Below are 57,671 nucleotides of genomic sequence, written 5' to 3' on the forward strand. Positions count from 1 at the left end.
AATCCCTGACCCCCGCCCCGGTCCTGACCCTCGCCACCCACCCCGCCCCCGAAACGGGCGAGCCCGAAGCCCGCTCCCTCCCCGAAACCCCGCCCGAAACCCGAACAACCCCCCAAAACGCCGCCTACGTCATCTACACCTCAGGCTCCACAGGGAAACCAAAAGGCGTCTGCGTCGAGCACAGGGCGGCGGTGCGGCTGTTTTCCACCACCGGGCCGCTGTTCGGTTTCGATGAAACCGATGTCTGGACGCTGTTCCATTCCTTCGCCTTCGACTTCTCGGTCTGGGAGGTGTTCGGGGCGCTGCTTCATGGCGGGCGGCTTGTCATCGTGCCGCGTGTGGTGACGCGCGATCCGGGTGCCTTTGCGGATCTGATGCTGCGCGAAGGCGTGACGGTGCTGAACCAGACGCCCTCGGCCTTCCAGCAACTGACCGCGCATTGCGCGCGCCAGCCGGTGCCGCCGGCCTTTGCGCTGCGGCATGTGATCTTTGGCGGCGAGGCGCTGAACTGGGCCGCGCTTGCGCCGTGGTTCGCGGCTTACGGGGACCGGCAGCCAAAGCTCGTGAACATGTATGGTATCACCGAGACGACGGTGCATGTGACGCATCTGGAACTGAGCGCCGATCCGGGACGGCCCGCCGACATCGGGGTGGCGCTGCCCGATCTGCAAATCCGGCTGCTGGATACCGGTTTGCAGCCGGTGCCGCCCGGTATTCCGGGCGAGATCTGCGTGGCGGGGCCGGGGGTGACGCGCGGCTATCTGAACCGCGCCGATCTGACGGCCGATCGCTTCGTGCCCGATCCCTGGGGCGCGCCGGGCAGCCGGATGTATCGTTCGGGCGATGTGGCGCGGCAGCGGGCGGATGGCGGCTTCGACTATGTCGGGCGGGCCGACGCGCAGGTAAAGCTGCGCGGGTTCCGTATCGAGACGGGCGAGATCGAGGCGGCGCTGGCGGCTTTGCCAGGCATCGCGGCGGCCTGTGTGCGGCTGCGGGGAGACCGGCTGGTGGCCTGGCTGGCGAGTGGCACGCCGCAAGAGCCGTTGGCCCTGCGCATGGCGTTGGCGCGCGATCTGCCCGATTACATGCTGCCCGCCGCCTTCGTGGTGCTGCCGGACCTGCCGCTGACCACCAATGGCAAGGTGAATGTGGCGGCGCTGCCGGACCCCGAGCCTGCGGCGGCAGAGCCGGGTTTCGTGCCGCCCGAGGGTGCGGCGGAACAGGCTTTGGCCGCGATCTGGGCCGAGGTTCTGGGGCGCGAGTCTGTGGGTGCGCTGGACAATTTCTTTGCCAGCGGCGGCGATTCCATGCGGGCGGTGACTCTGGCCGCCCGCGCGGCAGAGGCGGGGCTGCCCGTCACGGTCGAAGCGATCTTCCGTCACCAGACCCTGCGTGGACTGGCGGGTGCCGTGGGCCGCGCGGCGCCGGTGGCGGCGTATCTGCCGCCCGCCGATCTGCCCGCGCATCTGGAAACCGCATGGCCGATGACGCGGCTGCAACTGGGGATGCTGTTCCATGGTGAGGTGGCGGCCGAGGCGGCGGTGTATCATGACGTCTTCAGCTTCCGCCTGAATCTGGGTTGGGACGAGCCCGCTTTCCGCGCCGCGCTGGGGGCGCTTGCCGTGCGGCATCCGGTATTGCGCAGCAGCTTTGACCTGCATGGGGCGGACGGGCCGATGCAGCAGGTGCACCGGGAGGTCGCGCTGCCGCTGGTGGTCAGCGATCTGTCGGGCATGGCGGAGCCTGACGCCGAAGCCGCGATTGCGGCGGATATTGCCGCCGAAAAGGCGCGGCCATTCGCGATCAGCGCCCCACCCCTGCTGCGCCTGATGATGCATCTGCGCGGGGCTGCGGATGTGCAGATCACGCTCGGGTTCCACCATGCCATTCTGGACGGGTGGAGCGTGGCCGCCATGCAGGTGGAGCTGATGCAGCTTTGGCAGCAGGCGCGCGCCGGTCAGATCGCAGGGCTGCCGCCTTTGGCGGCGACCCCGGCGCTGGCGGCGGTGGCGGAACAGGCGGCGTTGCGCGCGCCCGGGGCGCGGGCCTTCTGGGCGGCGCTGCTGGAGGATGCCGAGGTGCTGCGCCTGCCGCCGCCCGCCCCGGATGCGCCGCCGGGCCGGGTGGGGCTGCGCTTCGGGCCGGAGGTTCTGGCTGATCTGCGCGCGCTGGCCGACCGGCTGGGCCTGCCGCTGCGCAGCCTGTTGCTGACCGCGCATCTGAAGATGCTGGCGCTTTGGGGCGGGACCGCGGATGTGGTGTCCGGCCTCGTGACCCATACACGGCCCGAGGCGCGCGATGCCGAAAAGATGCTGGGCCTGTTCCTCAATACCCTGCCGGTCCGGCTGCGGCTCGGGCAGGAAAGCTGGCAGGATCTGGCCCGCGCGACCTTCGCGGCCGAAGTGGATCTGGCGGCGCATCGCCATTACCCGCTGGCCGCCATCGTAGAGGCGAATGGCCATGTGCCGCCCTTCGATGTGATGTTCAATTTCATTCATTTCCATGTGCAGGACGCGCTGGCCGGCATGGCCGGGGTCGATGGCACGCCCGCGCTGCGCGGCATGACGGCTTTCGAGGCGACGAATTTCGCGCTCGGGGTGCATGCGGTGCTGGGAGGCGACGGGCTGGTGGTGGATTTCGCCCATGATCCGGCGCGGCTTGACGCCGGTCTGGCGGGTCGGATGGCCGAAAGCTATGGCGCGATCCTGCGGGCCATGCTGGCCGATCCGGCCGCGCCGCATCGCGTGGCGGCGCTGATCCCGGCAGAGGACCGGGCGTTGCTGGCCCGGTGGAACCGGACCGAAACGCGCTATCCGCAGGCCGGGCAAACGCTGGTCGGGATCATCGAGGACCGGATTGCCGCGGAAGGCGACCGGACTGCGCTGCGGTTCGGGGGCGAAAGCCTCGGCTTTGCTGCGCTGAATGCGCGGGCCAACCGGCTGGCCCATGCCTTGCGGGCGCGGGGTGTCGGGCCGGACAGCCGCGTCGGGCTGGCGGTGGACCGTTCCTTCGAGATGATGGTGGCGGTGCTGGCGATCCTGAAGGCGGGCGGGGCCTGGGTGCCGCTGCCGCCGGATTATCCGCCCGCGCGGCTGGCGATGATCCTTGAGGATGCGGCGCCGGTTCTGGTGCTGGCACAGCCGCATCTCGCCGATCTGCCGGGGGTGGAGGTCATGCTGATCGGGCCGGAGCACGCGCCGCAAGACATGCCCGACCACAACCCCGAGCCGCTGGCCGGGCCCGAGGATACCGCCTATGTCATCTTCACCTCCGGTTCCACCGGGCGGCCCAAGGGGGTGGCGGTGCCGCATCGGGCCATCGTCAACCGGCTGCTGTGGATGGCGGCGGCCTATGACCTTGGCCCCGGGGACCGGGTGTTGCAGAAAACCCCGCTGGGCTTTGATGTCTCGGTATGGGAGCTGATCCTGCCGCTGATGACCGGGGCGGTCATGGTCATCGCGGAACCGGAAGGCCACCGCGACCCGGCCTATCTGGAGCGTGTGATCCGCGACGAGGCGGTGACCGCGCTGCATTTCGTGCCACCGATGCTGGAGGCGTTCCTCGACCGTGCGGCGCCGCGCGCGCTGCCCTCGCTGCGCTGCGTGGTCTGTTCGGGGCAGGCGCTGCCACGCGCGACGCAGGCCACCTTCCACCGGGCGCATCCGGGGGTGGGGCTGCATAACCTTTATGGTCCGACCGAGGCGGCGGTGGATGTGACGGCCTGGACCTGTGCGCCCGGGGATGCGGGCGATAAGGTGCCGATCGGCCACGCCATCGCCAATGTGCGGATGTATGTGCTGGATGCCGCGCTGGACCCGGTGCCGCCGGGGGTGGCGGGGCATCTCTATATCGGCGGGGTCGCGCTGGCGCGCGGCTATGTCGGGCGCCCCGATCTGACGGCAGCGGTCTTCCTGCCCGACCCGTTCGGCCCGCCCGGCGCGCGCATGTATCGCACCGGCGATCTGGCGCGCTTCCGCCCCGACGGGGCGCTGGATTACCTTGGCCGGGCCGACGATCAGGTGAAGATCCGTGGCTTCCGGGTGGAGCCGGGCGAGGTAGAGGCCGCCCTGCGCGCGGCGGGGGCCGATCAGGCGGTGGTTCTGGCCGCGCCGGGGCTGGATGGCACGATGCGCCTGCTGGCATGGGTGGCGGGCGATGCACCACCTGACACCCTGCGTGCGGCGCTGGCGCGACATCTGCCCGCGCATATGCTGCCCGAGGCGATCACGCCGCTGGCTGCGCTGCCGGTGACGGCCAATGGCAAGGCGGACCGCAAGGCCCTGCCCATGCCCGAGACGGCCCCCGCCGCCCCGCGCATCGCACCCCGCAGCCCCTCCGAAGCAACCATCGCCGCAATCTGGGCGCGGCTTCTGGGCCAGCCGCAGGTGGGTGTGACCGACAGCTTCTTTGCCATCGGCGGGCATTCCATCCTTGCCCTGCGCCTGCTGGCGGAGCTTCAGCGCGAAACCGGCGTTGTGCTGTCGCTGCGGCTGTTTCTGGCCGATCCCACGGTGGCGGGGCTGGCTGTTGCCATGGATGCGCTGACGGGGCTGACCGCCCCACCCGAAGACGACACTGCCGAGACGGAGACGATCCTGCTATGACCATCGCCGATATTCTGCGCGAGGCCCAGGGGGCCGGGGTCCGCCTCTGGCTGAAGGATGGCGCGCTGGCCGTGACGGCGCGCGGCGGTGTGCCGCCCGCGCTGCTGGAACGGATTCGCGCCCAGAAAGGCCAGATAACCGACTGGCTGGCCCGGCTGGCCGAGGATGCCGCGACGCAGGAAGATGCCATCCTGCCCGGCCCCCCCGTGGCGGCGGAGCCGCTGGCCTTCTCGCAATCGCGGCTCTGGGTGATCGAGCAGATGGAGGCGGCGGCGGGGCTTTACGCCGTGCCCATGGTGCTGGCGGTGACCGGCGCGCTGGACCATGCGGCCTTGGCCCGCGCGGTTTCGGCACTGGTGGAGCGTCACCACGCGCTGCGCACGGTGTTCCGCGAAAGCGACGCCGGCACGCTTCAGCATCTGTTGCCGCCCGCGCCGGTGGACCTGCACTTTACCGATCTGTCACAGGCGGCGGATGCGGCGGCGCAAGTTGCCGCGCTGGGGCAGGCCGAGGCGCGGCACCGCTTCGACCTTGCGGCCGAGCCGAAGCTGCGCGCCCGGCTGGTGCGGCTGGCGGCCGAGGAGCATGTGCTGTTCCTGACGCTGCATCACATCGCCACCGACGGCTGGTCGAACGCGATCCTGCTGGAGGAACTGGCGCAGCTTTACGCGGGTCATGTGCTGCCCGCCCCTGCGGTGCAGTTTGCCGATTACGCGCGCTGGCAGCGCCGCCTGCTGGCACGGCGCGGCGCGGCACTGGCGGATTGGTGGGCCGAAACGCTCGCCGGGGTGCCGGATGTCCACGACCTGCCGACCGACAAGCCGCGCCCGCCGGTTTTGGGCAGCGCGGGCGCGCGGCTGGTGGCGCGGCTCGACCCCGATCTGGCGCAGCGCCTGCGGGCCTTCGCGCGGGCCGAAGGCGTCAGCCTGTTCACCCTGCTGCATGCGGCCCATGTCGCGCTTCTGCACCGCTGGTCGGGGGCCGACGATCTGGTGATCGGCACGCCGGTCGCCGGGCGGGAGCGGGCGGAACTGAAAAGCCTCGTGGGGTTTCTGGTCAATACCGTGCCCCTGCGCGCGCGCCCCGCGCCGGACCTGCCGTTCCGCGCCTTCCTGAAGGATTGCGCCCGCCGCGTGGCCGAGGCGTTTTCGCATCAGGATTTGCCCTTTGAACTGATCGTCGAGCGGCTGAACCCGCCACGCAGCCTGTCCTGCGCGCCGCTGGTGCAATTGGCCTTCTCGCTCAGCCAGCCGGAGCCGGAGGTGCCCGCGCTGCCGCAGGGTCTGCATTTCCGCCCGCTGGACCCCGATCTGACCCCGGCGAAATACGAGGTGTCGCTCGCGGTGCTGGACGGGGCCGATACGATCCATCTGGACTGGACCTATGCCACCGACCTGTTCACCGCCGAAGGGATTTCCCGGCTGAACCGGGGCTTCCTGTCGCTGCTGGAAGGTGTGGCTTCCGCCCCGGAAACGCTCTTGGGCGATCTGCCGGTGGTTTCCCCGGCCGAGGCGGAACGGCTGCTGGATCTGGGCCGGGGCGAGGTGATCGCGCTGGACAATCCCCCCACGCCCTTCCGCCAGTTCGAACACTGGGCGGCTGCCACCCCCGAGGCGCTGGCGCTGATCGACGGCGATTGCCGCCTGACCTATGCCGAGGTGAATGCCGCCGCCAACCGGCTGGCGCGGCATCTGCACCGGCTGGGCCTTGGCCCGGACGATCCGGTCGGCGTGGCCACCGGGCGCTGTGCGGAAATGGTCATTGCGTTGCTGGCGGCGAACAAGGCCGGGGCTGCGCCCGCGCAACTGCCGGTCGATGCCCCGCCGGAACGTCTGCGCCGCATGGTCGAGGATTGCGGGGCAAAGCTGGTGCTGACCACCCGCGCGCGCGCCGAAGGGTTGGGCCTGCCCGATATGCTGGCCATCGACGAGGATGCCGCATGGCGGGCGAACAGCCCCGAAAACCCCGATCTGTCGCAGGGTGAGATTGCCTATATCGTCTTTACCTCGGGCACCACGGGCCAGCCCAAGGGGGCGCTGAACACCCATCTGGGTCTGCATAACCTTTGTCTGTTCCAGACCCGGCTGAGCAAGATCACCCGCCAGTCGCTGCATACCGTTTCCGCCAATCCGGCCTTTGATGCGATCATCTGGGAAATCTGGCCCACGCTGACCGTGGGCGGCACGCTGGGCTTTCAGCCCGATGCGGTGCTGCGCGACCGCGATCTGTTGCAGGCGGCGACCGACCGGCTTCAGCCGACGCATTTCTGGCTGCCCACCGGGCTGATGGAGGCGATGTGCGCCGCCGGGCTGGACCTGCCTGCCTCGGTCGAATGGGTCTCGACCGGCGGCGACCGGCTGCAAGGCTATTGCCTGCCGCGCGACCGGGGGTTGCCGTTGCTGAACATCTATGGCCCCTCCGAAGCCTCGGTCTTTACCGTGCATCACGTCCTTGGCCCGGACGAGATCGGGCCTCCGCCCATCGGGCGGCCGAACAGCAATACCAACTGCTATATCCTCGATGCGCGCGGCCATCTGGTGCCCGAGGGCATCGTGGGAGAATTGTGCCTGTCCGGCCCCTATGTCGGGCCGGGTTATGTGAACCGGCCCGAACTGACGGCGGAACGCTATGTGCCCAATCCTTTCGCCACGCCGGGGCACGAGATCCTCTATCGCACCGGCGATCTGGCGCGCTGGCGGCCCGACGGGCTGATCGACTGTCTGGGGCGCAACGACTTTCAGGTGAAGATCCGGGGTTACCGGATCGAACCGCAGGAGGTGGCGGCCGAATTGCTGCGCCAGCCGGGTATCCGCGCGGCCTTTGTCGATCTGGCTGTGCGCAGCGACAAACGGCTGGTGGCCTTTTGCGTGGCCGCGCCGGGGCAGGACCGTCACAGCCTTCAGGAACGCGCGCAAGCCGCGCTGGCGCAGGTCTTGCCGAGCTACATGCTGCCCGACCGTTTCGTCTGGCTGGATGACCTGCCGCTGACCGAACGCGGCAAGGTGGATCGCCGCGCGCTGGCGGCGGTGGATGGCGGCGGGCCGCGTCAGGTGAATACCGCCAGCCCGCGCGATGTGACCGAGCACCGGCTTTACGACATCTGGTCGGGGGTTCTGCTGCATCCCGACATCGGCCTGCGCGACAATTTCTTCGACATTGGCGGCAATTCCCTGTCGGCCATCAAGACCGTGCACCAGATCAACGCGGCCTTCGGCACGACGCTGGCCACGACCGAGATCATCGCCCACCCCACCATCGAGGCGCTGGCCGCGCTGATCCGGGGCGGCAAGGGGCGGTCACATTCGGTCAATCCGGTCTGCTTCCGGCCCGGCGACGGGCAGGCGAATGTGATCTGCATTCACCCGGCGGGCGGCACGGCCTACGGCTATCTGTCGCTGGCACGGGTCTTGCCCGCGGATCTGGGCGTCTGGGGGGTGCAGTCGGTCGGCGTGGACCCGGACGAGTCCTTCCTGCCCGACATCGGCGCCATGGCCGATCATTATATCGGGCTGGTCGAACATCTGCTGGACAGGCCCTGTGTGCTGACCGGCGCCTCTTTCGGCGGTTTCGTCGCCTATGAGATGGTGCGGCGGCTGGAACAGCGCGGCATCACCCATGTCACCGCCGTTCTGCTGGATGCGATGGGCACCGACGATCCTTCCGTGCGGGAGGATACCCGCACCTCGGACGCGGCAGAATTCCGCCAGAAGCTGATCACCTATAACGGCATGTATCCGGGCATCGAGGACGCACAGGTCACGCAGTATCACGCGCTTTACAACCACAACACGCTGTGTTCGCGTCAGTGGGAGTTCAAGCCCACGCGCGGGCGTGTCGTGCTGGTGCAGGCCATCGACGGGCGCAACCGGATGCAACTGCGGCTGCTGCGGTTCTTCTGGCAGTTGCGGGCGCAGGGGCCGTTCCTGTTCAAGGTCACCGGCGGCGATCATTCCACCCTGCTGGAAGGTGCCGATGTGGAACGGATCGGGCGGATCATCGTGCAGGTTCTGGACGGGCGGCTGCTGCCGCCGGAGGGGATGAAATGAGCGCGCTGGTTCTTGCCTTCCGCGAAAACGTGGCCCGCGCGCCGGGGCATCCGGCCATTCTGGGCGGCCCGGATTATGCGGCGCTGGATGCGGCATCCGACAATTTCGCCCGCCATCTCTGCGCGGAAGGGCTGCGGCCGGGGCAGGTGGTGGCGCTGCGCATGGCGCGGTCCACCCGGCTGGTCATCGCCATTCTGGGTGTGTTGAAGGCGGGCGGCGTGGTCTTTCCGGTCGGCACCGCGCAGCCGCCCGCGCGTCTGGCGATGCTGCTGGAGGAAGCGGCCGCCACGCTGGTGCTGACCGATGCCGGGCTGGCACCGCTGCCGCAAGGCGCCTGGCGGGGGATGGAAGCTGCGGACTTTGACGCGCCTGCCGGGGATCTGCCCCTGCCGGCGCTGACCCGCGATCCGGGGCAGGCGGCCTTCCTGTTTCACAGCTCCGGCACCACCGGGCGGCCCAAGGTCATGGCCATTGCCGAACCCGGCCTGCTGCGCATGGCACGGCAGCCGGACTATTGCGAGATCGGCCCGCAGTCGCGGGTGGCGCATCTGGCAAATCCCGCCTTCGACGCGCTGAGCTTCGAGATCTGGGGCGCGCTGCTGAACGGGGCGACTCTGGTGCCTTTCAATGCGGCCGAAGTGCTGGACCTCGACCGTTTCGCGGCGCGGCTGGTGGCGGACGGGGTGACGACGGCGTTCCTCACCACCTCGTATTTCAACCTTCTGGCCAGCGAAAAGCCCGAGGCTCTGCTGGGGCTGCGCGATGTGCTGTTCGGGGGCGAGCAGGCGAATGCCGGGCTGCTGCACCGGCTGCTGGCGGCGCATCCGGCGACCCAATGCCGGTTGACCAATTGCTATGGCCCGACGGAATGCACCACTTTCGCGCTGTGGCACCGCATTGACCCGGCGCTTTGGGCACGGGCGGATCATCCGGCCAGTGTGCCGGTGGGGCGCCCGCTGCGCGAAACCACGGTTGCGATCCTGAGCGATACGCGCCACCCCGTGCCAGAAGGGGACTGGGGCGAAATCTGGCTGGGCGGTTCGGGCCTGTCTCTGGGCTATGCTGGCCGGGCCGAGGAAACGGCGGCGCGGTTCCGGCCGGGGCCAGACGGCTCGCGGCTGTTCCGCACCGGCGATCAGGGCCGGATCGTGGCGGGGCTTGTGGAATGCGGCGGGCGGCTGGACGATCAGGTGAAGCTGCGGGGCCAGCGGATCGAACTGCCGGAAATCGAGGCGCAGCTTCTGGCCGTGCCGGGCGTGGAACAGGCCGCCGTGCTGCTGGAGGAGGCGCAGCTTGTGGCCCATGTCGCGGCCCCCGGCCAGACTGCGGCCTGGTTGCGGCTGGCGCTGGCCGAACGGCTGCCCGGTTATATGCTGCCCGCCCGGATTGCGCTGCATGACCGGCTGCCGCTGACCGAGAACGGCAAGACCGACCGCGCCGCCCTGCGCGCCCTGCCGCTGCCCGAGGGGCTCAGCTTCGTGGCGCAGGGCGGCGACAGCCTGTCGGCGGCGCGGCTGATGCTGCGCCTGCGGGCCGAGGGGCGCGCGGTTGACCTGTCCGACCTGTTGTCCGACCGCCCGCTGGAGGCGGTTCTGGCAGAGGCCCGCCCGGTCGAGGCGGAGCCGCTGCCCGCGCCGCAAGAGGATTACCCCGCCGCTGCGGAACAGCGCAGGCTCTGGCTGATGCAGCAGGTTTTGCCCGGCTCCACCGCCTATTCCATCCCGCTGCGGTTCGATTTCGCCGGGGCCATCGACGAACCGGCAATGCAGGCGGCGCTGAATGCGCTGCTGGCGCGCCATGCCGCGCTGCGTTCAGTCTTTGTTGAAACCGGGGCCGGGCTGCGGGTCCGCATCGCGCCGCCGCGCGCCGTTGCGCTGGAACAGGTGGCTGAGGCCGAGGCGTTCTTCGCCCGGCCCTTCGATCTGGCCGAAGGCTGTCTGCTGCGTGCGGGGGTGTCGGGGCGAAGCCTGCTGCTGTGCCTGCATCATATCGTCGTCGATGGCGCGGGGCTGAACCTGTTGCTGGCCGATCTGGCGGCGCTCTATCGCGGCGAGGTGCCTAAGGCGGCGCCGGGCGATTATTCCGCCTATCCGGCGCTTCAGGCCGCACGGCAGGCCAGCACGGATTACGCCGCGATGCGCAAGGCGCGCGTGACCGGACTTTTGGCCGCGCCAGAGCCCGAGGCGGACGCCTTCTATGCGCCCGAGGGTGCGACGGGCCGGATGCTGGGCTTCGATCTGTCGCCCGAACTGACCCACCGCCTGAAGGCGCTGGCCGCGCGGCGGGGGCAGACGCTGTTTTCCCTGCTGCTGGCGGGCTTTGCCCTGTGCCAATGGCGCATGGGGCTGGGGCGGCATCTGTCCATCGGCCTGCCGGTCGGCCTGCGCCCGCCGGGGTTCGACACGACGGTGGGGATGTTCGTCAACACCCAGCTTTGCCGCTTTTGCATCGACCCCGGGGCCGCGACCGGCGACTGGCTGACCTCGGCGGAGGCGGAGGTCGCGGCAATGCGCGCGGCGCATGACCTCGCCTATGACCATCTGGTCGAGGATCTGCGGGCAGCCGGGCAGCGTGGCGGGCTGTTCGACACGATGTTCGCGCTGGAAAACACCGAATACCGCCTGCCCGGCGTGCAGGCGCGCTTCCGCTACCCCGAAAAGGTGGTGCCGCGCTTCCCGTTGACCTTGTTCGTGACGCCCGAGGGTGCGGGCGAGGGTGCCGGGATGTCGTGCCAGATCGAGCATGACCTGACGCGCTTCGACCACGATTTCGCGCGGCAGATGGCGCAGGTCTATCCCGAGGTGCTGGCGGCACTGGTGGACCTGCCCGCGCGGCTGGAGGATCTGCGACCCGCGCAAGACCTGCTGGCCCGGATCGAGGCCGACCGCCGCGCCGATCCGCAGGCGATTGCCGCGTCCCATGGGGCGGAACGGATCAGCCGCGCGGCGCTGGACCTGCGGGTGCAGGGGATTGCGGCACGGTTGCAGGCGGCGGGCGTGCGGCCCGGCGATCTGGTCGGCGTGTCCTTGCGGCCGGGGATCGGGCTGCTGGCCGCGGTTCTTGGCATCCTGCGCGCGGGCGCGGCCTATGTGCCGCTGGATCCGGATTACCCCGCCGACCGGCTGGCCATCGCCATCGAGGATACCGGCCTTGCCCATGTCATCACCGACGGCGCGGCGGCGCTGCCCGCCCATGTGACGCGCCATCCGCCCGAAGGCAGCGGCACCGCGCCGCTGCCCGCGTTCGACCCCGACCGCATCGCCTATGTCATCTTCACCTCGGGGTCTACCGGGCGGCCCAAGGGTGTGCCGATCCCGCATCGCGGGCTGGGCAATTACCTCGATCACGTTGCGGCGGCCTATTTCGGCTCTGGCCCGCTGGGGGCGGGGGTGGTCAGCACCTCGCTGAATTTCGACGCCACGGTGACCTCGCTTCTGGGGCCGCTGGCCGCCGGGCGGCGGGTCGATGTGCTGGCGGGGGAACTGATCCCGGCGCTGGCGGCGCTGGCCTTCGGGGCGGAGCCGCTGTTGTTCAAGGTCACGCCCGCCCATGTCGCCGCCTTATTGGCGCACGGGCAGGGGCGGCAGGCCGACACGCCGCATCTGTTCATCGTCGGGGGCGAGCAACTGCCCGCGCCGACGGTCGGGCGGCTGCTGGATCTGCTGCCGGCTGCGCGGGTGGTCAACGAATATGGGCCGACCGAAACCGTGGTGGGCTGTGCGGTGGCCTGGGCGGAAAGGGGCAGCGTCCCCGAACATGGCGGCGCCATGGTGATCGGCCGCGCCATCCGGGGCATGCGCCTGTCGGTCCGCCGCGCGGATGGCAGCCCGGCGGCATGGGGGGAAACCGGCGAGCTGGTGATCGGCGGGATCGGCGTCGCGCCGGGTTATCTGCATCGCCCGGACCTCAGCGCCGAACGCTTCCGCCCTGATGCGGCGGGCGAGATCAGCTATCATACCGGCGACCGGGCGCTGCGGCTGCCCTCGGGCGATCTGGTGTTTCTGGGCCGCAATGACGACCAGATCAAGCTCAAGGGCTATCGGATCGAGCCGGGCGAGATCGAGGCCGCGATCCTGCATCGCCCGGATGTCGCGGCGGCGGCCGTGGTGGTGCGGGGCGAGCATCTGCTGGCCTATATCGCACCCGAAGGGGTGGATCTTGCGGCGCTGGAGGCGCATCTGGCGGCGACGCTCCCCGCCCATATGCGGCCTGCGCGTCTGATCGCCTGCGCGGCACTGCCGCTGTCGCCCTCGGGCAAGGTGGACCGTGCGGCGCTGCCCGCGCCGGAAGTGGCGCAGCCTGTTGCCAAGGCGCCCGCCACGCAGACGCTGGCGCATCTGTCACAGGTCTTTGCCGAGGTGCTGGGGCAGGAGATCCCGCCTGACCTGCATTTCTTCGATGCAGGCGCCGGTTCGCTGGCGCTGATGCGGGTGCATGGGCTGCTGCGGGATGTGGCGCCCGATCTGGCCATGGTGGATTTCTTCCGCTTCCCGACGCTTGCGGACCTCGCCGCCCATATCGACCAGACGGCGGCGCCAGTGGCGCCCGCGCCGGTGCTGCGTGCGCGGGCCGAGGGGCGTATCGCGATCATCGGCATGGCAGTCGGCCTGCCGGGGGCCGCCGATCTGGCCGCCTTTGCCGCGCTGATCCGCTCGGGCGCCGAGGCGATCCGCGTCGCGCCCTCTGACCGGCCCGGCCATGTGAATGCGGTTTCCATGCTGGACCGCCCGGCCGGGTTCGACCCCGGCTGTTTCGGGCTGAGCCCGCGCGACGCCCTGTTGATGGACCCGCAGCAACGCCAGTTGCTGATGGGTGCGGTGCAGGCGCTGGATCATGCCGGGATCGACCCGGCCCTTGCGGGGCTGGTCGGGCTTGTGCTTTCCAGCAGCGAAAGCAGCTATTACCGCGCCCTGCTGCGCGATACCGCGCATGGCATCGGCGATGCGGCGCTGGCGATGATCCATGAGAAGGACTTCCTCGCCACCCGCATCGCGCATCTTCTGGGCCTGCATGGCCCGGCGCTGACCGTGCAGACCGCCTGTTCCAGCTCGCTCGTCGCGGTGCATCAGGCCTGTGGCCTGTTGCGCAATGGCGAGGCCGAGGTCTGTATCGCGGGCGGCGTGGCCGTCGATCTGGAGGCGGCGGCGGGCTATTCCTGGCAGGAGGGGCATATCCATTCCGCCGATGGCCATTGCGCGCCCTTCTCGGATCAGGCGAAGGGCACGGTTCCGGCAAGCGGCTGGGGCCTTCTGGTGCTGAAACCGCTGGCGGCGGCCGAGGCGGCGGGCGACCGCATCCTTGGCGTGATCGAGGGCAGCGCCATCAACAATGACGGGCGGCGCAAGGCCGGTTTCGCCGCGCCTTCGGTGCAGGGCCAGCAGGCGGTGATTGCGGCGGCACTGGCGGCGGCGGGGGCCGGGCCATCCGACATCGGCTATGTCGAGGCGCATGGCACCGCCACGGCACTTGGCGACCCGATCGAGGTCGAGGCGCTGGCAGGGGTATTCACCGGACAACCGGCCGGGGCCATCGGTCTGGGTTCGGTCAAAAGCCAGATCGGCCATCTGGGGGCCGGGGCCGGGGTCGCGGGGCTGATCCGCGCGGTTCTGGGCCGGATGCAGGGCAGCCTGCCGCCGACCCATGGCTTTGCCGCGCCGCATCCGGCGCTGGATTTCGCGCGCCTGCCTTTCGCCGTGGCGCGTCACCTGCGCCCATGGCCTGCGGATCGCCCGCTGGCCGGGGTGTCGAGCTTTGGCATCGGCGGCACCAATGCGCATGTCGTGCTTGGCCCGGCGCCGGAACGGCGGCCCGCCGTGCCGTCGCCCCTGCATCTGCTGTGCCTTGCCGCGCATTCCGAAACCGCGCTGCGGGCGCGGATGATGGCGGTGGCCGATCACCTCGCCGGGGGGGGCGATCTGGCGGCCGTGGCGGCGGGGCTGCGGCGTGGGCTGCGCGATGGCCTGCCGTGGCGCGCGGCGGTCGTCGCGGATACGGCAGATGCCGCGGTGGCGGGGCTGGATCTGGCGCAGCCCCGGCGCGTTACCGACTGGTCCGGCGCGGTGCCGCAGACGGTCGAAGCTCTGGCACGCGCCTGGGTCGAGGGGATGCCGACCCGGCATCTGCCCCCGGCGGCGGGTATCGCGGCCTGGGATCTGCCGCCCTATGCTTTCGACCTGACGGATTACATCCATCCCGCGCTGTCGGGCGAGGCTTCGCCCGCGCGGCTGCCTTTCGAGGATTGGTTCCTGCAACCCGTCTGGCGGCGCTGCGCCGCCGTGCCCGTTGCGGCAAAGCGGCCGGTTTGCCGGCCGGGCACCCCGTTGCCCGAGGCGTCCGAACTGGTGCTGGATCTGCGCGACAGCCCCGATCCGGCCTCGGCGCTGCTGGCCCTGCTGGGGGCCGAGGGGCGGCGCCTGCGCGACGCGGGGAGGATGCTCTGGGTTCTGGTCAGCGAGGCTTTCGGGCCAGAGGGCACCACCGATCCCGACCGCGCGATGCTGGCCGGGCTGATGCGGGCGGCGGCGGCGGAACTGCCGGGGTTGCGGCTGGGTCTGGTGGATGGGGCGGCGCCCGATCTGCTGCCCCCCGCCGATCCCGCGCCTTTCCGCCAGATCGCCCTGCGCGGGGGCCGCCTGTTCGAGGCAGCGCTGATGCCCACCGAAACACCACCTGAAGCCGACCTGCCGCCGGGGCTTTATCTGATGACCGGCGGCAGTGGCGGCATGGCCAGCGCCATGGCCGAGACGCTGACCACCGATCCGGGGCGCGAGGTCTGGCTGCTGTCGCGGCGCGGAACCGGGGTTCAGGGCCCGCGCATCCGGCATATCGCGGCGGATGTGACCGATGACACCGCCATGGCCGCGCTCGCCGCCGATCTGGCGGGGCAGGGGCGGCGCCTTGCCGGGGTGATCCATGCCGCCGGTCTGGCCGGGGGCCGCGCGCTGCCGCTGTTGCAGCCCGAGGCTTTCGCCACGACGCTGGCGCCCAAACGCGACGGTGCGCGGGCGATCCTTCGGCATCTGGCGCCGCTGACCGACGGGTTCATCCTGCTTTGCAGCTCGCTTTCCGCGCAGCGGCCCGCGCCGGGGCAGGCGGATTATGCCGCCGCGAATGCCTGGCTGGACGGGCTTGCCGACAGCCAGCCGGGGGGGGCAGGGCCAAAGGTGATCTCGGTCGGCTGGCCGGCCTGGCAGGGCACTGGCATGTCGGCGCGGCTGGAAGGTCGCATGGCCGATCTGGCCGGGCGGCTGGAGGCGGGGGCGATCTCGGTCGGGGAGGGCATGCAGGTGCTGCGCCGCGCCGTGGCGCTTGGCCTGCCGCACCTGATGGTGGCGCCGCTGCCGCCCGACCTGCCCATGCTGCTGGACCCCGAGCCGCCGCGCGCGCCTGCCGCGCCCGATCTGGCGCAGATCTTCGCCGGGTTCCTCGGGGTCGATCGCGTCGATCCCGAGGCCTCTTTCTTCGATCTGGGCGGGGATTCCCTGCTGGCGCTCGATCTGCTGGACGCGGTGGAGCAACAATTGGGCACGAAGCCGCCCGCCGCGCTGTTGTCGGGGCGGTTGAGCCTGCGCGATCTGGCGGCGGCATTGGCCCCGTCGGAAGCTGTGCCCGGCGCGCCCATATGCCTGCGGCCCGGTGCGGCGCCGCCGCTGGTTCTGCTGCATCCGGTGGGCGGCGATGTCGCCTCTTACCGCGCGCTGGCACAGGCGATGCGGGGGGGCGCGGCGATGCTGGCGCTGGATGATCCGGCTTTCCACAGCGCCGAGCTACCGGAAGCCACCCTGCGCGAACAGGCCAGCGCGCTGCTGGCGCGGCTGCCTGACGGGCCGGTCTGGCTCGGCGGCTGGTCCTATGGCGGGGTGCTGGCCTGCGAAATGGCGGCGCAGGCGCCTGACCGCGTGCTGGGCCTTGCCCTGATCGACCCGCCGTCCCCGCATCAGGCCGACCGGCCGGAGGAGGGCGATTTTCTGGCCGAGATCACCCATCGCCGTGCGCTTGGCCTGGCAGACGGGGAAGAGCCCGCGGCGCAGCCCTATCTTCAGGCGCTGTCCCGCGTCTGGGCGCGCAATGTCCGGGCGCTGGCCAGCCATGTGCCGGGGGCGCCGCTGCATTGCCCGGCCCGGCTGTGGCTGGCGGAAGGGCAGGGCCAGATCGCCCTGCGCCGCGCGGCGTGGGAGGCGCTGCTGCCCGGCCTTGCCACTACGGTTCTGCCCGGCGATCACTTCTCGATCCTTCAGGGGACAGGCGCCGGGACGCTGGCCGAAGGGATTGCGCAACTGATGACGACAGCCAGCAGGAGTGCGGCAGAATGACCGGGCATCTGTCCTTCAATGCGGCCGACAACCTTGATGCCGCCGAAATCGACCGGATCAACGCCGAATTCTACGGCCGCTTCAACTATCCTTGGCGCGCGCTGAGCCTGACCGGCCATGCCGACCCCACCTTCGCCCCGCGCTTTCTGTGTCAGGAGGCCGGGGATTTCGACGGCGCGGCGCTGCCCCCGGACGGCGAGATCTGGGTGGCGGGCTGCGGCACCAATCAGGCGGTGATCACGGCGCTCCGCTTTCCGGGCGCGCGGGTGCTGGGCACCGATCTTTCGGCGCGGTCGCTGGCGCTGGCCGAGGCTTCGGCCCGCGATCTGGGGCTGACCAACCTTCGGCTGGAACAGGCGAGCCTGAACGATGCCCCGCATGAAGCGCGTTTTGACCATGTGATCTGCACCGGCGTCATCCATCACAATGCCGACCCGGCGCAACCGCTGGCACGGCTGGCGCGGGCGCTGAAGCCGGGCGGCGTGATGGAGCTGATGGTCTACAATTACTATCACCGCATCCAGACCACCGCCTTTCAGAAGGCGATCCGCCTGCTTTCCGGGGCCGGGGGGCGCGGCGGGCTGATCGAGGCGGAACTGCCGATGGCGCAGGAAATGGTGGCGGATTTTCCGCTGCCCGGCACCATGGCCGATTTCCTTGCCGCGCAGCGGGGACTGCCGGAACCGGCGGTGGCGGATTCGTTGCTTCAGCCGGTGGAATTCAGCTATTCCGTCGAAACCCTTGCCGCGCTTTGTGCCGGGGCAGGGCTGGTGCTGTGGCAGCCTTGCGTGAATCAGTTCGACCGGCTGTCGGGCCAGTTCGGATGGGAGCCGCCGCTGACCGGCGCCTCTGCCGCAGCCTTCAACCGGCTGCCGGATCTGGAACGCTGGCAGGTGGCGAACCTGCTGATGCAGGAGCGGTCGCCGATGCTGTGGTTCTACATCGGCCACGGGCCGAAGCGCCGCACGCGGGCCGAGGTGAATGCAGATTTCCTGCGTCGCAGCTTTGCCCCGGCGCGGTGCGAGGTGGTGTCGCATGTGTTGGGGGCGGAGGGGCATTATCAGCCCAGCCCGCGCCGCGCCGCGCTGCCCGCCCCGGCGCTGCCCGCCGATCCGCAGGCGCGGGCGGTTTATCTGGCCTGTGACGGGCAGCGCAGCATGGCCGAGGTGCTGGCCGGTCTGGGGCCGATGCCCGATGAAGCCGGGCTGACCCGGCTGCGCCAGATGCTGACAACCCCGGCCTTTCCCTATCTGCTGGCCACATGACGCGCATTGCCCTTTCCTCCGACGCGCCCTTCGCGCTGCCCGGCCTGATCTGGGCGGAACTGCCGCTGGATGCGCTGCCGCCCGATCCGCAGGGGCTGACGGTCACCACCGATCCGGGCGGGGCGTTCCGGATTGCGCTGCCGGACGACCTGCGGCCTGCCGTGGCGAAACGGCGGCGCGAGTTTCTGGCCGGGCGGCTGGCGGCGGCGCAGGCGCTGCGGCGGCTCGAGGCGGCGGAGCATGTTGGCCGTTCCGACCGCGCCCCGGTCTGGCCCCCCGGTGTCGCCGGGTCGATCAGCCATGATGACCGACGCGCCGTGGCGGTCGTCTCGCGCCACTATCGCCAGTTGGGGGTGGATTGCGAACAGCCGATCCCCGAAACAGAGGCGCCCGCGCTGGCGCGGCAGATCCTCGCCCCCGGCGATACCGCCGCACGGCCTGCGGGCCTTGGCTTCGCCGCCTTCCTGACCCTCGTCTTTTCCGCCAAGGAAGCCTTTTACAAGGCGGTGGCGGCCGAGGTCGGCCGGATGCTGGAATTTCACGAAGTCACGGTGGCGGGCATGGCTGCCGACCGGCTGCATCTGGCCTTTGGCGGCGATGTCAGCGATGTTCGGTGGCATCTGGGCCCTGCGGGCTGCACCACCCTTTGCGCAAGGAACCCGGCATGAACCGCCTGCTGTCCACCCTGTTCCGCGCCGCGCCGGGCGGGGCCGCGCTTTCGGTGCTGGCAAGCCTTGCCAGCGGGGCCGGCGCCGCGATCATGGCCATCGTCATCAGCCGCGCGCTGGAGGCCGAAAGCCGCAGCCTTGCGCTTGCCGTCGCCTTCTTTACCGCCGCCGCCGTGCATTTCAGCCTGCGTGTGCTGTCCGAGGTCTGGCTGATCCGGCTGGCGCAGAAGGTGCTGCTGGACCTGCGGCTGACGCTGGCGCGGCGCCTGCTGGCGACCCCGCAGATCCGCTTGCAGGAAATCGGGCGGCAACCGCTGCTGACCATCCTGACCCGCGACATGGACAGTTTCGTCGGCGCAGTGCAGCTTGTGCCGCTGCTGATCGGCAACCTGCTGCTGATCCTTGGCTGCTTCGGCTATCTCGCCTGGGTGGACTGGCAGATCTGCGCGGCGGTCTTTGCCTGCCTTCTGGTCGGGGCCAGCCTGTTCAAACTGGCCGAGCGGCGCCCGATCGCCCGCATCTTCCGCCTGCGAGAGGAAATCGACCAGCTTTACATCCGCCAGCGCGCGCTGATCGAGGGCGCGAAAGAGCTGCAACTGAACAGCCCGCGCGGCGCGCATTACATCGACCGGGTGATCGGCCCTGCCGCCGCCGGGGTGGCGCGCAGCTATGTGGGCGCGATGTCGGCCTATATCTGGGTGGTGAACATCGGCAACAGCCTGTTCTATCTGGTCATCGGGGTCGTGCTGTTCCTGATGCCGGGGCTGACCGGACGCGACATGCTGCCTGCGGTGCTGCTCATGCTCTATCTCGTGCGGCCGGTCAGCGAGGTGATGATCAGCCTGCCCGCCCTGCGGCAATCCGCCGTGGCGCTGGAACGCATCGAACAGCTTTCCGCCGATCTGGACCCGGCCGCGACGCTTCCGCCGCCGATGCCGGTGCAGGATCACATCGCGCTGCGCGGCGTGACCCACAGCTATGCGCGGGACTCCGAGGACGGGGTGTTCACGCTCGGCCCCATCGACCTGACGCTGCGGCGGGGCGAGGTGGTGTTTCTGGTCGGTGGCAATGGCAGCGGCAAGACCACGCTGGCGATGCTGCTGTGCGGGCTTTACCACCCCGAGGGCGGCGGTATCGCGGTGGATGGCCAGCCGGTGACCGAGGCCACGCTTGCCAGCTATCGGCAGGCGTTTTCGGCGGTCTTTGCCGATTTCCACCTGTTCGAGCAATTGCCGGGCAGCGACGACCCGGGAATGGAGGCAAAGGCCCGCAGCCTGATCGCGGATCTGCGCATGGCGCACAAGGTGACGGTGCGGAACGGATGCCTCAGCACCACCGATCTTTCGACGGGGCAGCGCAAGCGGCTTGCGCTGGTCTCGGCCTATCTGGAGGACCGGCCGGTCTATCTGTTCGACGAATGGGCCGCCGATCAGGACCCGGTGTTCAAGGCGGTATTCTATACCGAACTGCTGCCCGAGCTGAAGGCACGCGGCAAGGCGGTGCTGGTCATCACCCATGACGACGCCTATTTCGGCTGCGCCGACCGGGTGGTGAAGCTGGCCGATGGCCGGATCGTCACCGATGCGGAGGGCGCGTGATGGCCTCGCCCTGGCTTCTGGAGATTGCCAAGCCGCAGGCGCGGCGCAGGCTCTACCTCTTTCCCTATCTGGGCGGCAATCCGGCGGCTTTCGTGGGCTGGTCGGCGGCGCTGGGGCCTGACATCGCGCTTTCCGTCGTCAACCTGCCGGGCCGCGGGCTGCGGCTGAAGGAGCCACCGCTGACCGAGATGCGCCCCGCCGCCATGCAGATCGCGGCCGCCATCGCCAGTGATGCGGGGGCGGCGGAGTTCGCCTTTTTCGGGCATTCCATGGGCGCGGTTCTGGCCTTCGAGGTCTTGCGCATCTGCACCATGATGCAGTTGCGCCGCCCCGGTCTGATGGTCGCCTCCGGCTGTCGCTGGCCCGGCGCGCTGGACCGCGACGACCTGCACCTGCTGGACGATGCGCAGTTCCGGGACCGGCTGGCCGGGCTGGGCGGCACCCCGCCCGAGGTGCTGGGCAATGCCGAGATGATGCGGCTGCTCACCCCGATGCTGCGCGCCGATTTCGCCATGCTGAACGGCTACAGCTACCGCGCCATGCCGCGCCTGCCGGTGCCGATCCATGCTTTCGCTGCGCCGGACGACCCGGAGGTGCCCGCCGAAACCGTGCCGCGCTGGCTGGAAGAAAGCACCGAGCCGGGCGCGGTGCACTGGTTTTCCGGCGGGCATTTCTTTCTGCATGATACGGCTATGACCGTCCCGGCCCGCCTGAGGGAGTTGTGGGGATGAACGGCGGCTTCGATCAACTGGCCAGCTCGGCCCGCGCGGCGGGCGACCGGCTGCTGCATGCCCGACCGATGGTGGCGCGGCAGGCAGGGCTGGCGCATCTGGTCGCGCTGGTCACGCCCGCACCGGCGGAGGGCGAAGGCCCCGATGGCCCGCTGTTCGGTGTGCCGGTCACGGTCAAGGACAGCTATGAAACCGCCGGGCTGCGCACCACGGCCAGCCATCCGCCGCTGGCCGGTCACATCCCCGCGCGCGACGCGGCGCTGGTGGCGCGGCTGCGGGCCAGCGGCGCGGTGATCCTTGGCAAGACCAACCTGTCGCAGCTTTGCGGCGACATCCAATGCGCCAGCCCGGTTTTCGGCACCGCCCTGAACCCGTGGGACACGACCCGCACCCCCGGCGGCAGCAGCGGGGGCGGGGCGGTGGCGGTGCTGACCGGCCTGTCACGGCTGGATCTGGGCAGCGATCTGGCCGGATCGCTGCGCATTCCGGCAGCTTTCTGCGGGGTGGCCGCGCTGAAAGCGGGGCCGGAGGTCTTTGACATGGCGGGCCATATCCCGCCGCTGGAGGGCGCCGCGCCGCCGCCGTTCCAAAGCGGCGGCTTCCTCACCCGCGATTGCGCCGATCTGGCCGCCGGTTTCGCCGCCCTGTCCGGCCAGCCAGCCGCAACCGCCCCGCAAGGTCCGCTGCGGCTGGGACTGGTGACCGGCGCACCGCTGCCGCTGTGCCCGCGCACGCAACAGGCGATGCGCCGCGCGACCGAATGGCTGGCGGAGGAGGGCGCGCAGACCCGCCCCGCGCCGCTGGATTTTCGCACCGCCTGGCAGGGTTATGGCGGGTTGCTCATGGCCGCCGCCGCGCCGCATCTGCGCGGCTGGCAAAGGCTGGCGCTGCGGTTGCTGGCGCTGGCCGCACCGCGTCGCCCGCTGCGGCAGGCCCTGTTGCGCGGGCTGGCCGGGATACCGGCGGGGCAGGCCGAAGCCGCGCGCGAGGCCACGGTTGCCGCCATCGACCGGCATCTGGAAACCACCGATGCGCTGCTATGCCCGGTGACCGCCGTAACCGCCTTCGCGCAACTGCCGCCACCCCGCCTGCCACTGGCGCAGCGCAGTATCCCGGCCGGGACGCATCGCATCCCCTATCAGGAGGCCGGTATCGGCTTCACCACGCCGTTCTCGCTGTCCGGTCATCCGGTCGTCGTGATCCCGGTCGATCTGGTCGATGGCCTGCCGGTTGGCCTCCAGATCATTGGCCGCCGGGGGGCCGAGGCCGCGCTGATCGCGCTGGCGGCCCGGATCGAGGCGGTGTTTGATCGTCACCGCCCGCCGCTGTGGCAGCAATGGCAAACCCGTTTCCCCCAATAGAACCGCAAGGAGTTGCATGAAATGACTGTAGAACCGCAATATCTGGTCGTGATGAATCATGAGGAGCAATATTCGCTTTGGCCGAAGGGGCGCGATCTGCCCGCGGGCTGGACAGCGACGGGCTTTGGCGGCGACAAGCAGGCCTGTCTCGACCATATCAATGCCGTCTGGACCGACATGCGCCCGCTGTCGCTGCGCAAGGCGATGGGCGACGCCTGATCGCTGCATCTCCGTAACGCTGGGTCACACCACGCCGAAGCATCTGGACAGGCCGCCGAAAATAGCCTGACCTTTCTCAAGGGCGGGGAGGCCCGGTCAAGGGAGGGCAGCCATGTCGGGCACGGGCGGGGCCGCATATGATTATGTGATCGTCGGCGGCGGTTCCGCGGGCTGTGTGCTGGCGGCACGGCTGTCCGAAGACCCGGCGCGCAGCGTCTGCCTGCTGGAGGCGGGCGGGCGCGGCGATCATCTGCTGATCCGGGCGCCCGCCGGGGCGGTGGCCATGCTGCCCGGATATGGCCGCATCTCGAACTGGGCCTACCAGACCGTGCCGCAGCCGGGGCTGAATGGCCGCAAGGGCTATCAACCGCGCGGCCGCGCTCTGGGCGGATCCAGTGCGATCAATGCGATGCTCTATGTCCGGGGGCATCGGACAGATTACGATGGCTGGGCCGACGCAGGCTGCGACGGCTGGTCATGGGACGACTGCCTGCCCTATTTCAAACGGGCCGAGAACAATGCGGCGGGGGCCAGTGCCTTTCACGGCGACAGCGGCCCCTTGCAGGTGTCGGACCAGAAGGCGCCGCGCCCGATCTCGCGCGCCTTTGTCCGTGCCGCCACCGAATGCCAGCACAGGGAAAGCCCCGATTTCAACACCGGCGACACCGAAGGCGCCGGGCTGTATCAGGTCACCCAGTTCCATGATACGGCCCGCAATGGCGAGCGCTGTTCGGCGGCGGCGGCCTATCTGCATCCGGCTCTGGGCAAGCGCGCCAATCTGACCGTCCTTACCGGCGCCCATGCGACACGGGTGCTGACCGAGGGGAAGCGCGCGACGGGCGTTGCTTACCGCAGGGGCGGGCAGAATCACCGGGTCACCGCGCGGCAAGAGGTGATCCTTGCCGGTGGGGCCTTCAACTCGCCCCAGCTTCTGATGCTCTCGGGCATCGGGCCGGCCGATGCGCTGCGTCCGCACGGCATCGGGATCGTGCATGACCTGCCGGGGGTGGGGCAGAACCTTCAGGATCATCTGGATTTCACACTGGCGTTCCGCACGCGGGACACCGACAATTTCGGCATCGGCCTGACCGCGACGCGAAACCTGATCCGCCATGCGCTGCAATGGCGGCGCGACGGCCAGTCGATGATCGCCACCCCCTTTGCCGAGGGCGGCGCCTTCCTGAAAACCGACCCGGCGCTGGACCGGCCGGACATCCAGCTTCATTTCGTCATCGCACTGGCCGATGATCACGCGCGCAAGCTGCACCTCGGGCACGGGTTTTCCTGCCATGTCTGTGCCTTGCGCCCGCACAGCCGGGGTGCGGTTTTCCTGCAAAGCGCCGATCCACTGGCCGCGCCGGGCATCGACCCGCGCTTCCTGTCCGACCCGCGCGATCTGGCGACCACGATCCGGGGCGCAAGGATGACGCGCGAGATCCTGATGGCACCGGCTCTGGCGCGCTATCGCCGGCGGGAAATGTTCGGCCTGACCGACGGGATGCGCGATCAGGACTGGGAACGCCATATCCGCGCGCGGGCCGATACGATCTATCACCCGGTCGGCACCTGCAAGATGGGGCGTGATGACATGGCCGTGGTCGATCCGGCGCTGCGGGTGCACGGGATGCAGGGGCTGCGGGTCGTCGATGCCTCGATCATGCCGACACTGATCGGCGGCAATACCAACGCCCCCACCATCATGATCGCCGAACGCGCGGCCGACATGATCCGGGGGATCGAGCCTGCCGCACCGGCAGCGCAATAAGAGGGAGGACGGGATGTTCGGAACGATGATGTGGCAATCGCTGACCACCGGATCGCTGATTGCACATGCAGAGAAATATCACGCCCGGACCGAGGTGGTCTCGGTCGAGGCGGATGGCAGCACGCTCCGGTCGTCCTGGGGCGAGGTCGCGGCCAATGCGCGGCGGATCAAATCGGTGCTGGACGGGCTGGGCGTGGCGGAAGGCGCCCGCTGCGCCACGATCGCCTGGAATAACCGCCGCCATCTGGAGCTTTACTTCGGCATTGGCAGCGGCGGGCGCGTCACCCATACCATCAACCCGCGCCTGACGCCCGAACAGTTGATCTATATCGTGGATCATGCCGCCGACGAGGTGCTGTTCTTCGACCGCACCTTTCTATCCGCCGTGGCCAAGCTGCGGCCGCATCTGAAATCGGTGCGGCATGTCGTGCTGATGGGCCCGGCAGAGGCCGAGGCAGCGGGCATGATCGAGGGGCTGCTGTTCTACGACGACCTGCTGGCGGCGGGTGATCCCGCCGCACCCTGGCCAGACCTGAACGAAAATGCCCCGGCCGCGCTGTGCTATACCTCGGGCACCACCGGGCATCCAAAGGGCGTGCTGTATTCCCATCGTTCGCTGGTGCTGCACAGCCTTGGCGGCAACCAGCCCGACGGGCTGAACGTCGCCGCACGCGATACGGTGATGCCGGTCGTGCCGATGTTCCACGTCAACGCCTGGGGCGTGCCCTATATCGCGGCGGCGGTCGGGGCCAAGCTGGTGATGCCGGGGCCGAAGCTGGATGGCGAAAGCCTTGCCCGGCTGATCGACGCCGAACAGGTCACGCTGTCGCTGGGCGTGCCGACGATCTGGATGGGTCTGCTGGCCGGGCTGAAATCCACCGGCATCAAACCCGCCTCGATGAAACGCACCGTCGTTGGCGGTTCGGCGCTGCCGCCCTCGATGCTGCGCGAATTCCGCGACAGCTATGGCGTGGATCTGATCCATGCCTGGGGCATGACGGAAACCTCGCCGCTGGGCACGCTGAACCAGTTGCTGCAACGCCACACCGCGCTGGATGCCGAGGCACAATCCCGCCTGCGCGAAGGTCAGGGGCGCCCGCCCTGGGGCGTCGATCTGCGCATCGTGGACGAGACCGGCGCCGAACTGCCGCGTGACGGGGTGGCGCAGGGCGAATTGCAGATCCGCGGGCACTGGATCGTCGAAAGCTATTTCGGGCAGCAGGACTCTGCCCTGACAGCCGACGGCTGGTTCGATACCGGCGATGTGGCGACACTGGATGCCGACGGCTATCTGGTGATCCGCGACCGCTCCAAGGACATCATCAAATCGGGGGGCGAGTGGATTTCCACGGTCGAGCTGGAAAACATCGCCATTGCACATCCGAAAATCGCCAATGCCGCCGCCATCGCCGCCCGTCATCCGAAATGGGATGAGCGCCCGGTGGTGCTGGCGGTGCCGGTTGCCGGAGAAACCCCGACAGAGGCGGAAATCAGGGCCTTCTATGACGGCAAGGTCGCGCATTGGCAGGTGCCCGACCGGGTGATCTTTGTCGAAACGCTGCCCCTGGGCGCCACCGGCAAGGTGGTCAAGGCAAAGCTGCGCGCGCTTTATGGCGATGTGCTGATCGCCGGGGACTGAAGCGCAGGGCAGGGGGCAGGAAACAAGGATTTCAAATACGAGTTACTGGCCCTAGACTGTCAACCGGCGGGCAGGGCCTTTCCAACAGGACGAAGACCCCCCGGACCCGCCCTATCGCGCCGGAGACTGGCCATGACCACCGACCCCCTGACCGGACGCCCCGCGTCTTCGCCCTGCATGGCGGCCGAGTTCGAACCTGCCGATGCCTCGGACGTGCCGCGCTGGCGCAAGGTGGAACGACTTCGCCTGCGGGCGGAACGCGATGCGCTGCGTGTCAGTGCCCGCCAGACCATCGGGGCGGCGCTGTGCCGGCATCTGGCGGCGCTGCTGTCATCGCGCCTGTCGGCCGGCGCCGTCTTTTCCGCCTACTGGCCGATCAAGGGCGAGCCGGACCTGCGCCCCCTGATGCAGGACTTGCACAGGGAGGGCATACGCATCGCGCTGCCGGTGGTGGAAACCCGTTTCGCCCCGCTGGTGTTTCGCCAATGGACACCCGATACCGCCATGGTGCGGGGCGACTGGAACATTCCCGTTCCACCTGCGGAGAATGCCCGGCTGCTGCCCGATGTGGCGCTGGCCCCGCTGGTGGGCTGGGATGAGGCCGGGTATCGGCTGGGCTATGGCGGCGGCTATTTCGACCGCACGCTGGCCGCGCTGCACCCCTCGCCTCTGGTGATCGGGGTCGGCCTGCAATCCGCCCGGCTGGCCACAATCCATCCGCAGCCACATGACATTCCTCTGGACCTGATCGTGACCGAGGCCGGGGTTCAGGTCGATCACGGCTGACAAGGCCCGCGTCAATACTGCAAATAGAAGACGAAACTGGGCTGAAGCCTTGTGTCGAAAACGAAGTCACGCGCGGTCAGATCCTCGCGTTCGATACCTGCCAGAAAAATCCGGGCCGAAATGTATTGTGTCTCTGCGGAAATCCACAAACCTTTGTCGGACTCTTCAAAGACCAGAAAGTCCAAAGTCGGCACACCAAACCAGTAGATGTTCAGCAGGTCCACGCCGGGTTCGTAATCACGGATCACATCCGACCCCGTTTCCGCTTCGAAAAAGAAGACGTCCGCCCCCGCCCCGCCTGTCATCGTGTCATCGCCCGCGCGGCCTGACAGCAGGTTGTCTGCGGCAGAGCCGATGATGCGGTCATTGCCACCGCCGGTTATCACCTGTTCGATACCGGACAGCCGGTCGCGCCCTTCACCGATGGCAAGGCCCCGCGCACCCAGATCGACCATCATATCGTCTTTGGTGCTGAAGGCGACGCAATCGACCCCCGCGCCGCCGACCAATGTATCGTCGCCTTTACCCCCGACCAGAAAGTCATCTCCGCCGCGCCCGTCGATCCTGTCATCGCCGCCCAGACCGGCGAGCAGGTCATTCCCGTCGCTGCCGGTGAACCTGTCGTTCCCGCGCCCGCCGATCACCCCCTCGATGCCGAAATAGCTGTCGCCCGCCGCCGTGCCGGCAAGGCCACGTCCCTCGGTCAGATCAACCCCGACCGGGCGGCGGTCTGTCGAAAAATCCAGCAGGTCAAGCCCGTCACCGCCATCAATGCTGTCGGCGCCTGCCCCGCCGGTCAGCCGGTCGTCGTCGTCGCCGCCATCAAGGGTATCGCGCCCCGCCCCGCCAAAAAGCTTGTCCCAGCCAGGGCCGGAAGACAGCAGATCATTGCCATCCCTGCCGACCAGCAGGTCATCGGCCGTGGCACTGAAGAACACATTGTCCGCAGAATCGCCGAGCATCCGCGCAAGAACGGTGCCGATGGCCACATGGGCTTCGATGCTGCGAAACATCTGGTGGTTTGTTGGTCCGATGCTGGTGGCTTCCAGATCGAAGTTCCAGATGAAATGCGATGGCAATGAGCCCCCGATAAAAGACCATTCCCCCATGACCGCAATATCCTGGCCCGATCCACCATCCATGATCGGCCCAGAGCCGGACAACGTATCGTCGCCCGCCCCACCATATTTGCTACCCGACGCCTCGATATAGTCATTACCCGCGCCGCCGTAAAACTGCCCGCTTTGCCATACGGTGTCCGGAAAATCATGCATCACCTCGGACGAAACAATGCGGTCATCGCCCGCGCCACCATAGGCAATGGCCTTTCGTGGATCGGCGCTCTCACGATGCAGCCCGACGCGGATCAGATCATCCCCCGCACCACCGTAAAGCCGGGTCCGTTCGATCTGCCCCGCAATGGTATGGCTTCCGTCCAGCGTGTCGTTGCCCTGCCCGCCATAGATCGCATGCCGCCCGCCAGCCCCGATCAGCAGATCATCCCCCAACCCGCCCGAGAGTGTGGTATCATCCGGCGACAGCAGCACCCGGTCATCGCCCGCCCCGGCATCGTGCTGACCGCCATTCTGCAACCAGATCGCATCGTCGCCCGCAGTCAGCGGCCCCTTCAGCATCTTGTCGGGCAGGAAATCGAAACGGGCCAGCGACAGCCCGCCCTTGCCATCAAAGACGCCCTCTTCGATCAGGTGCCAGACGTAAAGAATACCTGTGTTGCTCAGCACCACATTCCAGTCCGTATCAGAATAGGGCCAGTATCCCATGTCGATGACATCACGGCTGGCCTCACCTTCCGGCGTCAGAATGCGTCCGGTCATCCGCGGATAGTCAACGTCCCACAGCAGGATGTTGCCATCGTCCAGCGCAATCACATGCAGCGGGTCCGCGGCGGTCAGCTTTCCGAGCTCGGGCACCCGTTTGCGCGCCATCAATTCGGTGCCGTCACTGTCGTAAAGCGCCATGTAACGATCACCTTCAACATCCAGATCGGAAGTCGCATTGCTGAACACGGCGACCCGACCGTCCGAAAGCACAAGGACTTTCTCCACCGAGGACCATTCGCCGGGCTGGTTGGGATCGAAGGCGCTTGTGACGGGCTTGCCATTGGCATTGAAGAACTGAAGCCCATGACGCAGGTCCGCATCGCGGTCCGGGCTGTGAACACCCCAGTTGACGACAAAACCGCCGTTATCCAGCGCGGTCACCTCCATCCGCAGTTCTTCATGCCTTACTTTTGCGGTGAAGGTGGTCGTGCGCAGAACCGTGCCGTCGCTGTCGTAAAGCGTCAGAACGGCGGGGGCGTTGACATGCTTCTTCGGATTGAATGTGCTTATTGTGGAAAATGTGGTCCAGCTCAGCATGCGCCCGGTTTCAAGCGCGATCGCCCCCACATCCTTGGCGATATTGCCCTTGAACGGCCCGGCGTCGAGTGGCCGGGGATCGCCCAGCCGGTTGCCGTCGGGATCGACGAACTGCACTTGATAATGCCGCCCCGAAGTGGAGGTCACCGCATAGGCGCCGTCCTTCAGCACCAGCACATCCCTTGCCACCTCCCAGCCCGCGTATGGATCCTTCGGCAGGACCTGTTCATCCTCGACCGGGTTGCCCGCAGCATCGAACCGGCGGAACAAGGGTGTAAAGTGATAATCGTAATAGGGTGGATCCCGGCGGGGAAACTGGCCAAGGCTTGACCAGCTGATCACAAAGCCGCCATCCGGCAGGGCGGCGGCATAGGGTGCCGTCTGTTCGTAAAGCGTGGTCTGCGTAACAAGGAACGCCTCGCCCTGCGGCTGACCGTCGGCCCCGACAATCCGCGCATAGATATCGCCGGTTGGACGCACATCCTCAAGCATGCGGGTCCAGACCACCAGCATCCGGCCCTCGGTCAGAGGCACCATCTTCATGTAGCGTTCACTCAGGTAGTCTTGCGTGTCGATCTCGGTCAGCGGGCCGGTCAGGAAAGGCAGATCGAACGCAACCATTTGTTACTCCATCAAAGACAACGTGTCGTTGCGGCCCTCGCGGGGCGCACCGCACGCCACGCGAGCATTGGCCGCAACCTCCGCCCGTTCAAGTGTTTTCGTCAGACCGGCCGACAGCACACGCCCGCCCGCAGCCGGCCCGCCGGAAAAGCGCATCAGCCGCGCGCCCGCAAGGCGGCTGTCAGCGGCAGGCGGGTTGCGGCAAGGGCGGGCAGGGCACCGCCCAGAAGGCCCGTCACCAGCCCCAGCAAACCGGCGCTCAGCATCACCTGCGGGGTGACGGCAAGCTGGAACCCGATCCGCGTATTGCCCGCGCCCAGCGTGCTGGCCTGCCAGCCGTTGAACAGCAGCCAGGACAGCCCCGTGCCCAGAGCCACCCCCGCCAGCGCCAGCACCGCCGCCTCGGCCCATGTCGCCAGAAAGGTCGGCACCCGGCCAAAGCCGATGGCGCGCAGCGTGGCAATCTCGACCGTCCGGTCCGCAACGGAGGACATCATGGTATTCAGCGCGCCCGCCGCCGCCCCCACAGCCATCAGCAGCGCAAGGGGCCAGCCGAACATACGGATCAGATCGGCTGTGCGACCGGACTGCCCGGCATAAAGATCAGGCTCGGGCAGGGCAGTCAGCGGCAGGGCGGTGATCCTGTCCAGCGCCTGCCGCAAGGTGGCAATCCCGGCCGGATCGACCAGCCGCAGCCGCAGGCTTTGCACCTCGCCCTGCCGGTCGAAAGCGGCGCGCACCGTATCCAGATCAGCCCAGATTTCGGATTCAAACGCTGACCCGCCTGCGCTGAACAGACCGACGACCGTCCAGTCCAGCGTGCCCAGCCGCACGGTCCGGCCAAGGGCAAAAGCCGGAATATCGCGCGCAAGCGTTTCGCCCACCACGATTTCGCGCATGCCGGGGGCGAAGATCCGTCCGTCCGTCAGCGTCACCCCGTCCCGCAGGCCGGGCCCGGCTTGATCCATTCCGCGCAGCGCAAGCGATGTCGCGGCGGCCTCGGTCGTCACCACGATCTCGCGCGAGGCGATCAAGTGCCCCGCCGCATCGCGGGCCGCGCCAATGTCCCCGCCAAGGGCCATGATCCCGCGCAGCGCCTCGGACGAAATCTCGGACCCGGTTTCCTGATTGGTGCCGCCGCCCAGAACCACCGCAACCAAGGGCGATCCGGTGCCGGTCAACACCTTTTCGAACCCGGCCGCCATGGACAGAAACCCCGCCAGAACACCGACAACCAGCGCGACCGACAGCATCATGGACAGCGAAATCGCCATCCGCCGCCGCAGACCGGCCAGATTGGCCCGCATCATGACAAGAAATTGCCTGACAAGACTGGACATGGGATTACCTCGTTCTGAAAGCGGCGGTGACGGGAATGCGCATCGCGCGGATGGCGGGGATCAGGCCGGTTGCAAGGCCAAGCCCAAGGATCAGGACCAGGGCCACGCCCAGCGTCTGCACCGGCAGCACCAGACCAAGGCCCGGCCCGATCATCACCGTGGCCAGCTTTGCCAGCGCCAGCCCGGCCAGCCCGCCGGTCAGGAAGATGAACAGCGTCTCGCCCAGAACCAGCGCAAGCAGCCGCCCTTGCGAAAAGCCAAGCGTTTTCAGCACGCCGATTTCAAACCGGCGTTCGCGCACCGCAAGCATCTGGGTATTGATGACGATCATCAGCAGGGTGACGAAGGCCGCGCCCACCACCAGATCAATGATCAGGCCCACATCGGCATATTGGCGCATGAAGGCCTGAAGGAACTGCTTTTCCGATTGCGTCCTGGTTGGCGCGGCAGAGTTGGCAAACAGCGCGTCGATCTGCCGGGCCAGATCGGCAGCCTTGATGCCGGGCGCGGGGCGCAGCACAAACGCCTCTACCCGGTCGGTTCCGCGTGTGCGCAGCGCATTGACGTAATCATAGCGGGCAATCACGAAATGGGTGTCGCTGGCGGGGGATGCGCCCTCGAAAATACCGGCGATTTCAAAGCGCCAGTCCCGGCTACCCTCTTTATTCGGGGTGGCGGGCACGGTCACGGTGATGCGCTGTCCGACGCGCCAGCCCTGCACCTCGGCCAGCGTTCGCCCGACCAGAACCCGGTCGCGGCCCGTGGCAAGGGCGGCCATCAATACGGGCGTCAGCCCCAGCTCGGTCCCGCTGACTTGCACCATGGTCGCGGGATCGACCGCGCTGATCGCAACAATGTTGCTTTCCCTAACGGCATAGCCGCGCAGGCGGGTCATCCAGCTTACCGCCGCGATGCCCGGCTCGGCCGCCAGCCGCGACAGATGCGCCATCGGCAGCGATTGCCCGCGCCCGGCCGCACTGGCCACGCCCAGCACATCGTCGCTGGCCGATCCGGCCGCCATGTTGCCCTGTTCAAAACTGGCGGTCAGACCATGGATCAGAAAGGCAATGGCCACGCAGAGCATCAGCAGCACGGTCCGCAGCGGCTTGCGCCAGGCATTGCGTCTGGCAAGACGGAAATATCCCATCACGCGGCCTTCCGTTCTTCGACGAACTGGCCCTTGTCCAGATGCAGGGTGCGCCGGGCATGGGTGGCGGCCTGCGGATCATGCGTCACCATGACGATGGTCTTGCCAAGCTCGCGGTTGAGAAAGCGCAACATGTCCAGCACGTCATCGGCGGACTTGCGGTCCAGATCGCCCGTCGGCTCGTCACACAGCAGCAGGGCAGGATCGGTGACAATGGCGCGGGCAATGCCCACGCGCTGTTGCTGGCCGCCCGACATCAGGGCGGGATATTGCCTGCCACGCCCCGCAAGCCCCACCAGCTCCAGCACCTTTTCCACCCGCGCCCGCCGGTCGCCCGCCGCGATGGGCTTGAGAAGCAAGGGCAGTTCCACATTCTCGGCCGCCGTCAGCATGGGCAGCAGGTTATAGAACTGGAACACGATGCCCATGTTATGCGCCCGCCACGCGGACCGCGCGCTTTCGCCCATGCTGTCAAGCCGCGCGCCGCCAATCTGCAAGGTGCCGCCATCCGGGCTGTCGATCCCCGCCAGCATGTTCAGCAGTGTCGATTTGCCAGAACCGGACGGCCCCATGATGGCGACAAAATCGCCCCGCGGTATGGTCAGGTCCAGCCCCGAGAAAACAGGCACCGTTTCGGTGCCGATGCGAAAGCCCTTTCGCACGCCTTGCAGCGTGATCCATGGGGTAAGGTCCGGGGTAGTGGTCATTCACCTGCTCCTTCTGTTCCGGTGAAAATGCGAAGACGCGCCGCCATGGCCGGGCGAATGCCGGCAGGCGGGCCGGTCAGGGACATGCGCAGGGAAACGGTGCCCTTCTCGGCCGAAATCACCGGCGCGATGCGCAGGATTTCAACCTTGAAGGGCTGGTCGGGATAGCCGTCCAGCGTGGCCTCGCCCCGCAGGCCGGGGCGCAGACCGGCAATGCCGGTTTCGGCCACGTCGGCGTCGATCACCATGCGGGTCGTGTCGGTGATGGTGGCAAGGCTGTCACCCGCCCGCACCCCCTCGGCACGGGCCAGCACCGTGTCGCCGACATGCGCGTTCAGCCGGGTTACCGTGCCGGCAATCGGGGCGCGGATCGTCAGATCGGCCACCCGCTCCGCCGCGATCCGCACGGCCAGAGCGGCCTCGTCAACCGCCTGCCGGGCCATCAGGACCGCATTGGCCGCCAGATCACGCCGGCTCCGGGCCTCGTCCACCTGAGCCCTGGCCACCGCCTGACTGGCGGCAAGCGCTGTCTGCCGCGCAAGGGCAGCCTCGGCTTGTTTCAGCTCGATCTCGCGGGCGGCAAGGGCCAGCTCCGCCGCAGTTCGCCCGGCTTGCGCCTGCTCCAGCCCGAACCCCGCCGCAGCGTCGGCCAGCGTGATCAGAACCTGCCCCGCTGCGACCCTGTCGCCCGTCTGCACCGGAACAGCGATGATGCGCCCTTCGGTCCGGGAAAAAACCGTGGTTTCATTCGGGGCGACGACATAGCCCGAGCCGGTAATCTCTTGCCTGACCGGCCCGGGCGCGGGCATCGCCATGGCAACCGGCAGTCCGGCCATGGCTTCCGGCGCGGTCGGTGGCGCCTCCCGCCACGACAGGGAATTCCCTGCCGCAAGGGCCGTCAACGCCGCGGAGGCAAGCGCGGCTGCAAGCAGGGTCCATCGCCAGACAGGCCGGCCCGGCGAAGGACGTGTTTCAGGCGATGCCGTCAGGGTCAGGGACCGCAGCGCATCGGCAAATCGGGGTGAGGTATGCTCAAGGGTGTCCATGCCCCGAGACTGGCGGTCCGGGGCGTCGCTTGCGCCCTGAAACACGATTTCGGAGGTGCGAAATCGCGATTCAGGCCGCGCCGCTCAGGGGGAAGGCGGCCTCAGCCGGGTCTCGCGCCGCCGGGTCTCGCGCCATTGCACCGGGGCCATATCCGTTACCCGGCGAAACTCGCGGTTGAAGTTCGATTTGGTCTGGAACCCCACATCAAACATGATCTCGGTCACCGGCTTGTCCGAGGTCGCCAGCAGGTCGCAGGCTTCGGCAATGCGGAATCCGTTCACATATTGCGAGACGTTCTTGCCGGTGCTGCGGTTGATCGCCCCCGAAATCTGCCGAGCCGGGATCAGCGTCTTTCGGGCCAGCCTGTCCAGCGTCAGTTCGGCATCGTGGTAAAGCTTCCGCCCCTCCAGTTGGGCGGTGATAGTGGCCATGATCTCCCGATCCCCCTCGACCGGCCCCGCGGCCGGCGCGTCGCGGTCTTCCTCCACCGGCGAGGGGCTGCGGCTGGCAATGGTGGCCGCCACCGACAGCGCGATCAGACCCGCCAGATTGCCCATGGTAATCAGGATGATCGCCTGCGACCCGCGCCCCTGTGCAATGTCGAGAAAGACATACAGATCCAGCAGCGCCGACAGCAGAAGCATCACGGCGGCAAAGATGATCGACCGATAGGCGGGGGTCGCATTCTCTAAGGGCATCAGGCGCAGCGCATCGGCCCCCGGCCGCATCAGGAACAGGATGGCCGCGGCATAAATCACAAACACCGCAACCAGTGCCATATCCACCGCATCGCGCCAGAACAGCATCAACCCCACGATCAGCGCCGCCGGCAGGGCATGCAGGACAAGTTGCCTGCCCAATGGCAACGGGCTTTTCCGCACCAGCAGCGAAACCCCGCCATAGGCCAGCGGCGGAAGCAGGGCCGCCACCACCGGCAACAGATACATCGCCCCCTGAACCTCGTATCCCCAGCGCAAACCTGACAGGACAGATTGCAGGATACTGGCTCCGATCAGCGCCAGAAACGGCAGGTTCGCGGGTTTACCGCCAGCGCGCAGCCTGTCATCGCGGCGGATGACCTCGATCAGAAGAACAAGAAGCAGAAGGGCGACGACAAACGGCAGGGGTATTGATGGCATGGCAGGCATTACATTGGCGTTCCGCCGATCATGCCCGGTTCAGCCCGCAGATGCGACCTCGATCATGTTTCAGGACGTGTTTTCGTCCCCCCTGAATCCGGCACCATCCTGATTTGATGATCCCGTCCGGGGTAGCGACATCTCCGAAAGGATCACGGCGCAGGGGGCGCCCCGTTCCATGTAAACCGTGTCCAATTTCTGGCTTCATCCTGAAAACCATCAAGCATAAATACTACATAACTATCCTTATCCGCAAAAAGTCACGCCCTGCCAGGTTCTCGTCACTGCCCCCTGGGAGTCTGGGCAAGGTCCGCAGTCTGGATCTCGCCAGCATCAACCGCATGCGCATGCATGAGCATGGCCACCTTGTCACGATGGACGCAGCCGGAAACGTGCTTTGGTCGGTGCCGGAAAGCGGCGCGATTCCGGGATCGCGGCGGCGCCTGCTTTCGGACGGAACGCTTCAGATCGTAACACCGGATTTCGCCACGATGATCAGGCAGAACCGTTAGCCTTCGCCCCCACCCAAACGTCGGGCCCCGGCATGACACGGGACAAACCGGCATGACGCAGGGGCCGGCTTCATGTCATGCTCGGTCTGCGGGGCAATCTCCCGCACCGGCCTTACTGACGGAAAGATCTTGCATGGTCGCCCTTCTGCTGCATGTGATGATTTCGGGATTTGTCGCCGTGCACATCCTGTTGCGGCGGCATCGCCAGCCTGAAGCCCGCGCCGCATGGCTGCTGATCGTCGTCCTGCTGCCCTATCTGGGGGCGCTGAGTTATCTGTTGCTGGGCCAGACCAGTATCGGCCGCAGACGCGCGCTGGTGATGGAGCGGACCTTCGCCGCCCTGCCCCGTCCCGACGCCCCGGACACCCTGCCCCGCGTTTCAGACCGGGCGGCGGAAATGCTGCGCGCCGGACGGGCCATTTCGGGCTATCCGGCGACAAGCGGCAATGCGGCCCGTCTGATGGCGGATTCCGATGTGGCCATCACCACCATGATCGCCGACATCGACGCCGCCCGGCATCATGTCCATGTCCTGTTCTACATCTGGCTGGACGATGGCAACGGCACGCGCATGGCCGAGGCGTTGATCCGTGCCGCCGGGCGTGGGGTCGCCTGCCGGATCATGGTCGATGATCTCGGCTCGCGCGGGTTCGTGAAATCCGCCCTCTGGCAGCGCATGGCCAAGGCCGGGGTGCAGGGTCGCACCGCCCTGCCGGTCGGCAACCCGCTTCTGCGCATGCTCAAGGGCCGCATCGACCTGCGCAACCACCGCAAGCTTCTGGTGATCGACAATGCGATCACCTATTGCGGCAGCCAGAACTGTGCCGATCCCGCCTTTCTGCCCAAGGCACGGTTCGGGCCATGGGTGGATGTGATGCTGCGCCTCACCGGCCCCGTGGTGCGGCAGAACCAGCACCTGTTTGCAAGCGACTGGATGGGCAACGGCGGCGATGACATCACGCCCCTGCTGCGCACGGCGGCGCCCCCGCCGGAAGGCAATCTGACCGCGCAGGTCATTGCCACCGGACCCACCTTTCACGCCTCGGCGATGGCCGAGATGTTCACCAGCCTCGCCTATGCGGCGCAGCGCCGTCTCTTCATCACGACGCCCTATTATGTGCCGACACAGGCGCTGCAATCCGCGATCTGCGCGGCGGCGCGCCGGGGGGTGGCGGTCACACTGGTCCTGCCCGCGCGCAACGATGATTTCGCCGTGGGCGCAACCAGCCGCAGCCATTACGAAAGCCTGCTGGAGGCGGGGGTGAGGATCCACGAATTCCTGCCGGGCCTCCTGCATGCCAAGACCCTGACGCTGGACGATGAAATGACCCTGATCGGGTCCGCCAACATGGATCGCCGCAGTTTCGACCTGAATTACGAAAACAACATCCTGCTGGTTGATCCGGCGATCACGCAGGCGATGCGTGCCCGGCAGGAAAGCTATCTGCTGCAATCGCGGCAGATCACCCCCGATGAAACAGGCGGCTGGGGCATCGGCCTGCGGCTCATGCACAACATCCTTGCCATCGTCGGGCCGGTTCTCTGACCGTGCGGCAGCCCGTCATATCGGCCCGTCATAGCGGATAGCGCGGGCCAGCCAGCACCCCAGCACCAGCCCCTCGATCCCGCCATCGGGGTCGCGACGGATGCGCAGCGTCCATTCGCCGGGTGCCGCCGCATCCATCGCGCGGCGACAGGTGACCGTCCACAGGTCTTCGGCCAGCGGATACATCCGTTCCATCGGGCCCCGGCCGAAAATCCCGTCAAAGCCGATATAGGCCGCGCCGTCGCGGGCCTCGATCTCCAGCCCGGCGCCGATCGTGGCGGAATGATAGCGCCCGGCGATTCCGCTGGCATCGACATGCGCCACCGGCACAAGCGGCACCGCGCGAACGGTCAGGTTTTCAGCCGGACGCGCCATCACCAGACCGTCGTCCTCGCGCCGCAGCAGGATCCCCGGCGCCTCGGCGCGGCAGTCGCCGCTTACGCTCAACAGCACGGGAGACACCGCGTAATGCAGCCGCACACCGCCCGGCGTATCGGTGGTGCGCAGGAACAGGTCATTCTCGCGGTCCAGCCACAGCCCACCCCAGCCCTGCGCAGCCTGCGGGGCGGCAGGCTCCGGCAAACCCAGCGCGGCGGCCAGCAGCCCCTCGGCCGCCCGCAGCGCACTGGCCTCGTGGTTGAAGATCACCACGACCGACAGCCGTTCCGCCGCGACATGCAGCCGGTAGGAACAAAAGCCCCGCAACCCGCCGCCATGTCCCGTCACTTCATGGCCGGCATGCAGATAGCGGCGCAGGCCAAAGCCATAGGGCGCGGGCCTGCCATCGGCGAAGGTGACAGGCGCCGAGATCCGCCGGTAAAGCCCGGCCGGATCGTCGCGCGTCGTGTCGATGTGCCGCTCCCATGCCAGCATGTCGTCCAGCGAGGCCATGACCCCGGCATCGCCAAACCATGTGATCGCGGTTTCGGCAGGCAGGAAGCCCACCTCGTCATTGCCTTCGTAGCCTGTCACGCCGTCGATGCGCGCGCTTGTGTCGGCGCCCAGACAGGCAGTCGGCATTCCGGCGGGCCGCAGGATGCGTTCTGACAGAAGCGTGTCGAAATCGCGGCCGGTCGCCCGCATGATCAGTTCGGCCAGCAGCCGGAAATTGCCGTTGCTGTAGGAATAATACGCCCCCGGTGCGAAATGCCCGTCCCGCGCGGTGGCCAGAAGCGCCAGCCCCTGTGCCGCCGAACACCGGCCTTCCGGCACCGCGCCTTGCAGCACGCTGACCGCCCAGTAGTCACGCAGCCCCGACTGGTTGTGGCAAAGCTGCGCAATGCTGGGCAGCGGCCCCTCGAACCGGGGCAGCAGATCAGGCAACAGCGGCGCCAGTTCCTCGGGGTCATCGAACAGGTCCAGCAGCAGCGCGCAGGTCATCTGTTTCGAGATCGAACAGATGGGCATGCGCCGCGCCGCCGTCATCGGCAACCGTGTCACCATGTCGGCATAGCCCCAGGCCCGCCGCGCAATCACCTGCCCGTCCTTCACCACACCGGCAACCCCCGCCGGGCCGCGATACTGCCCCGGCAGCAAATCCAGCGCGCGGTCCAGCGCCCGCATGTCGATCCCGGTCATCGCCTTATCCCGCATCCCGGAAGCAGACCCGGCTTTCCGGCCCCGCCAGTGCCAGAAACTCCAGCAGGTCGGCGCGGTTCAGGGCCGCGCATCCCGCCGTAGGGGTATACCCCTCGCGCGCCAGATGCAGGAAAATGGCGCTGCCCGCCCCCGGCACAACCGGATCGTCATTCTGCCCCAGCACCACAACGATGTCGTAAAGGTCGTCCGCCCGCCACATCTCTTCATGGCTGGCGGCGAAGGGGCGCTTTACGGGGCGGTTGTATTCGGGATGCTCCGGCGCGTCGCACCAGCCGTCATCGGGTGCGATCGCCGCCAGCGGCAACACCGTGGCAGGCGCCGCCAGCCTGTCGGCCCGCCACAACACCCGCCGGATCGGCCAGCAGCCCAGCGGGCTGATGCCATCCCCCTCGGCCGTCTTCACCGCGATACCGCCGCGGCCTGCCGCCGCGCGCCAGACCCTTTCCCCGAAACGGGCCTGCCAAACGCCCGCCTGCCCCGTCACGATCAGATCCAATCGTCGCGCTCCTTCATCCATCCGCAGGTATCGCCGTCACGACTGCCCTGCCAGACCGTCATGAATCAGCTTTACCGCAACCAGCGCGGCCGAGACATAGGTGAAAGGATAGAGGAGTCCGGCCAGCCCCGTGTCCAGAAACGGTGCCGCTCAGCCCGCCAGTGCGGTCCAGCGCCCGCCCGCTTCCCAGCTGTCGGCGCAGGCGTCGATGAAGGTCATCCCGCGCAGCCCGTCCGCCGCACCGGACAGCACCAGCGGCGCCAGCCCCAGATCGGTCCCTGACCGGCGGCTGGCGACCAGAACCCCCGCCTCGGCGTAAAGATTGGCCCAGGCGTCGGTCAGCGTCTCGCCATGGCCGCGCGGCAGGTGGATCAGATGCTCCGCCTCCGGCAGCACGCCCTGACGCGCGCCACGCAGGAAGATGCGTTCCTCCTGCTCCAGCGGGATCAAGCGCAGGCGTTCCGGCGTTTCCTGATCCCATTCCAGCGCGCCCCTGTCGCCCCAGATGCGGATGCGCAGCCCGCAATACTGCCCGATGGTCGCGTTACTCAGATGCAGCAACCCCGGCGCACCATTGGTCAGCCGCAAGCCGATATGCGCGGTATCCGGCTGCGGCTTCGCCCCGCCGCAGACGAACATGTCGGCCCGCACCTCGGCCACATCCAACCCGGTCATCGTATGCAGCAGGTGATAGGCATGTGTCCCGATGTCACCCACGATGGAGCTGCGTCCCACCACCGACGGATCTTGACGCCAGCCGATATTGCCCGCCTCCTGCGCCGCGAAGTTCCAGTCTTGCAGATATTCGACATGAACCTGCCGGATCCTGCCGATCTCGCCCCGCGCGATCAGCGCCCGTGCCTGCCGCACCATGGCGTGATGCGAGAAGGGATAGGTCATGGTCAGGCTGACGCCAGTGGCCCGCTGCACCTCGACCAGCATCCGTGCATCCGCGGTGACCGAGGTCATCGGCTTGTCGAGGATCACGTCGATGCCCGCCCGCAGGAAGGCCGCCGCGATGTCGGCATGGCTGTTGTTCGGCGTGCAGATCGACACCGCCTCGATCCCGTCCGGTCGGGCGGCCTCGGTCGCGGCCATCAGCCGATAATCGCTGTAACTGCGATCCGCCGCGATGCACCAGTCGCGGGCCGAAGCGGCGGCATTCTCCGGCCGGGTCGAAAGCGCGCCCGCCACCACCTCCCAGTGGTTCGACAGCCGCGCACCCGAGAAATGCCACGCCCCCACCAGACCGCCGCGCCCGCCGCCCACAAACCCCAGCCGCAGACGACGGCCCAGCGGCGGCAACCGCAGATCACTTTTGTCAGTAAAGCTCATTCCGCGCCCCTCAGATCGTGCCGCCGAGCGAGCCTTCCAGATCCGCCAGTTCCTGCCCGCCGGCCATCATGTCCTGCAAGCCCGGCGCATCCACCTCGCCACGCAGCGCGGTCCCCAGCGTCTGCCCCCGGTTCAGCACGGTGAACCGGTCGCCGACCGCCATGGCATGCCGCACGTTATGGGTGATGAACACCACACCGATCCCCTGCTTGCGCACCCGGTCAATGGTGCCCAGCACATTCGCCGTCTGCCGCACACCCAGGGCCGAGGTCGGCTCGTCCAGGATCAGCACCTTGGCGCCGAAATAGACGGCGCGGGCAATGGCGACGGTCTGGCGCTCGCCACCCGACAGGGTGCCGACCGCCTGATCGGGGCCACGCAGGTTGATGCCCATTTTCCGCATCTCGGTCATGGTGATGGCGTCGGCCTTGGCCAGATCCAGCGTGCGCAGCGGCCAGATGCCCTTTTCCGGCTCGCGCCCCATCCAGAAATTGCGGCTGACACTCATCAGCGGGATCATCGCCAGATCCTGATAGACAGTGGCAATCCCCGCCGTCATGGCGTCACGCGGGCTTTCAAAGATGACGGGCTTGCCCTCCACCCGCATCTCGCCCTCGCTGGGGCGGAACACGCCCGACATGGTCTTGATGAAAGTCGATTTTCCGGCACCGTTATCGCCCAGCAGGCAATGGCATTCCCCGGCGCGCACATCGAAGGACACCCCGTTCAGCGCGATGACATGGCCGAAGTGCTTCTTGATGTTGCGCATGTCTACGATGGGCGTGGTCATCAGCGTTCCCCCGTGATGATGCGGCGGATGTAGGTGTTCATGATGACCGCGATCAGCAGGATCATCCCGAGGAACACCCGGAAAAGCGAGCTTTCGGCATTGGCGAAGAACAGCCCTTGTTGCACCACGCCGAAGATCACGGCCCCCAGCGCCGCCCCGATGACCGAGCCATAACCGCCGGTCAGCAGCGCGCCGCCGATCACCACGCAGATGATCGCCTCGAACTCCTTCAGCAGGCCCCGGTCGGCCGCGGCCGAGCCGAACTCCATCACCTGACACATCGAAAAGACGCAGGCACAGAAGGCCGAGAACATGAACATCAGGATCTTCACGCGGTTCACCGGCACACCGACATAGCGCGCGGCCTGCGCGTCGCCGCCGCTGGCGAAGACCCAGTTGCCGAATTTGGTGCGGGTCAGCAACCAGTGGCCGAAGATCACCAGCACGATGGCCCAGACCACCAGCATGGGGATGCCGTCCACTACCGGCTGCCCGGCCCGGTTGCCCCGCGTGAAGGTGGCGATCCAGCCCGCATCGCCCATCCATTGAAACAGGCCCGTCAGGATCTTGCCGCCGAAAACCGGCCCCAGCCAGTCGCCCTCCGCCCGGTCCGACACACCGCTGATGATGGTCTGCCGGGTAAAATAGACCGATCCCCAGATCGTCAGCCCGCGCAGGATGTATAGCGAGGCCAGCGTCACGATGAACGAGGGCAGCCCGGTGCGGATCACCAGCCAGCCGTTCACCGCGCCTATGGCCATGCAGAAGGCGAAGGTGGCCAGAATGGCCAGCCACAGCGGCCAGCCCAGTTGCACCGAAAGGATGGCCATGAGAACGCCGGAAAAGCCGATCATCGAGCCGGTCGACAGGTCGAACTCGCCCGAAATCATCAGAAGGCAGGCCCCGACCGCGATGACCATGAATTGCGCCGAAACCACTGTCCAGTTCATCACCCCTTCGGCGGCGAACATGCCGCTGTCCCCGGCGATCAGCCCGAACAGGATGAACACAAGGATCGTGCCGCAGATCCCGCCCAGTTCCGGGCGGATCAGCATGCGGCGCAGCGGAGAGACATCTTTTATGCGTTCGTCACCGGCGGCGCCGGATGTGGTGTCGGTCATTCTTGGCCTCATTGCCGTCAGAGGAAAGGCGTGCGGGTGGGGAGCATTCACCCGCACGCGGTCGCCACGGGGGCGGGTCGCTTAGCGGAACTCGCCCGCCAGCGATTCAACCAGTTCGATATTGTCCTTGGTCACGAAACCCGGACCCGTGAAGATCGAATTGGCCGGGGCCACACCATAGCGCACATAGTTGGTCAGCACCTGAATCGGGACCGAGCCTTGCAGGAAGGGCTGCTGGTCAATGGCGAAATTGATGGTGCCATCCTTGATCCCGCCCGAGATTTCCGAAGACAGGTCGAAGGTGCCGAAATAGATCTCGCCATCCAGCCCCATATCCTTGACCGCACGGATCGAAGGCTCGGCCGAATTGGGGCCAAGCGTCAGGATCGCGCCGGTATCGGGGTTGGCGGTCAGATAAGCTTTGACCTTGTTCTGCACTTCCGACGGGTCGATGCCGGAATCGATCATCTGGTTGCCCAGATCGACGCCAAGCGCATCGGCAAAGCCGCGGCAGCGTTCAACCGAGGCCGGGTTGGTGATATAGTGGTTCACGCACAGGAACGAGGATACACCCGCCTCTTTCGCCCGTTTGCCCGCACCCAGACCCGCCTCGTATTCCGGCTGGCCAACATGCATCAGCGCGCCAAGCTTCTGGCTTTCCTCGACGGTGCCCGAGTTCACGGTGACCACCGGGATGCCCTTGGCCACCGCATCCTTGATCGGGCCCTCCAGCACGTTGTAATCGGCGATGGTGACGATGATCCCGTCCACGCCAGCGGCCGAAGCCTGCTGCACGATCCGCGCCATATCGGCCAGATCGCCGGTCGGCGGATTGCGGTATTCGGTTTCCACGCCCATCTGCTCGTTCGTGACCTTGATCGCGTTCTTGATCACGTTGAACCAGCTGTCGCTGTCGGGGCCATGGCTGATCCAGACGAATTTCTCGCCCTCGGCATGGGCTGCCCCGGCCAGTGCCGTGGTCGCAAGCAAGGCCGCTGCGGCCACGGTGTGCAACATTTTCTTCATAGGTTTCTCCTCCCTTTTGGTCGTTCGTTCGCGTCGCGGCGCCGGATGTGCCGGCAAGACCGCCGCTCAGGCCCGGCGTTTACGGGCCTGATCTTCCAGCGCGGTTTCCAGCCGCGCCTGATCCCATCCTTCCGCCACCGCGCGCGCCAGCAGATCCTGCTGGGTTTCCGGGGCCAGCCCGCCGATCGGCGGGTCGGTGTCCAGATTGGTCGGGAAGGGATAGCCGTCCGCGGTCGCCGCAATGACGGCACGGCGCCCTTCGGGCGAAAGCGCGGCCAGATGCGGATAGACCGCGCGCACCATCGCGGTGCGGTCAAGGTTTTCCATATGCCGCGCAAAGGCCGAGGCGGTCTGGATCAGGTTGACCATCCGCACCACATCGGCCGTCCGGTTCTCGCCCGCCGCATGGAACAGCGCCGGGCTGAAGAAGATCGCATCGCCCTTTTCCAGCGGCAACTGAACGTGATGCGCCTCGAAATAATCGCGGAACTCGGGGCGGGTCGCGGCGATATAGCCATGCAGGTAGCGTTGCGAATGCGGCAGAAGCTTGGTCGTGCCGCTTTCCACCGGCATGTCGCAATGCGCCACCCCGCCTTGCAGGATCAGCGTCGGCCCCGTCGCATGGATATGGTCGGGGTAAAGCGCCATCTGGTCGGGCGACATGAAGCCCAGATGATAGTCGCGGTGCGGCGCCTGCGCCTTGCCACCGGGACGCACCTGATTGACCTGGGTCGCAAGCTGGTAGCCGGGCCCAAGCCAGGCGCGGCAGGCAATGTCGATCACCGGATTGGCCATGTAGCGCGCATAAACCGCCGGATCATGCAGACACAGCTTTTGCAGGCTGTTCCAGATCCGGTCATTCGCGCCCGCCTTGGCGAAATGGTCGCCCGCCGCGATCCCTTCTGCCCGCTCCTGCGCGATGATGGCGCGGAACGCTTCGGTGGCGCTGTCGATGGCGCCCATGTCGGCGAAGGCCCGCTTGATGACAAAGACCCCCGGCCCCTGCCCGATGACCCCCGCCCATTCCGGCGCAATCGCCTCGGTCACACTGGCCCCGTCATAGATCGGGATGTTTTTCTGGATGGCCATGGCCGAAGGGCACATTGCCATTGTCGTCTCGGTCTCTGCATCGCTGCGAAAGGCGGCAAGGCTGATACCGGATACGAAATCTTTCATGCTGTCTCCTCCCGGATCGCGGGCGCAATCCTGCGACGCGGGATTCCCCGGCCTCCTCCGCCGCGAAACCCGTGATGTCAGTTGAAAAATTGCAAGCTTACCAGTGCTGCAATGAGTATTGCGAACGCGTTGCAGGAGTCAACAGCTATTTCGGTCCGGTCACGAATTGCACCGCGTGGTCTGTCATAGTGTGATCCGCGCAGGCCCTGCCGCGCCGGAGCCAACGGCGGCCTTCGTCAGACGCCCCCCGGCCATACCACCGCGATCTCGGAAGAAAGACTGCCGAAGGCCGCAAAATGGCCTTCGGAATGCCCCGCAGCTTCATGTCGGGGGCAACGCCGGATGCGCTACACCGCGACCGGCCGCAGCCAGGGCTGATCCGTGGCACCGGCGCTGTCCACCACCGCCTCGACAAAGGCCACGCCCTTCAGCCCGTCCCATGCCGTCGGCAGGTTGCGCCCGATGGCATCAGGTTCGCGCCCCTCGGCCCGCGCCCGGATCGCCTCGGCAAAGCCCGCGTAAAGATTGGCGAAAGCCTCCAGATACCCTTCGGGATGGCCCGGCGGGGTGCGGGTGCGGGCTTGCGCATCCTCCGACAGACCCGCCGCGCCGCGTTTGATCACCTGCACCCGGCCCTCCAGCGGTGTGAGGATCAACTCGTTCGGCTGTTCCTGATACCACTGCACCGAGCCCGTCTCGCCAAAGACCCGCAGCCGCACGCCGTTGGAATTTCCAATGGCCACCTGAGATGACCAGAGCAAGCCCCGCGCGCCGCCCTGATAGCGCAGCATCACATGCGCATTATCATCCAGCGCCCGGCCGCCCACGAAGGTCGCCAGATCGGCGGTCAGGCTGTCCAGCGTCAACCCGCTGACAAACCCCGCCAGATGATAGGCATGGGTGCCGATATCGCCGATGGACCCGCCGCGCCCGTTCTTCACCGGATCGGTGCGCCATACCGCCTGCGCATTGCCCTGCTGTTCGATGGCCGTCGCCATCCATTCCAGCGGATATTCCACCTGCACCGTGCGCACCGCGCCGATTTCGCCCGCCGCGACCCGCACGCGCGCCTCGTGCACCATCGGGTAACCCGAATAGGTATAGGTCACCCCGACAAAGCGCCCGCTGTCGCGCGCCAGTTGTTCCAGCGCCACCGCATCTGCCAGTGTGGCGGTCAGCGGCTTTTCACAGATCACGTCGAAGCCCGCCTCGATCAGCGCCTTCGCAATCGGGTAATGGGTGAAATTCGGCGTGCAGATCGCCACCGCCTCAACCCGGTCGGGCCGCGCGGCCTCTGCCGCGATCATCTCCTGCCATGTCCCGTAGCTGCGCGCGGGGTCAAGCCCCTGCGAAAGCGCGAAGGTGCGGCCGCGCTCCGGGTCCACATCGAAGGCGCCCGCCACAAGCTGCCACTGGCCATCCAGCCGCGCCGCGAGCCGGTGGATATGGCCGATATAGGCGCCCTGCCCGCCGCCCACCATGCCAAGCCGCAAGGGTCTCATGCCTCATCCTCCAGCCCGAGCATCGCCCGGTTGGCGCGGCGATCCGCACCGGATTTCACGAAATCGTCGAAGGCGCGATCCGACACGCCGATGATGTGATCCGCGATGAACCGCGCGCCTTCGCGGGCGCCGTCCTCGGGGTTCTTGACGAAACATTCCCATTCCAGCACCGCCCAGCCGTCATAGCCATGCGTTGTCAGCTTGGTGAAGATCGCGCCGAAATCCACCTGCCCGTCGCCGGGGCTGCGGAAGCGACCCGCGCGTTTCGCCCAAGGCATATAGCCGCCATAGGCGCCGGATTTGCCATCGGGGCGGAACTCGGCATCCTTCACATGGAAGGCGCGGATGCGGTCGTGGTAATGGTCAATGAAGGCCAGATAATCCAGCGCCTGAAGCACGAAATGGCTGGGATCATACATCAGATTGGCGCGGGGGTGGCCTTTCACCTTCTCAAGGAAATACTCCCATGAATGGCCGTCGTGCAGATCCTCGCAAGGGTGGATCTCATAGCAGACATCCACGCCATGCGCGTCGAAATCGTCAAGGATCGGGGTCCAACGTTTCGCCAGCTCGTCAAACCCCTCCTCCACCAGCCCCTCGGGCCATTGCGGATAAGGGTAAAGATAGGGCCACAGCAGCGCACCCGAAAAGGTCACATGCCGGTCAATGCCCAGCCGGGCCGAGGCACGCGCGGCAAAGCGCAACTGCTCCTCCGCCCAGGCCCGTCGCGCCTTCGGATTGCCGCGCACCGGCGCGGGCGCGAAACTGTCCATGACCGCATCATGCGCCGGATGCACCGCCACCAGTTGCCCGGTGATATGCGAGGCAAATTCGGTGATCTGCAAACCATGGTCGGCCAGCATCCCGCGCAACTCATCGCAATAGGTGTCGCTTTCGGCAGCCAGCTTCATGTCGATCAATCGGGTGTCCCATGTCGGGATCTGCACCCCCTTGAACCCCTTGCCCGCCGCCCATGCGGCCAAACCCGGCAGGCTGTCATAGGGCGCCTGATCCGCCGCGAACTGGGCCAGAAACACCCCCGGCCCCTTGATGGTGCGCATCTCAGCCCTCCAGCTTTGCCGCAGGCACCGGCGCCTCGTCAAAGCCACCATAGACCGACTGGTCGAAGGGGATGACCGCGCCGGTCATCATGCCGCAGTCATCCGAGGCCATCCACAGCACTGCCCGCGCCACCTCGGCCGGGTCGAGGATACGGCCAAAGGGCTTTTCTGCGGCCTTGCGGTCGATGAAGGTCGGGTCGCCCGTCTCCGACAGCACCAGCTTGCGCTCGTGGTCCGAGTTCATCCAGCCGATGTCGAGCTGATTGACATGGATCCGGTTGCGCATCAGCGCGAAACCCGCGTGCCGGGTCAGCGTGGCCAGCGCCCCTTTCGAGGTGGCATAGGGCGCAAGGAACGGCTGCCCCGCCAGACCGGAAACCGATCCGATATTGACGATGCGCCCCTCGATCCCCTCGCGGATCATCACCTTCGCCGCGTCCTGAATCAGAAAGAACGGCGCGCGGGTGTTGACGGCCATCATGCGGTCAAACAACTCGGGGCTGGTGTTCAGCATATTGCCCCGGTCGGTCAGCCCGGCGGCATTGACCAGAATATCCACCCTGCCAAAGCGCGCATCCGCTGCCGCAACGATACCGCGCACATCGTCCATGTTGCCCAGATCGGCGGCCAGCATCTCGACCGGAACGCCGGTCGCGGCGGTGATGTCTTCCGCCACCGCGCGGCCCTTCTCGACCCCGCGCCCGACGATCACGATGCCGCCCGCCCCGGCCGCCGCAAAGACCCGCGCGATGGCCGCGCCCAGCCCCTGCGTGCCGCCCGTGACAATGGCGATCTTGCCGTCGATGCGGTTCATGGCATGACCTCGTAACCCGCCGCCGCCATGACGCGCAGCAGCTCCGCATGCCCTTTCTTCGCCATCTCCAGCGGGGGAGAGACCTTCGGGTCTTGCTCTGCCTCCACCACGAACCAGCCCTCATAGCCTTTCGCCGCCAGCGCCTTCACGATGGCCTCGAAATCCAGACTGCCATCCCCCGGCACGGTAAAGGCACCCTTCACCACCGCATCGAGGAAGCTTTCGCGCGTGCGGTCCAGCGCGTCGATCACCGGGCGACGGATATCCTTTGTATGAACGTGCGTGATGCGCGCATGGTGGTTTTCGATCACCCGCATCACATCGCCCCCGGCAAAGGCCATATGCCCCGCATCGAACAACAGCGGCACCGAGGAATGCTGCATCAGCAGATCCAGTTCCGCCTCGGTCTCGATCACCGCCGCCATGTGGTGATGGTAGGAAACCGGCATCCCCTGCCCCGCGCACCAATCGGCAAAATCGCTCATCTTGCGGCCATAGGCGGCAATCTCTGCCTCGGTCAGCTTCGGCTTCGTCGCCAGCGGCGCCGATTTCACCCCCTGAATGCTGCGCGCGGTTTCGCCATAGACGATGCAGGGCGCCCCCGCTGCCTTGAAGAAGGCAAGTTGCTGCGCGATCCGTTCCTTTTCCACCTCGATATCGCCATCCAGCAGCAGGCCGGAAAACCAGCCGCCACAGACCGAAATCCCGTATTTCGCCAGAACCGGCCCCAGCGCGCCCATGTCCATCGGGAAGCGGCGGCCCGTCTCCATCCCGGTATAGCCCGCGACCGAGGCCTGCCGCAGGCATTCCTCAAGGCTCACATCATCGCTCAATTCCGCCAGATCGTCGTTCCACCACGCGATCGGCGCAATGCCCAGTCTTGCCTTCATCCGTTCACACTCCAACGCGCTGGTTCGCGCGAATTGCATCCTGCGCCTTGCGCGCCGCGCGCACCTTCTCGAATGTCGAGATTTCCGGCACACCCACATCCCAGTCGGCATCGCCCGGCACCCAGGCATGGGCGTCCGACACAATGGAAATGACGGTCGGCCCGTCGTTCTGCAACGCCCATTTCACCGCCTCCTCCAGATCGGCGAGGCTGTCCACCTTGCGGGCCTTTGCACCCATCGCCTCGGCATGTCTGGCGAAATCGACATGCAGCGGCGCATCCCGGTTCTGCACCCGGCAATCCGTCAGCAGGTTGTTGAACCCCGGCACGCCCTTGAACTGTTGCAGCCGGTTGATGACCGCATAGCCGCCATTGTCGCAAACCACGACGACCATGCGATGCCCGGTCAGCGCAGCGGAATAGATATCTGAATTCATCATCATATAGGTGCCGTCGCCCAGCATCACGATGGGCGTGCCACCAGTCGCACCGGGGCCTTCCTGCGCCATGGCACAGCCCCAGCCCGCCGCGATCTCATAGCCCATGCAGGAAAAGCCGAACTCGCAATCGAAAGTATTGGGGCTTTTCACCCGCCAGCCCTTCGTCACCTCGCCCGGCGTGCCGCCTGCCGCCGCGATCAGCGTGTCATCCGGCCCGGCCACCTTGTTCAGCACCCCCACCACCTGCGCATAGGACGGCACGGCGGCATTGGTCGGGCGCTGGTGATCATCCACAAGCGCGTTCCATTCGGCAAACAGCCGTTGCGCGCGGGTCATCAGACCGGCCTCTGCCGCCCAATCGCCAAGCGCCGCATCCAGATCGGCCAGCGCCTCTTTCGCATCGCCCACCACCGACAGAGCCCGGTGCTTCACCGCATCGAACCGCGCCGCATTGACCGAGATGAACTTCGCATCCTGAGCAAAGGCCGTCCACGACCCGGTGGTGAAATCCTGAAGCCGCGTGCCGATGGCAAGGATCACATCGGCCTCTTTCGCCAGCGCATTGGCCGAGGTGGACCCCACGATCCCGATGGGCCCGGCATGGACCGGATGGTAATGCGTCAATGCCCCCTTGCCCGCGATGGTTTCCACCACCGGAATCCCGCGCCGCGCCGCGAAATCGGCCAGCTCTGCCTCGGCCAGCGAATAGCGCACTCCGCCGCCCGAGATGATCAGCGGTTTCTTCGCCCCCTTCAGCGCCGCCGCCGCCCCGGCCACGGCGTCACGGTCAGGCCGCGGACGCGGGATTTTCCAGACCTTCGGCTCAAAGAACACTTCCGGGTAATCGAAGGCCCTTTCCTGCGTGTCCTGCGCCAGCCCGATGAAGGCCGGGCCGCAATCGGCAGGGTCCAGCATGGTGGCAATCGCCTGCGGCAGCGAGGAGATGATCTGTTCCGGCAGCGTGATCCGGTCCCAGTAGCGCACAACCGGCTTGAAGGCATCGTTCACCGTCACCGTCGGGTCGCCGAAATGTTCCACCTGCTGCAACACCGGGTCGGGCAGCCGGTTGGCGAAAGTATCGCCCGCCAGCAACAGCACCGGCAGCCGGTTGGTCATCGCCACACCCGCCGCCGTCACCATATTGGCCGCCCCCGGCCCGATCGAGGTTGCCGCCACCATGATCTGCCGCCGCCGCTTGGCCTTGGCAAAGCCGATGGCCGCCAGCGCCATGCTTTGCTCGTTCTGGCCGCGCCAAGTCGGCAACTGGTCCTGCACCTGCTCCAGCGCCTCTGACAGGCAGGTCACATTGCCATGGCCGAAGATCCCGAACACCCCCGCGAAAAGCGGAACGCGGGTGCCGTCGATCTCGGTGAACTGGTTGCACAGATAGCGCACAAGAGCCTGAGCCATGGTCAGGCGCACGGTGGTCCGGGACATCTCGCCTCCTCCTGCGGATGGGTTTGGCAGGAGACTACGGAATGTCCATTGACATTACAATAGTTCTGCAATGAATATTGCACAACGCTTTCGGGAGGAGAACGAAATGCTCAGGATCGCCGTCCTCGGCTGTGGCCGCATCGGGCGCATGCACGCCGAAAACATCGCCCGCCATCCGCGCGCAGCGCTTGCCGGGGTTTATGACACATACAACCCCGCTGCCGTCGAAGTATCGGAAAAGCTTGGTGTTCCCCGCTTCGAATCGGCCGAAACCGTCTTCGCATCGACGGCGGTGGATGCCGTGCTGATCGCCACATCGACCGCCACCCATGTCGATTACATCGAACAGGCCGTTGCGGCAGGCAAGCCCATCCTTTGCGAAAAGCCCATAGACCTGTCGCTGGACCGGGTGAACGTCTGCGCTGCCCGTATCGCCGATACCCGCCTGCCCATCATGCTTGGCTTCGTGCGCCGCTTCGATGCCGGTCACGCCGCCGTGCGCCGCGCCATCGCCGATGGCACGCTGGGCGAGTTGCATCAGATCGTCATCACCTCGCGCGATCCGGGCATGGCACCCGATGCCTATATCGAGGTCTCGGGCGGCATCTTCCGCGACATGACAATCCATGATTTCGACATGGCCCGTTTCATGCTGGGCGAAGAAGTGACCGAAGTCACCGCCACTGGCGCCCGCCTCGTCGATCCGGCGCTGATGGAACGCTGCAACGATTACGACACCGTCACCGTCGTGCTGAAAACCGCCAGCGGCAAACAGGCGGTCATCGTGAACTCGCGCCGCGCCGTCTATGGCTATGACCAGCGGGTCGAGGCGTTTGGTTCAGGCGGCATGGCCATCTCTGAAAACCGCCGCATGAACAATATGCAGCTTTACGGGGCCGATTTCACGGCACAGGGCGCGGTGCTGCAAAATTTCTTCATCGACCGCTATGCCGAGGCTTTCGCGGCAGAGATTGACGCCTTCGTCGATGCGGTGGAAACCGGCACCCCGGTCGCGGTCGGGTTCGAGGATGGCCGTCTCGCCCTGCTTCTGGCCGAGGCCGCGATCCGTTCGGTCGCCGAGGGGCGCAGCGTGCGCACAAGCGAACTGGGCTGACCATGTATCGCCCGTTCGGCCTGTTCATCAATGGCGGCTGGCACCAGCCTGCCGCCACCGCGCCGGTGATCTCGCCCGTCACCGGGAAATCGCTGGGCGAGGCACCCGCCGCCACCCTGCCCGAAACACAGGCTGCGCTGGACGCCGCCGCCCGCGCCCTGCCCGCCCTGCGCGCCATGGGCGGCTTTGCCCGCGCCGAGGCATTGCATCGCGCGGCGGATGCGATGCTCGCCCGCGCCGAGGAAGGCGCGCGCATGATCGCCACCGAAACCGGCAAGCCCCTTGCGCAGGCCGGGCGGGAATGGGCGCTCGCCTGCGACCAGTTCCGCTGGTATGCCGAGGAAGCCCGCCGCATCTATGGCCGCATTGTCGAAAGCCGCGTGCCCGGCGGCCGGTTCGAGGTGACACAGGAACCCGTCGGCGTGGTTGGCGCCTTCACCGCCTGGAATTTCCCTGCCGCCCTGCCCGCCCGCAAGCTCGCCCCCGCGCTGGCGGCAGGCTGCCCGGTAGTGTTGCGCCCCTCGTCGCAGACGCCCGGCGTCGCCATGGTCATGGTGGATTGCCTGCGCGCGGCCGGTTTGCCCGATGGCGCGGTGAACCTCGTGGTCGGATCGACTGCCGCCACCTATGCCCCGATCATGGCCGATACCCGCGTCCGCAAGGTCAGCCTCACCGGATCGACCCGGGTGGGCCAGCAGATGATCCGCGACGCCGCCGCCACGGTCAAGAAAGTGTCCATGGAACTGGGTGGCAACGCCCCCGCAATCATCCACGACGATGCCGATCTGGACGCCGCGCTGGATCTTTGCGTGCCGACGAAATTCGCCAATTGCGGGCAGGTCTGCGTGACGCCCGACCGGTTCTTCGTGCATGACAGTCTGCATGATGCCTTCGTCGAAGGCTTCGTTGCCCGCGCCGCGAAGATCCGGCTGGGCGACGGGCTGGACCCGGAAACCGGCATGGGCCCGCTGATCAATGCGGCCCGCCTGACCGAGATCGACGCGGTGGTGCAAGAGGCCGTGGCGGCAGGGGCCACGCTGGCGCATGGCGGCAGGCGTGCTCCGGAATACAACACCGGCTTTTTCTACCAACCGACCGTGCTGACCGACGTGACCGACGACATGCGGGTCTTTGCCGAAGAAAACTTCGGCCCCGTCGCCGCCATCACCCGTTTCACGACCGAGGACGAGGCGCTGGCCCGCGCCAATGCCAGCGACATGGGCCTGTCGGCCTATGCCTTCACCCGGTCGCCCGACCGCGCGCGGCGCATGGTGGCGGGGCTGAAGGCGGGCATGGTGGGAATCAACAGCTTCGCCCTCGCCGCCTCCGAGGCGCCCTTCGGTGGCACCAACCATTCCGGCATGGGCCGCGAGGGCGGCAGCGAGGGGATCGGCGATTACCTCGATACCAAGCTGGCGCAGATCGTGTTCTAGGGAGGCGACGATGCAGAACAGGCTGAAACAGATCTGGGCCGCAGGCCGCCCCGCCCTGAACGGCTGGCTGTCCATAGGCAACAGCTTCACCGCCGAGATCATGGCAGCACAGGGCTATGACAGCCTCACCGTCGATCTTCAGCACGGCGCGCTGGATTACAGCGCGCTGCTGCCGATGTTGCAGGCGATGCGCGGCGCGGGCGTGGTGCCGATGGCGCGAGTGCCGTGGCGCGAACCCGGCATCGTGATGAAGGCGCTGGACGCGGGCGCCATGGGCATCATCTGCCCCATGATCAATTCCGGCGCCGAAGCGGCGGAATTTGTAAGCTACCTGCGTTATCCGCCGCTGGGCCAGCGCAGTTTCGGCCCCACCCGCGCCGCGGTTGCCCATCCCGGCTACGGCCCCGCCGTCAATGACCAGATCCTTGCCCTTGCAATGATCGAGACACAGGCGGGCATCGACAATCTGGAACAGATCGCGGCGACGCCCGGCCTTGACGGGCTTTACATCGGCCCGGCCGATCTGACGCTGGGCACCCAGAACGGCCGCCTGCCCCCCGGCTTTGACCGGGAGGAGCCGGAAATGGTGGCGCTGATCCAGCGCATCCTCGCCGCCTGCAAGGCCAATGGCATCCGCGCCTGTCTCCATTGCGGCACCCCCGCCTATGCCGCCAAGGCCATCGGCTGGGGCTTTGATCTGACCACCGTGTCGGGCGATTCCCGGCTGCTGGCCGGGGCTGCCGCCGCCTCGGTCCGTGACTGGCGGCAATTGACCGGGGCAGAGCCGCTGCCCACCCCGGACCAGAAAGGGGGCTACTGATGCCGCATCTTCTGGTGGCCGGAAAATTGCACCCGACGGGCGAGGCGATGCTGCACAGCCTTCAGGCGCAGGGTCTGGGGGTGGATTACGTCGAGGAGGTCTCGGAGCCCTCCTACGCGCCACTGATCCACCGGGCCGATGCGCTGGTGATCCGCACCCAGCCGCTGACGGCCGCGACCGTGGCGCAGGCAGAACGGCTGCGCGTGGTGTCACGCCATGGTGTCGGGTATGATTCCGTCGATCTGGCGGCACTGAACGCGCGCGGCATCGCGTTGACCATCGTGGGCGATGTCAACTCCGTCTCGGTGGCGGAACACGCCATGATGCAGCTTCTGGCTGGCGCCAAACGTGCGCTGCGCGCTGACCGTTCCGTGCGCGCGCCAGATGGGTGGAACTGGCGCAACCGTCTGGAAGCGCAAGAGATTTCCGGGAAGAACCTGTTGATCCTTGGCTATGGCCGCATCGGGCGGCATCTGGCGCGGATGGCGGCGGGCTTTGACATGCAGGTGCGCGCCTGCGACCCCTTCCTTGAAGGCAAGGGATGGCCTGACGGGCGGGTGCGACCCGTGCCTCTGGACGAGGGGCTGCCATGGGCCGATTGCATCTCGGTCCATATTCCGAAAAGCGACCGCCCTGTCATCGGCGCCGCCGAAATCGCCCGCATGAAGCGCGGGGTGATCCTTGCCAATACCGCGCGCGGCGGGGTGGTGGACGAGGCGGCCCTTGCGGCGGCGTTGGCTTCGGGCCAGATCGCCGCCGCCGGGGTGGATGTGTTCGACACCGAACCGCCCGCGGCCTCCCCTCTTCTGGCACAGGACAACGCGATCCTGTCGCCGCATATCGCCGGGCTGACCGCCGACTGCGGCGAACGCATGGCCATTGCCGCAATCCAGAATGCCCTTCAGTGCCTAGACGGCACCATAGACCCTGATCTGATCGTCAACCGGAACATCCTTCATGTCTGACAAACCCAAACTGCGCATCGGCCTGATCGGCACCGGCTTCATGGGCAAGACCCATGTCTTCGGCTTCGCCACCGCCGCCAAGGTCTTCGACCTGCCGTTCGAGGTGGAGTTGCACACCGTCGCCGATGTGACGGAAAGTGCGGCCCGCAAGGCGGCCGAGGCCTGGGGCTTTGCCCATGCGACCGCCGACTGGCGGCAGATGGTGGCCGATCCGGCGATTGATCTGGTGGACATCACCGCCCCCAATGCGCTGCACAAGGACATGGCGCTGGCCGCGATCCGGGCGGGCAAGCATGTCTATTGCGAAAAGCCGCTGGCCCCTCTGGCCGCCGATGCGCAGGAAATGGCCCTCGCAGCCGAGGCAGCAGGCGTGCGCACGCAGGTCGGTTTCAACTATCTCTGCAACCCGATGCTCCACCTTGCGCACGACATGATCGCGGCGGGGGAGCTGGGCGAGATTCGCGCCTATCGCGGCGTCCATGCCGAGGATTACATGGCCGATGCCACCGGCCCCTTCACCTTCCGCCATGATCCGGCGGGCGGAGGGGCGCTGGCCGACATCGGCAGCCATGCGCTTGCCACCGCCGAATTCCTGCTGGGCCCGATCACCCGCGTGATGGGCGACTGCGTGACCGTGATCGACAGCCGCCCCGGCAGCGATGGCCAGCCACGGGCCGTCGAGGTCGATGACATCGGCCGCGCCTTCCTGCGGTTCGCCAATGGCGCGAGCGGCAGCATCGAGGCGAACTGGATCGCCACCGGCCGCAAGATGCAGCATGACTTCGAGGTCTATGGCTCGAAAGGCGCGCTGGTCTTCAGTCAGGAACGCTTCAACGAACTGCATTTCTACGCGACCACCGATGCCGCCGGACGCCGGGGCTTCCGCCGGATCGAGGCCGCGCCGGATCATGCGCCCTATGGCGCCTTTTGCGTGGCGCCCGGCCATCAACTTGGCTTCAACGATCTGAAGGCAATCGAGGTGGCCGGGTATCTGGCTGCCATTGCCGGCAAACGGGCTGAACCCTTCGGTTTTCGTGCCGGATTGCGCATCCAGACCCTGATCGAGACGATCCAGAATTCGGCCCGCGCGGGCAGTTGGCTGGCCGTGCCCTGACGGCGGCCAGTAAGTTGGAAATCATCGGATGGCCGTCTGCAATTTTCATTGCAGCCCCAATCCCTGCATGCCACATATGCAAGAATATTTATGCGATGGAGGCCGGATCATGACAGAAATCGGGACAGAACCCCCGAAGGATTATGAAGCGCTGATCCGGCTGATCCATGAGCGCCATGACCGGATGAGCAAGACCTATCAGCAAATCTCGGTCTTTCTGACGCAGAATCCCAATGATGTGGCGGTGCAATCGGTGAATGCCATTGCCGAACGCTGCGGCATCCATGCCTCCAGCTTCGTGCGGTTCGCACAATCGCTGGGCTACAAGGGTTTCAAGGAGTTGCAGCTGCTGTTCCAGAAGCGGCTTTCCACCGCCGCGCCGGGGTTCGAGGCGCGGGTGAAGGCGCTTGAGGAGGAGCTTCAGGGCCGCGAGGATGCCTCGGATTACGGCTTCCTGCGCGATCTGGTGGTGCGCGACATCGCCTCGCTGCAAAGCCTGCTGGATGACATCCCGCCAGAAAGCCTCGCCAGCGCCGCCGATCTGCTGCACGGGGCCGAGACGGTCTATCTGCTGGGCCAGTTGCGCTCCGCGCCGGTGGTGGAACTGCTGCGCTATGTCTTCACCATGCTGGGCAAGCGCTGCGTCCTGCTGGACAGCGGCGGCGGGCTGGCCACCCATATGGCCCGCACCATCACCGAACGCGATGTGCTGCTGGCGGTCTCGTTCCGGTTCTACGCCAATGAGGTGGTGAATATCGTCGAGGAAGCGGGTAGCCGCAACGTGCCCATCGTCGCGGTCACCGACAGCACGCTGAGCCCGCTGGCCAAATCGGCACGGGTGCTGTTTGCGGTGCCCGAACACGATTATTCCTTTTCACGCTCGCTGGCCGCGCCGATGTGTCTGGTTCAGGCGCTGTCGGTCGCGCTGGCCTCGCGCGTGCAGCGGGGCGCCGCGCCGCGCATTCCCACGGTCACGGGGGCCTGACCCCCCTGCCCCGCCAGCCCTGCGAGGCAAAGCTCGCACCGGATGGCAGCATCCTCCGGCAACGAATTGATTTTCCGCCACTATGCAAAAGACCCGGCGCCTGCCGATGCAGCGCGCCGGGTC

38 protein-coding genes are annotated in these 57,671 nt (G+C 67.3%); 20 read left to right on the top strand and 18 right to left on the bottom strand.

Annotated features, from left to right (window positions below; genetic code table 11):
- The 12 genes from D2N39_RS19525 to D2N39_RS19580 all read left to right on the top strand — a co-directional run.
- Nucleotides 1–4,604, top strand: a 4,604-nt coding sequence (locus tag D2N39_RS19525) for a non-ribosomal peptide synthetase (RefSeq protein WP_147373520.1), incomplete at its 5' end; no start/stop codon positions are given.
- A complete protein-coding gene (locus D2N39_RS19530) occupies nt 4,601–8,650 on the top strand; it encodes a non-ribosomal peptide synthetase (protein WP_119136465.1) in 4,050 nt (1,349 codons plus the stop codon). The genes D2N39_RS19525 and D2N39_RS19530, both read left to right, overlap by 4 nt.
- Nucleotides 8,647–16,962 carry a non-ribosomal peptide synthetase gene (locus D2N39_RS19535; protein WP_119136466.1) on the top strand — a complete coding sequence of 2,772 codons (8,316 nt, stop codon included), beginning with the start codon at nt 8,647–8,649 and terminating at the stop codon, nt 16,960–16,962. The genes D2N39_RS19530 and D2N39_RS19535 overlap by 4 nt, the downstream gene beginning before the upstream one ends.
- Nucleotides 16,959–18,227, top strand: a complete 1,269-nt coding sequence (locus D2N39_RS19540; RefSeq protein ID WP_119136467.1) for a class I SAM-dependent methyltransferase — start codon at nt 16,959–16,961, stop codon at nt 18,225–18,227. The genes D2N39_RS19535 and D2N39_RS19540 overlap by 4 nt, the downstream gene beginning before the upstream one ends.
- Nucleotides 18,224–18,895, top strand: a complete 672-nt coding sequence (locus D2N39_RS19545) for a 4'-phosphopantetheinyl transferase family protein (protein WP_119136468.1) — start codon at nt 18,224–18,226, stop codon at nt 18,893–18,895. The genes D2N39_RS19540 and D2N39_RS19545 overlap by 4 nt, the downstream gene beginning before the upstream one ends.
- Entirely contained in the window at nt 18,892–20,493 is a 1,602-nt protein-coding gene (locus D2N39_RS19550) for a cyclic peptide export ABC transporter (protein ID WP_054301240.1), read from the top strand. Before D2N39_RS19545 ends, D2N39_RS19550 begins: the two co-directional genes overlap by 4 nt.
- Complete coding sequence (locus D2N39_RS19555) at nt 20,493–21,224, top strand: thioesterase II family protein (protein ID WP_119136469.1); 732 nt, start codon at nt 20,493–20,495, stop codon at nt 21,222–21,224. Before D2N39_RS19550 ends, D2N39_RS19555 begins: the two co-directional genes overlap by 1 nt.
- A complete protein-coding gene (locus tag D2N39_RS19560) occupies nt 21,221–22,585 on the top strand; it encodes an amidase (RefSeq protein ID WP_119136470.1) in 1,365 nt (454 codons plus the stop codon). The genes D2N39_RS19555 and D2N39_RS19560 overlap by 4 nt, the downstream gene beginning before the upstream one ends.
- 21 nt (nt 22,586–22,606) lie before the next feature.
- Nucleotides 22,607–22,804, top strand: a complete 198-nt coding sequence (locus tag D2N39_RS19565) for an MbtH family protein (protein WP_119136471.1) — start codon at nt 22,607–22,609, stop codon at nt 22,802–22,804.
- Nucleotides 22,805–22,916: 112 nt separating this feature from the next.
- Nucleotides 22,917–24,569 (top strand): GMC family oxidoreductase, encoded by a 1,653-nt coding sequence (locus D2N39_RS19570; RefSeq protein WP_119136472.1) that lies wholly within the window; start codon nt 22,917–22,919, stop codon nt 24,567–24,569.
- 13 nt (nt 24,570–24,582) lie between these two features.
- On the top strand, nt 24,583–26,208 hold the full coding sequence (locus D2N39_RS19575; protein ID WP_119136473.1) for a long-chain fatty acid--CoA ligase: 1,626 nt from the start codon (nt 24,583–24,585) through the stop codon (nt 26,206–26,208).
- A 132-nt stretch (nt 26,209–26,340) separates the two neighbouring features.
- Nucleotides 26,341–26,994 (top strand): 5-formyltetrahydrofolate cyclo-ligase, encoded by a 654-nt coding sequence (locus D2N39_RS19580; protein WP_119136474.1) that lies wholly within the window; start codon nt 26,341–26,343, stop codon nt 26,992–26,994.
- A gap of 11 nt (nt 26,995–27,005) precedes the next feature.
- Here the strand turns inward: D2N39_RS19580 and D2N39_RS19585 are convergent, their stop codons facing one another.
- The 6 genes from D2N39_RS19585 to D2N39_RS19610 all read right to left on the bottom strand — a co-directional run bounded on the left by D2N39_RS19585 (nt 27,006) and on the right by D2N39_RS19610 (nt 35,373).
- Complete coding sequence (locus tag D2N39_RS19585) at nt 27,006–29,993, bottom strand: calcium-binding protein (RefSeq protein WP_119136475.1); 2,988 nt, start codon at nt 29,991–29,993, stop codon at nt 27,006–27,008.
- Nucleotides 29,994–30,148: 155 nt separating this feature from the next.
- Nucleotides 30,149–31,333 (bottom strand): ABC transporter permease, encoded by a 1,185-nt coding sequence (locus D2N39_RS19590; RefSeq protein WP_119136476.1) that lies wholly within the window; start codon nt 31,331–31,333, stop codon nt 30,149–30,151.
- A 4-nt stretch (nt 31,334–31,337) separates the two neighbouring features.
- Complete coding sequence (locus D2N39_RS19595) at nt 31,338–32,480, bottom strand: ABC transporter permease (RefSeq protein WP_119136477.1); 1,143 nt, start codon at nt 32,478–32,480, stop codon at nt 31,338–31,340.
- The gene (locus D2N39_RS19600; RefSeq protein ID WP_119136478.1) at nt 32,480–33,187 is read right to left on the bottom strand and encodes an ABC transporter ATP-binding protein; all 708 of its coding nucleotides are present in this window, start codon (nt 33,185–33,187) and stop codon (nt 32,480–32,482) included. The genes D2N39_RS19595 and D2N39_RS19600 overlap by 1 nt, the downstream gene beginning before the upstream one ends.
- Nucleotides 33,184–34,023 (bottom strand): efflux RND transporter periplasmic adaptor subunit, encoded by an 840-nt coding sequence (locus D2N39_RS19605; protein WP_158589890.1) that lies wholly within the window; start codon nt 34,021–34,023, stop codon nt 33,184–33,186. Before D2N39_RS19605 ends, D2N39_RS19600 begins: the two co-directional genes overlap by 4 nt.
- A 294-nt stretch (nt 34,024–34,317) precedes the next feature.
- Complete coding sequence (locus D2N39_RS19610) at nt 34,318–35,373, bottom strand: helix-turn-helix domain-containing protein (protein ID WP_119136508.1); 1,056 nt, start codon at nt 35,371–35,373, stop codon at nt 34,318–34,320.
- Nucleotides 35,374–35,714: 341 nt separating this feature from the next.
- Between D2N39_RS19610 and D2N39_RS23000 the strand changes: the two genes are divergently transcribed.
- Together D2N39_RS23000 and cls are read left to right on the top strand one after the other, a co-directional pair.
- Nucleotides 35,715–35,885: a hypothetical protein gene (locus D2N39_RS23000; protein WP_158589891.1), complete on the top strand. Its 171-nt coding sequence runs from the start codon at nt 35,715–35,717 to the stop codon at nt 35,883–35,885.
- A gap of 133 nt (nt 35,886–36,018) precedes the next feature.
- Nucleotides 36,019–37,431 (top strand): cardiolipin synthase, encoded by a 1,413-nt coding sequence (gene cls / locus D2N39_RS19615; protein WP_119136480.1) that lies wholly within the window; start codon nt 36,019–36,021, stop codon nt 37,429–37,431.
- Nucleotides 37,432–37,446: 15 nt separating this feature from the next.
- Here the strand turns inward: cls and D2N39_RS19620 are convergent, their stop codons facing one another.
- The 12 genes from D2N39_RS19620 to iolD form a co-directional block, all read right to left on the bottom strand.
- A complete protein-coding gene (locus D2N39_RS19620; RefSeq protein ID WP_119136509.1) occupies nt 37,447–39,009 on the bottom strand; it encodes a D-aminopeptidase in 1,563 nt (520 codons plus the stop codon).
- 4 nt (nt 39,010–39,013) lie between these two features.
- On the bottom strand, nt 39,014–39,526 hold the full coding sequence (locus D2N39_RS19625) for a L,D-transpeptidase family protein (RefSeq protein ID WP_119136481.1): 513 nt from the start codon (nt 39,524–39,526) through the stop codon (nt 39,014–39,016).
- A gap of 150 nt (nt 39,527–39,676) precedes the next feature.
- Nucleotides 39,677–40,861: a Gfo/Idh/MocA family protein gene (locus tag D2N39_RS19630; protein WP_119136482.1), complete on the bottom strand. Its 1,185-nt coding sequence runs from the start codon at nt 40,859–40,861 to the stop codon at nt 39,677–39,679.
- Between the two features lie 10 nt (nt 40,862–40,871).
- The gene (locus D2N39_RS19635) at nt 40,872–41,651 is read right to left on the bottom strand and encodes an ATP-binding cassette domain-containing protein (protein WP_119136483.1); all 780 of its coding nucleotides are present in this window, start codon (nt 41,649–41,651) and stop codon (nt 40,872–40,874) included.
- Nucleotides 41,651–42,772, bottom strand: coding sequence for an ABC transporter permease (locus tag D2N39_RS19640; protein ID WP_119136484.1), 1,122 nt, complete (start codon nt 42,770–42,772; stop codon nt 41,651–41,653). Before D2N39_RS19640 ends, D2N39_RS19635 begins: the two co-directional genes overlap by 1 nt.
- Before the next feature lie 81 nt (nt 42,773–42,853).
- Entirely contained in the window at nt 42,854–43,798 is a 945-nt protein-coding gene (locus D2N39_RS19645; RefSeq protein WP_119136485.1) for a sugar ABC transporter substrate-binding protein, read from the bottom strand.
- Nucleotides 43,799–43,864: 66 nt separating this feature from the next.
- Entirely contained in the window at nt 43,865–44,974 is a 1,110-nt protein-coding gene (locus tag D2N39_RS19650) for a phytanoyl-CoA dioxygenase family protein (RefSeq protein ID WP_119136486.1), read from the bottom strand.
- A gap of 347 nt (nt 44,975–45,321) precedes the next feature.
- On the bottom strand, nt 45,322–46,455 hold the full coding sequence (locus tag D2N39_RS19655; protein ID WP_119136487.1) for a Gfo/Idh/MocA family protein: 1,134 nt from the start codon (nt 46,453–46,455) through the stop codon (nt 45,322–45,324).
- Nucleotides 46,456–46,472: 17 nt separating this feature from the next.
- Entirely contained in the window at nt 46,473–47,537 is a 1,065-nt protein-coding gene (locus D2N39_RS19660) for a sugar phosphate isomerase/epimerase family protein (protein WP_119136488.1), read from the bottom strand.
- 1 nt (nt 47,538) lies between these two features.
- Nucleotides 47,539–48,351: an SDR family oxidoreductase gene (locus D2N39_RS19665; RefSeq protein WP_119136489.1), complete on the bottom strand. Its 813-nt coding sequence runs from the start codon at nt 48,349–48,351 to the stop codon at nt 47,539–47,541.
- On the bottom strand, nt 48,348–49,241 hold the full coding sequence (gene iolE, locus D2N39_RS19670) for a myo-inosose-2 dehydratase (RefSeq protein ID WP_119136510.1): 894 nt from the start codon (nt 49,239–49,241) through the stop codon (nt 48,348–48,350). The genes D2N39_RS19665 and iolE overlap by 4 nt, the downstream gene beginning before the upstream one ends.
- A 4-nt stretch (nt 49,242–49,245) precedes the next feature.
- Nucleotides 49,246–51,117 (bottom strand): 3D-(3,5/4)-trihydroxycyclohexane-1,2-dione acylhydrolase (decyclizing), encoded by a 1,872-nt coding sequence (gene iolD / locus D2N39_RS19675; RefSeq protein ID WP_119136490.1) that lies wholly within the window; start codon nt 51,115–51,117, stop codon nt 49,246–49,248.
- A gap of 106 nt (nt 51,118–51,223) precedes the next feature.
- Here iolD and iolG point away from each other — a divergent pair, with 106 nt between their 5' ends.
- From iolG to D2N39_RS19705, 6 genes are all read left to right on the top strand, one after another.
- A complete protein-coding gene (gene iolG, locus D2N39_RS19680; RefSeq protein WP_119136491.1) occupies nt 51,224–52,231 on the top strand; it encodes an inositol 2-dehydrogenase in 1,008 nt (335 codons plus the stop codon).
- A 2-nt stretch (nt 52,232–52,233) separates the two neighbouring features.
- Nucleotides 52,234–53,664: an NAD-dependent succinate-semialdehyde dehydrogenase gene (locus D2N39_RS19685; RefSeq protein WP_119136492.1), complete on the top strand. Its 1,431-nt coding sequence runs from the start codon at nt 52,234–52,236 to the stop codon at nt 53,662–53,664.
- A 10-nt stretch (nt 53,665–53,674) separates the two neighbouring features.
- Nucleotides 53,675–54,484: an HpcH/HpaI aldolase family protein gene (locus tag D2N39_RS19690; protein ID WP_119136493.1), complete on the top strand. Its 810-nt coding sequence runs from the start codon at nt 53,675–53,677 to the stop codon at nt 54,482–54,484.
- Nucleotides 54,484–55,449, top strand: coding sequence for a hydroxyacid dehydrogenase (locus D2N39_RS19695; RefSeq protein WP_119136494.1), 966 nt, complete (start codon nt 54,484–54,486; stop codon nt 55,447–55,449). The genes D2N39_RS19690 and D2N39_RS19695 overlap by 1 nt, the downstream gene beginning before the upstream one ends.
- Nucleotides 55,442–56,563, top strand: coding sequence for a Gfo/Idh/MocA family protein (locus D2N39_RS19700; protein ID WP_119136495.1), 1,122 nt, complete (start codon nt 55,442–55,444; stop codon nt 56,561–56,563). The genes D2N39_RS19695 and D2N39_RS19700 overlap by 8 nt, the downstream gene beginning before the upstream one ends.
- A 109-nt stretch (nt 56,564–56,672) precedes the next feature.
- Nucleotides 56,673–57,548, top strand: a complete 876-nt coding sequence (locus D2N39_RS19705) for a MurR/RpiR family transcriptional regulator (protein WP_119136496.1) — start codon at nt 56,673–56,675, stop codon at nt 57,546–57,548.
- Nucleotides 57,549–57,671 lie beyond the last annotated feature (123 nt).

It is taken from the genome of Gemmobacter lutimaris, from assembly GCF_003570715.1.
Classification (GTDB): domain Bacteria; phylum Pseudomonadota; class Alphaproteobacteria; order Rhodobacterales; family Rhodobacteraceae; genus Gemmobacter; species Gemmobacter lutimaris.

What these genes read in the sequence shown, in the direction of transcription:
- D2N39_RS19530 (WP_119136465.1), top strand. Translation starts at nt 4,601, where the DNA reads ATGACCATCGCCGATATTCTGCGCGAGGCCCAGGGGGCCGGGGTCCGC.
- D2N39_RS19535 (WP_119136466.1), top strand. Translation starts at nt 8,647, where the DNA reads ATGAGCGCGCTGGTTCTTGCCTTCCGCGAAAACGTGGCCCGCGCGCCG.
- D2N39_RS19540 (WP_119136467.1), top strand. Translation starts at nt 16,959, where the DNA reads ATGACCGGGCATCTGTCCTTCAATGCGGCCGACAACCTTGATGCCGCC.
- D2N39_RS19545 (WP_119136468.1), top strand. Translation starts at nt 18,224, where the DNA reads ATGACGCGCATTGCCCTTTCCTCCGACGCGCCCTTCGCGCTGCCCGGC.
- D2N39_RS19550 (WP_054301240.1), top strand. Translation starts at nt 18,892, where the DNA reads ATGAACCGCCTGCTGTCCACCCTGTTCCGCGCCGCGCCGGGCGGGGCC.
- D2N39_RS19555 (WP_119136469.1), top strand. Translation starts at nt 20,493, where the DNA reads ATGGCCTCGCCCTGGCTTCTGGAGATTGCCAAGCCGCAGGCGCGGCGC.
- D2N39_RS19560 (WP_119136470.1), top strand. Translation starts at nt 21,221, where the DNA reads ATGAACGGCGGCTTCGATCAACTGGCCAGCTCGGCCCGCGCGGCGGGC.
- D2N39_RS19565 (WP_119136471.1), top strand. Translation starts at nt 22,607, where the DNA reads ATGACTGTAGAACCGCAATATCTGGTCGTGATGAATCATGAGGAGCAA.
- D2N39_RS19570 (WP_119136472.1), top strand. Translation starts at nt 22,917, where the DNA reads ATGTCGGGCACGGGCGGGGCCGCATATGATTATGTGATCGTCGGCGGC.
- D2N39_RS19575 (WP_119136473.1), top strand. Translation starts at nt 24,583, where the DNA reads ATGTTCGGAACGATGATGTGGCAATCGCTGACCACCGGATCGCTGATT.
- D2N39_RS19580 (WP_119136474.1), top strand. Translation starts at nt 26,341, where the DNA reads ATGACCACCGACCCCCTGACCGGACGCCCCGCGTCTTCGCCCTGCATG.
- D2N39_RS19585 (WP_119136475.1), bottom strand. Translation starts at nt 29,993, where the DNA reads ATGGTTGCGTTCGATCTGCCTTTCCTGACCGGCCCGCTGACCGAGATC.
- D2N39_RS19590 (WP_119136476.1), bottom strand. Translation starts at nt 31,333, where the DNA reads ATGTCCAGTCTTGTCAGGCAATTTCTTGTCATGATGCGGGCCAATCTG.
- D2N39_RS19595 (WP_119136477.1), bottom strand. Translation starts at nt 32,480, where the DNA reads ATGGGATATTTCCGTCTTGCCAGACGCAATGCCTGGCGCAAGCCGCTG.
- D2N39_RS19600 (WP_119136478.1), bottom strand. Translation starts at nt 33,187, where the DNA reads ATGACCACTACCCCGGACCTTACCCCATGGATCACGCTGCAAGGCGTG.
- D2N39_RS19605 (WP_158589890.1), bottom strand. Translation starts at nt 34,023, where the DNA reads ATGGCCGGACTGCCGGTTGCCATGGCGATGCCCGCGCCCGGGCCGGTC.
- D2N39_RS19610 (WP_119136508.1), bottom strand. Translation starts at nt 35,373, where the DNA reads ATGCCATCAATACCCCTGCCGTTTGTCGTCGCCCTTCTGCTTCTTGTT.
- D2N39_RS23000 (WP_158589891.1), top strand. Translation starts at nt 35,715, where the DNA reads ATGCGCATGCATGAGCATGGCCACCTTGTCACGATGGACGCAGCCGGA.
- cls (WP_119136480.1), top strand. Translation starts at nt 36,019, where the DNA reads ATGGTCGCCCTTCTGCTGCATGTGATGATTTCGGGATTTGTCGCCGTG.
- D2N39_RS19620 (WP_119136509.1), bottom strand. Translation starts at nt 39,009, where the DNA reads ATGACCGGGATCGACATGCGGGCGCTGGACCGCGCGCTGGATTTGCTG.
- D2N39_RS19630 (WP_119136482.1), bottom strand. Translation starts at nt 40,861, where the DNA reads ATGAGCTTTACTGACAAAAGTGATCTGCGGTTGCCGCCGCTGGGCCGT.
- D2N39_RS19635 (WP_119136483.1), bottom strand. Translation starts at nt 41,651, where the DNA reads ATGACCACGCCCATCGTAGACATGCGCAACATCAAGAAGCACTTCGGC.
- D2N39_RS19640 (WP_119136484.1), bottom strand. Translation starts at nt 42,772, where the DNA reads ATGACCGACACCACATCCGGCGCCGCCGGTGACGAACGCATAAAAGAT.
- D2N39_RS19645 (WP_119136485.1), bottom strand. Translation starts at nt 43,798, where the DNA reads ATGAAGAAAATGTTGCACACCGTGGCCGCAGCGGCCTTGCTTGCGACC.
- D2N39_RS19650 (WP_119136486.1), bottom strand. Translation starts at nt 44,974, where the DNA reads ATGAAAGATTTCGTATCCGGTATCAGCCTTGCCGCCTTTCGCAGCGAT.
- D2N39_RS19655 (WP_119136487.1), bottom strand. Translation starts at nt 46,455, where the DNA reads ATGGTGGGCGGCGGGCAGGGCGCCTATATCGGCCATATCCACCGGCTC.
- D2N39_RS19660 (WP_119136488.1), bottom strand. Translation starts at nt 47,537, where the DNA reads ATGCGCACCATCAAGGGGCCGGGGGTGTTTCTGGCCCAGTTCGCGGCG.
- D2N39_RS19665 (WP_119136489.1), bottom strand. Translation starts at nt 48,351, where the DNA reads ATGAACCGCATCGACGGCAAGATCGCCATTGTCACGGGCGGCACGCAG.
- iolE (WP_119136510.1), bottom strand. Translation starts at nt 49,241, where the DNA reads ATGAAGGCAAGACTGGGCATTGCGCCGATCGCGTGGTGGAACGACGAT.
- iolD (WP_119136490.1), bottom strand. Translation starts at nt 51,117, where the DNA reads ATGTCCCGGACCACCGTGCGCCTGACCATGGCTCAGGCTCTTGTGCGC.
- iolG (WP_119136491.1), top strand. Translation starts at nt 51,224, where the DNA reads ATGCTCAGGATCGCCGTCCTCGGCTGTGGCCGCATCGGGCGCATGCAC.
- D2N39_RS19685 (WP_119136492.1), top strand. Translation starts at nt 52,234, where the DNA reads ATGTATCGCCCGTTCGGCCTGTTCATCAATGGCGGCTGGCACCAGCCT.
- D2N39_RS19690 (WP_119136493.1), top strand. Translation starts at nt 53,675, where the DNA reads ATGCAGAACAGGCTGAAACAGATCTGGGCCGCAGGCCGCCCCGCCCTG.
- D2N39_RS19695 (WP_119136494.1), top strand. Translation starts at nt 54,484, where the DNA reads ATGCCGCATCTTCTGGTGGCCGGAAAATTGCACCCGACGGGCGAGGCG.
- D2N39_RS19700 (WP_119136495.1), top strand. Translation starts at nt 55,442, where the DNA reads ATGTCTGACAAACCCAAACTGCGCATCGGCCTGATCGGCACCGGCTTC.
- D2N39_RS19705 (WP_119136496.1), top strand. Translation starts at nt 56,673, where the DNA reads ATGACAGAAATCGGGACAGAACCCCCGAAGGATTATGAAGCGCTGATC.